The following is a 55941-nucleotide window of genomic DNA, read 5'->3' as shown; positions in this document are numbered from 1 at the left end:
GAGGGCGCCGGGGTACGCCGCCGGTCTGGAACGCAGCCCGGCGTAGGGCGGGCGCCGGACGGGGCAAGGACGTGCGCCGGGCGGGTTCGCAGGGCTCACTGCGAGCCCGCCCGGCGCCCACTCGGGTGCGAGCGGGGCTCTCCCGCGTCAGGACGCGGGGACGAAGCCGTTCTGCCAGAGCTGGTTCACGCGGCTGCGCTCACGCTGGTCCGGGTTGGCGTTCTGGCACGAGGTGCCGGGGCCGCCGCCGGACATCAGCTCGCTGCACGGGCCCGAGTAGTGGTCCGGCAGACCGAGCACGTGACCGGTCTCGTGGGCGGTGACGCGCGTCGAGTTGTAGCGCTGGTTCTGTGCGTAGTCGAGGAAGATGAAGCCCCTTCCGTGGCCGTTGGTGCTGGCGTACGAACCACGGGAGTCGTTGCCCTCGTGGTAGGTGAAGTCCGGGTTCGAGCCCTCCTGGAGTCTCACGTTGATGACGGAGCTGTTCCAGATCTGCGTGCTGCGGGCTATCTGGGTCCGGAAACTGGGCGCGTTCGCCGCCGAGTAGACGACGGTGACGGCCGCGGCCCCGGGATTCGCCGCTCGCTTCTCCGCGACCGACTTCTGCACGGCCTGGAAGAACGCCTTGTTGGCTGCCGCGTTCTCCTTGGACGCCTCGTACGCGTCGGGGGAGGCGTACCTGAGCTGCACTCCGGCCCTTGGTGCGTCTGCGGCGGCGTCGTGGGGGGCCGCCGTCGCCGGGGTGGCACCGAGGGTCGCGGCCGCGAGGCCGAGGCCGAGAGCGGCGGTGAGCATGCTGCGGGTGTGTCTCATGTGGGGGGCTCCTACTCGTCCGGTCCATGTCAAACAGGTCGGTAGGGGAGAGTGTCGGGCTCGCGAGCCCCGAGCGGATGATGCCAAAGGGCGATAGCACGAGCGCATCACCCCGGTGAGGACCGTCCGGTGTCCAACGTCCGACTGCTCCGGAAACAGGGGGGATTCCCGCGCTTACGGCGTCTGGTGTGGCGCAAGGGGCCGTCCTATGGTCGGCACATGGAGCTTGAGGTCAGGCACCTTCGCGCCCTGTGCGCCATCGCCGACGCCGGCAGCCTGCACAAGGCGGCACGCACGCTCGGGATGAGCCAGCCCTCCCTGACCACGCAACTGCGCCGCATCGAGCACTCGCTGGGCGCGGAACTCTTCTCCCGCGGCCGCACCGGCTGCCGGCCCACCCCGCTGGGGCACGCGGTGCTGAGCAGGGCGCGTCCGCTGATCGAGCAGATGAACGCGCTGGTCGCCGACACCCGGGCGGCGGCAGCACGTACCGGGGACGGCTCTCAGCTGCGCATCGGCGCCACCGCGAGCCGCGTCATCGGGGGGTGGCTGCGCAGGCTCCGTACCAGGCTGCCGGAGACCGACACCTCGCTGCACGTCGACGTGTCGGCCGCCGCGCTGCTGCGGATGCTCGCCGCAGGGCAGCTCGATGTCGCGTTCGTGCACGAGGTGGAGGGCTCCCCGCTGCGTGTGCCGGAGGGCCTGCACCGGCGGGTGCTGGTGGAGCGGGAGCCCCAGTTCATCGCGATGTCACGGGACCACCCGGCCGCTGCCAGGCCGGTGGTGGAGCTGGCGGACCTGGCCGGCGACCGGTGGATGATCGACCCGACGGTGGACGGCGAATGGGACGGTGTACGGCGCCTGTTCGCCGCGGCGGGCCTCGATCCGCCCGTTCTGTGCGGGGACTACCACACCGCGATGTCCCTGATCGTGATCGGGGAGGCCGTCGCACCGTGCCAGCCGACCTCGGGCCCGCGCGACGACATGGCGATCCGCCCCTTGAGCGGCGACCCGCTCGCCGTACGGCTGCTGCTCGTGTGGCGGCCGGGGTTCGACGAGGTGGACGGGGTGTACGCAGACCTGGAGGCGGCGTACCGCGAGGCGGCGATGCGCGCGTCCGGATACCGGCAGTGGCTCCTGCGCAACGAGAGTGCCCTGCCGGCGGGGTGCGCGGTGGCGTGACGGCGTGCCCGGATGGGCGTACAGAGGAATGCGGCAGGTCCGCGCCCGCTTGACGCTGAAAACGTCCGCCCCTGCCCACGCCAAAACACCCGAACACCCGAGACCCCCGAGCGCCGAGCACCAGAGCAGCCCGACCCGCGCACCCGAGCAGCCCGGGCACCCGCGCACCCGAGCAGCCCGGGCACCCGCGCACCCGAGCACCAGAGAAGGAACCCCATGTCCCCAGCCCCCGCCTTCGCCGTCACCGGAGCGAGCGGACAGATCGGCGGCCGTGTCGCACGGCTGCTCGCCGGCGCCGGTGTCGCCCAGCGGCTGATCGGCCGCAGCGCCGCCCGGCTGCCCGACCTCCCCGGCGCGGTCAAGGCGCCGCCCGCCGCGTACGGCGACGTCGACGCGATGCGCGCCGCGCTGGACGGTGCCGGGACGCTCTTCCTGGTCTCCGCGCACGAGAGCGCCGACCGGGTACACGAGCACAGGACCGCCGTGGACGCGGCCGTCGAGGCCGGCATTCAGCGGATCGTGTACGTGTCGTTCCTCGGCGCATCCCCCGACGCGACGTTCACCTTCGGCCGCGACCACTGGCACACCGAGCAGCACATCCGCTCCACCGGCGTGGCCCACACCTTCCTGCGCGACAGCTTCTACCAGGCAGCCTTCCCCGCCATGACCGGCAAGGACGGTCTGATCCGCGGCCCGGCCGGGGAAGGGCGTGTCTCGGCCGTAGCGCACGAGGACATCGCGGACGCGGCAGCCGCCGTACTCCTCACCGAGGACCACGCCGTCCACGCCGGCGCCACGTACGACCTCACCGGACCCCGGGCCCTCTCGCTCGCCGAGATCGCGCACGAGCTGGGCCGGGCCGCGGGGCGCGGCGTCGTGTACCTGCCCGAGACACGCGAGGAGGCGTACGCCTCACGTGCGGAGTACGGGGCCGAGCCGTGGGAGGTCGAGGGCTGGGTGACGTCGTACGCGGCCATGGCGAACGGTGAACTGGCCACCGTCTCCGACGCCGTGCCCCGCCTCACCGGCCGCCCGGCGACCACCTTCGCCGAATTCCTGAACGAGAATCCGCACAGCTACGCCCACTTGCTCCGCTAACACCGACCGGCAATTGGGAGGTGGGTGAAGGAGCGGTGTGGGGGTGCGTGCATCGCAAGGCGGAGGATTGAGGCATGGCGGAGTCAAACTGATTGACGACAACGCGGCGAGGTGCGTGGCCCAACACCGCGACGCCGCACCCCAATTGCCGGTCGGTGTAAGGTCCCTGCCCATGGGGACGCGCATGCCGGTGACGACGGCCGAACGCAGAGCACGCCTGGCCATGCGCCACCGGCTGGCGGTGGAGGCCAGGGCCGACGATCCGGTGGTGGTCGCCCGCGACCTGGTGGCCCTGCACGGGACCGATCCGTCGTCCGTCCATCTCGGCGCTCTGCTGCGGATGAAGTCGGGCACCGTCGGTGACGTCGAACGCGCGCTGTACGACGACCGCTCGCTGCTGCGGCTGCTCGGCATGCGCCGCACCGTGTTCGTGACGTCCCTGGACGTGGCGCCGGTCATCCAGGCGGTCTGCTCACGGGCGGTGGCGGTACGAGAACGCCGCAAGCTGTTGGACTTCCTGGCCGAGGCAGAGGTCGCCACGGGTGCCGCAGCCACCGAGTGGCTCGCGGGAGCCGAACAGGCCGCGATCGAGGCCCTGGAGGCCGGCGGCGAACTGACGGCCGCGGAACTGGCGGCGTCCGACCCCCGGTTGGGTACCGAGCTGGTCCTGTCCCGGGGCAAGAAGCACGAAGGCCGTCAGAAGGTGGCCAGCCGGCTGCTGCTTCTGCTCGCCGCCGAGGGTCTGGCGGTACGGGGCAGGCCGCGCGGATCGTGGACGTCCCACCAGTACCGCTGGTCACCGCTGACCCGGTGGTGCCCGGACGGCCTGGCCGATCTCGACACCCGCGAGGCGGAGACCGAGCTGGCCCGGCGCTGGCTGCGCACGTTCGGTCCCGGCACCGCCGACGACCTGCGCTGGTGGACGGGGTGGACCAAGACCCAGGTCAAGCGCGTCCTGGCCGAACTGCGCGCCGTCGAAGTCGATCTGGAGGTCGCAGAGGGCGCAGAGGCCGGGGAGGGTGCGTCGTCAGTCTCGTCGACCGGCTTCCTGCTCCCGGACGATCTCGAACCGACGCCCGCCCCCGAGCCGTGGGCCGCTCTGCTGCCCGCCCTCGACTCGACCCCGATGGGCTGGCACGAGCGTAACTGGTACCTCGGCGCGCACGCCTCCCGTCTCTTCGACAACGTCGGCAACATCGGGCCCTCCGTGTGGTGGGACGGCCGGATCGTCGGTGGCTGGGCGCAGGACTCCGCCGGGGAGATCGTCTGCCGCTTCCTGGAGGACGTGGGCCCCGACGCGGAGGCGGCGGTACGGGTCGAGGCCGAACGCATGGCCCCGCTGCTCACCGGCGTACGCCTCACCCCTCGCACCCGCGGCAAGACTTGGCTGGAGCAGGAACTCACCTCCTGAGACAGCGGCGCGGCGCCGCGACGGCGGGGCGCAGTTGGCACCGCGCCTGTCAGCCGAGCGTCTGCTCCGTTCAGATGGTCTTGCCCTGCCCGGTGCGCCGGGTGCCCCAGTCCTCGGCGAACTGGGCCACCAGGAAGAGCCCCCGACCGCCCTCGTCGTCCTCCTCGGCCTGGTGCAGATGCGGCGCTCCACATCTGGGGCCACGAACCCCAGGTCCCGCCAGGTACGGCCCAGAGCGTCCCGCGGGCTGAGCCCCTGCGCGCCGGGCGCGGCGGAGTTGAACCGCAGGATGCGCAGTCGTGGGTCGAGGACGTGCAGGCCGATCGGGGGCTCGGTGAACAGCGCGTGCAGCAGCGCGTCGGCGTACTCGGGTTGCATGGCCTGCCGCCCTCCTCCCCCGCCGCGTGGTCTCCCGCTTCCCGTTAGGTGCCCCCTGGCCGCGCCCCACCTCCTGTGCGTGCTGTTTGAGTGACGGATCCAGTGACAGCCGGGACAGCGGGGACAGCGGGGACAGCGGGACGGCCGGGACGGCGGGGACAGCCGTGGTTCACAGACGACCGCACCCGGCCCGTCACGGACTGCGCGGAGGCAGTCCGAACGGGCCGGGTGCGGACAGGCGGGAACGTCTGCGGGGACGACAACCGCAGTGCAGGCGGTCAGGCCTGCTTGGTCTCCCTAGTAATGGGCCGGGTCGGTGACCTGCGGAGATCTTCTCTGCGGGGCGCTGACCTGGCCTTTTACTGATTGCTGGCGATGGGGCGCGATGGTCGTGATCGGGTGTCCTGCGGACTGTGTGCGGACTGGCGTGGGACCGCGAGCGACCGGGGGAATCCCATCCTCTGGCGTTCGATGGTCTCACCGGTCAACAGCTGGTTGGCGGCGTCCCGGGATCGGCCAAGGCAGGTCGTCGATGGTCATTCCATTTCCCCGCTCTCCTGGAGGGGCCGCCCCCGACATGGCTCGCAGACTCGCTTCCGGAATATTTGTGAAGAGGCCCTCTTCACGAATGAGTCCGTCAGCGTTGGACATCGAAGGAAGGTCACGTGTCGCAGGCTGGGGAAGATAAATTCCTTGCAGCGGCGAGTCCTCAGGATGCTGGTATATGTGTTTTCGGGCTCCCATGGCTGTTTCCTGGTTGACACTTCGTGCGATCTTCGTCGATCCCGAAACGGTGAAGTCAGGGATATTAATTCCCTCTCGGACGTTTTTCGGTTGAATCGTGAGGGCGTGGCGACGGCTGAGCGGAACCAAGAATAGGTCGGCCGTGAAAATACCTACTCCCTGCCATGCAGGATAATCAGAAGCGACGGCAAGTGAGACCGGGTGGTCGGATGTGATGATGGAGCGACGGGTGAATTTGTACAGCGTCCACTGGCAGTCCTTGAGGTATGCAGAGGTGCTGGGCAGGAGGTTCATCATTAGCCGGATGTGGTCGTTGGTATCGGCGGCCATATCCGGCCCACCCGGTTTAGTTAGGTCACGCCACTCAGTGTCCAGCTCCTCATCGGATACGACCCGTGCGTCGGCGTCCTGAATACGTGAGCGCAGCGCCTCTTTCCCGGAGACTCCGACGAGGAGTCGGATCATTTCGGCGTTATGGTTGCTCTGATTATGCCGTACCTGCTCCGCCCTTAGGTGCTGTAGGGCAACCCACGTGGCGAAAGATTCTCGATGTTCGCCTTGGATCGGCCAGGTCCCGGACAGGACGAGCTTCAGTGCCTCAGCGGCAGAGCCTTCGATCTTACTGAAGGCTTTCTCGAAGAAGTCCGACAGGGAGCCATCGGGAAGCGTCACCGTGTAGAAATCTTTGATGACGCTCGCGTCGCCGGTCGAAAGAACGGGCGAGGGCGCGCCGGGAAGGGAGATTCGGCGAATTCGTCCCGCGTCATCTGCGAAGCCGTTCAAGTAGAACTTGGAGACGGTGTGCTGTCGTCGAACTCGCTTTGTCAAGCCTTCCCCTGATGCCTGGTTGGGTGAATCGAATGAGAGATGGTGTGTGAGTGAGAGGATCATGCAACACTTGAGTGAGGTCGGGGACCGAATCAACTGCCTGCACTGACGCACCCTCGGGATTCACTAACTTGGAGCGCTCCGCTCCGCTCCGAGCGCGAATCGCGAAGGGCCTGCCTGGGTAATCGATTGGGACGCGATCGGTGCCTCTATTGCCAGCCGTCGAGGGAGATCTCCGGGCCTTCCGCGAGGTACCGGTGGAGGGCGCTTGAGGTGGTCTCCACGAACTCCTCGGGAATGGCATCGGCGTCAACCCAGCGGACCTGGGCGTGCTTGCGGGGTTCGCGGTTCTCGGGTTTGCCGGCCCATTCGTGGGTGGCGAAGACGACGGTGAGGAAGCCATTGGGGGCTTCGACGCCCCAGGCGCCGTGGATGATGTGGGCGACCTTGAGGGACTCGGGCTTTACCGTGAGGCCGGTCTCTTCGTAGAGCTCGCGGACCGCGGTCTCGGTGATGGGCTCGCCGGGCTCACTCTTGCCGACCGGCAGGTCCCACATGCCCTGGGCGAACTTGGCGTTCTCGCTGCGCTGGAGGAGGACGACGCGGTTGGTGACCTTGTCATGGACGATGACTGCGGCGACCAGCAGGGTCATCGAATCGAGCGCCGGCTTGAGGGCCTTCGGCTGGTCGTCGGACTGCTGGGTCACGCGGGTCCCTTCGTCGGACTGGTTGTCGGGCATGTTAGGCGAGGGTTTCGCGCGCGCCGGGCGAGATCCGCGGCGCCGGGCACTTTGCGCCGCTGGTAGACCGCGAGGGTGGAGCGGATTGAGGTGATCGCCTTGCGGGTGCGGTCGGAGGTCATGCCCTCCATGAGGACCAGCGCCTGTGCCCATGCGGCGACGGCCTCGTCGGCGCGGGCCTGCGCGGCGAGGCTGTCGCCGAGGTCGGCGTGGGTAAGGGCGTGGACGCGCTTGTACTTCTTCGGGTCCCAGCGGGTGAGGGCGTCGCGATGCTGCTGCTCGGTGCCGACGTGATCGGCGAGATCGGTCAGAGTGCGAGCGGTGTGGCTCGCCACGGTGCCGGCGGCGGGGCCGCTGACGCGGGAGTAGCTGGGTTGGGGGGCGTCGTCACGTAGGAGCGCGTCTTCGGCGGCGAGTAGGGCACGTGCGGCCAAGGGGTGCTCGTTAACGGCGGCGTAGGCGCGGGCGTGGGTGATGTGGAGAAGGGCTTCGGTCTGGCCGTCTATGTGGTCGGCGCCTCGGGCGAGGGCGGCTTCGGCGAGATCGATGCAGTGGTGGGGCTGCTTGAGGCTGAGGGCCTGGTGGGCAAGGGCCCGCATCATCCAGGCGGCGTGGCCGTGAGGGTCGGCTTCGCAGGCGAGTTGGTAGCCGACCTGGTAGTAGCGCTGGGCGGCTCCCTCCTGACCCAGGTCGTGGTGCTTCCAGCCTGCGAGGTAGGCGAGTTCGGCTACGGCTCCGAAGGCTGCCCGGCGTAAGGGTTCGGTAGGGAAGCGGGCGCGGAGCATGGGTGCGGCTGCGTCGGCGAGGTAGGCGGTGACCGTGGTCAGGCCGTGGCCGCCGCCGAGGCGCTCGTCTGCGGCGCTGAAGGCCGTGGTGATCTGTCGTACGACGTTCACGTCCTCTACGCCGATCATGGATGCGCCGGTGCGGGCACGGAGCATGCGGGCGGTGGCCTCGTGGTCGTAGCCGAGCGGCATCGCGACGCCGGCCGTGGTGAAGACCGCGATGGCGAGGAAGCGGCGGCGCTCGACGTCGGCGCGTCCGAGGTCGGTGACGGCGAGAACGGGATCGGATTCCGTCGGCTCTTCGGCGTCGGCTGCGCGGAGGCCGATCTCGGTCTGGGTGACCGTGCGTCCCGCTCGGCGGGACAGGGCCTCGGACAGGTACTGACCTACCCGGCCCGAAGGGGCGCGGGTGCCGTTCACCCAGTGGGAGATGGCCGACTTGTTGGTCTGGAGGATCTCGCCGTTCTCGGCGGCGATGCGCCCCACGTCCCTGGCGAGAGCCTCATAGGTGCAGCCGACCGCGTCGATGACATCACGCAGGCGGGAGTTGGCTTCTCTCTGCGCCGCCACGATCGCCTCCGGAGCTGTAAACCGCGTATACCGCTTCAACTGCCCTCCACCGTACCCACCGAGCGTGACCACCGGTTCACTTATCAGCAGCCGCCCGGAACGGCGCAAACGTGAACCAGGCTCCCCCTTGGTCCGGGCGGCACCCCGAAGTTCCGTACACCCAAACCGGGTTCGGGCATTTCTATGCCCGGACCCGGCCGAACAGAGACGGAGACACGGTGACCACCATCGACACCACGGCCATCACGGTCGAACTGCCCGAGGCGTTCGACCCGCGCTGGAGCCGCCTGCCCGGCATCCAGGTCGACGGCCGGCGCATCACGATCGACCCGGCCGAGTACTTCTTCCGCTTCGAGTCGAACACGTGGCTCGTTGCCGACTGGGAGCTGGTCAAGGCCCAGCTCCTGGACGTGGACGAGACGACCGAGAGCGCGGTCGAGCAGCTCGCGCTCGACTTCATCAAGCAGCACAGCGAGTCCACTTCGGACGCGGCCCGCGTGCTGACCACCGCGTACGAGGTGTACGCCTACCTGTTCCGCGACAAGCACCTGGCCGGCCTCGGCCTCCCGCAGATCACCGCCGAGCACTTGAGGATGCTCCGCGAGGCGGCCACGCTCATGGCGCTCAACAAGGTCGAGCTGGACGGACACATCTCCAACGTCGGCCCCTGCTGGTTCTTCCCCGCCGCCACCTCCGTCGTCTTCGACCTGGACGAGGAGGACGGCTTCGCAAGGCCGAGCGGTGGCGGGACACGGACGACGTTGAGGACGCGCTCGACCGGATCGCCCGGGCCGCCGAGGCCCGCTCGGCCGGAGCGACGAAGGCGCCCTTCGGCTGGGTGCACTCCGAGTTCCACCCCACCAGCCTCCACATCGGACAGCAGGGAGGCTGGCGGCTGCTCGACTTCGCCCGCGCCTTCACCGGCCCCGGCCTGCTCGACCTCGCCAGCTGGCACGGCACCATCGAGGCCCCACACCCCGTACGTCTGCGCGTCTTCCTGGAGCAGTACGTCACCGCCGGCGGCACCCCCGACGCCCTCGCCCCGCGCGGCGGGCTCACCGCCGAGAACTGGGCCCTGGCTGGCACCGTATGTGGGCGGTCGAGTGGTTCATGGAGCAGTCCATCCGTTGGATCGACGACCCGTCTACCGACCCCGCCTACATCAAGGCCGTCCGCCGCCACCTCACCGACGTCCTCCACCTCCTGGAGATCTGACGTGCTCGCCCAGGCTTCCCCGTGGCACGTCCACGCCGTCCAGCGCACCGCCGTCGGACTCGCCGAACCGTTGTCCGCACCCGCGCGGATGGAGTGGACCACCCGGCCCGGCCAAGGACCCAGTGCAGAGATTCTCGGCGCGGACCCGCGCGGCAAGCGGGTGGTGGAGCTCGGCTGCGGCCCCGGTCACAACGCCGCTCACCTGGCCACCCGCCACGGCGCCCACGTCGCCGGCGTCGACCTGGTCGGTCTGCAGGTCCGCCGAGCCCGCTCCCACTACGGACGGCTGAACAACCTCACCTTCGTCGCCGGCCACGCCCTGCACTACCTGCAAGCCTCCGACGAGCAGTTCGACGCGATTTACTCCGTCTTCGGCGCTGTCGGACTCGTCGCCCCAGAGCTCCTGCTGCCAGCCATCGCGGCGCACCTCAAGCCCGGTCGGATGCTCGCCTTCTCCGTCCCCCACCCGCAGCGCGGCGGCCGAAGCCCCTCCGGCGACGACCGGCCTCGCCGCGACTTCGTCACTCTCCCCGACCGCACGCGACTGCCCATCGCCCGTTGGGAGTTCGATACGGATCGCTGGGAGAGGCACCTCAGCAACGCGGGCTTCTGGCTCACCTCGGCCCAGGAGTTCCACGACTCCCGCATGGGCCACTGGCCCACCACCCTGCTGATCCGCGCCCGCAAGCTCTGACAGCCGCCCTCGCCCCGGCTCACTCTGGAGGACCGATGCGCCTGCCCTACCTGCTCCTCGACGTCGACGGCGTCCTCATACCCTTCCCTGAGGCCGGCGGGACCACCCCGGCCACACACGCTCGCCACGACGTCGTCCCCGCCGGCCGCAGCGCAGACAACCCGGTCACCGTCTGGCTCGACCCCGCCCACGGCCGCCTGCTCATGGAGGTGATCCGTACCGGCCTGGTCACCCCCGTCTGGTGCACCAGCTGGAGGCAGGACGCCACCACCCTCATCGGCCCCCTCCTCGACCTCCCCACCTGGCCGTACGTGGACCTGCCCCGCCCGCAGATCACCACCAGCCACCCCAACGGCTATCTCTGGAAGCGCGATCACGTCGACACCTGGCTCGGCGAAGCACCAGCCATCTGGATCGACGACGACTTCACCAGCCTCGACCACGACTGGGCCACAGAGCGCACCACCCGCGGCGTGGCGACCCTCCTGATCCAACCTGACCCCCGTGCCGGGCTCCAGGCTGATCACCTGGCCGAGGCCCGAGCGTGGGCCAGGCGGTTGCTCGCTGTGCGGACTGCTGCACCGGCTACTCCGAGCGAAACCGAAGCTGCCTGACGCGAACCGGGGCCAAAAGCGTCGATGCCCTCGCCACGAGGCGTGGCGAGGGCATCGACCGGGGTCAGCGGTGCCGACCTCGAGCTGCCCCTCGAAGAGCTCATGTCCCCGCCTCTCGAAGGCATTGACGTGGACGGACGACGGCTGGTCCAAGAGGCCGTCGAGGCGTTCTACGAGTCCCGCGACGCCCAGGACCGTCTCCACCAGGCCGTCGTCGCGACGGCCGAGCACATCCGGGCCCACCCCGACAGCTTGCGGGCCATCCACCAGCAGTGCCTCCGCCTCATGGGCGAAGAACGCGACGCCCGCGCCCTCACCGAGTACATCGAAGACGGCGGCTACCACCACTGACCGACGACAGGGAGAACAGACTTGGCCAACGTTCAGAAGCGCCCCAACGGCAAGTGGCGGGCTCGCTACCGCGACCTCGACGGCAAGGAGCACGCCCGCCACTTCGACCGCAAGCTCGACGCCCAGCGCTGGCTCGACGAGGTCACGGCCAGCGTCGTCACGGGGCAGTACGTCGACCCGCGCGCCGGCAAGATCTCCTTCGAGAAGTACGCGACGAAGTGGGAGGCCGAGCAGATTGCCGGCGAGGCCGGCACCCGGATCACCGACAGTGCTCGCCCTACGAGTGCACCTGATACCCGCGCTTGGCCCGTACACGATGGTGTCCCTGCGGCGGACTCACATCCAGGCCCTGTTCAAGGGGCTCTCCGAGCAACTCGGGCCCGGCAGCGTGCGCAACGTCTACGAGGTCTTGGTCCGGGTCACGGCGGCCGCCGTAGGGGACAAGGTGATAGCCGCGAGCCCTTGCAAGCGGATCCCCCTCCCGCCGGTGACCGACGAGGAGATCGGCCGCCCACCATTGCGCAGGTCGAGGCGATGTCCGACGCCATGCCGCCGTACATCCGCGTCGCGATCGTCGTACTGGCCGGGTCAGGGTTGCGCCCCGCAAGGCACTCCAGGCGGTGGAAAACAAGACGGCGGAGAGCGAGGGCCGCAAGCCCGTCCAGCTGCCGCACTTGGTGACCCACGATCTGCGGCACTTCTACGCCTCCGCGCTCATCGGCGGTGGGGCGAGCGTCAAACAGGTGCAGCTGGTCCTCGGGCACGCGTCCGCCGTGATCACGCTGCGGATCTACGCGCACATGTGGCCGGGCGAAGAAGACCGCACCCGGTCCGTGATGGACGCCGTTCTCGGCGGCCTGCGGACCGGGTGCGGACAGGTAGGCGACATGACCAGCGAAACCGCAGGTCAGACGGCCTAGTCAGAGATCAAGCCTGCTTGGTCTCCCAGAAGATCTTGTCGATCTGGGCGATGTAGTCCAGCGCCTTCTGGCCGGTCGCCGGGTCCTTGGAGCCCTTGGCGGCGCTCAGGGACTTGAGGGTGTCGTTGACGAGCTGGTGCAGCTCGGGGTACTTCTCGAAGTGCGGGGGCTTGAAGTAGTCGCTCCAGAGCACCGAGACGTGGTGCTTGGCGAGCTCCGCGCGCTCCTCCTTGATGACCGTGGCGCGAGCCTGGAAGTGCGCGTCGTCGTTGCCCTGCATCTTCTCCTGGACGCCCTTGACCGACTCGGCCTCGATGCGGGCCTGAGCCGGGTCGTACACGCCGCAGGGCAGGTCACAGTGTGCGCTGACCTTGACCTTGGGGGCAAACAGTCGGGAGAGCATGTAAGAGCTTCCTTCCTCGTGATCGTCTTCTCAGGTGCGACATTACTCCGTGAGAGAGGCGAATTGGCGGGTGCCCCCGTGGGCTTAGGTCAAAAGTCCAGGGTGACGATGGGGCTGGTGGAGGATCGGACCGGGAGGTGCTGGATGGTGGATCAGGGGCGGGAAACCACGGCGATGTTCGGGTTCGCCGAGGTGACGGGCCCTTCCATGGTGCCGACGCTGCGCCACGGCGATCAGCTGCTGGTGCAGTACGGGGCGGGGCTCAAGCCGGGGCATGTGGCCGTGCTGCGTCACCCGTTGCAGCAGGACCTGCTCATCGTGAAGCGGCTGATCGAGCGACGGGGCAGCGGCTGGTGGGTGCTCGGCGACAACTCCGGAGCCGAGGTCGTCGACAGCCGGGCCTTCGGGGTGGTGCCGGCCGATCTGGTGCTGGCGCGGGTGCGCGCGCGCTACCGGCCGATCACGGCGGGGCGTCAGCGCTCCCCTGGGGTGGTGGCGTCCTGGCTGGTGTCCGCCGTACGCCCCGTGACGGCCGGCCGGTCCGTCTCCAGGCGCTTGCGTGCACGATAGGCGGCGACGTTGGCGCGGGTCGCGCAGCGGTCGGAGCAGTAGCGGCGCGAGCGGTTCGTCGAGGTGTCCAGATAGGCGTTGCGGCACGGCGCCGCCTGGCACAGGCCGAGGCGGTCCGCGCCGTGCTCCGTGAGGTGGAACGCCAGCCCCATCGAGGCGATCGCGGCGTAACCGGCAGTCGCGTTCGAAGGGTGGTCGGCGAGGTGCATGTGCCAGTCCGGGCGGCCGTCCTCCTTGCGCAGCTCGTGGCCGGAGACCTGCGGACTGACCGGGAACTCCAGCAGGAGCGAGTTCAGCAGGTCCACGGCGAGCGTCTGGTCGCCCCGGTCCGCCGCCTCGAAGATCGCGCGCAGGCGGGCCCGTACCGAACGAAAGCGCGTGACGTCCGCGTCCGTGGCGCGGCGGCCCGCCGACGCGTTACCGCCGAAGAGGGCGCGGACCGCCTCCACAGAGGTGAGCGAGTCCTTGTTGCGGGCCGGCTCCTCGGTGTTGACCAGGCGCACGGCGTAGTCCGAGTAATAGGCCAGTTCCACTTGTGGTCCTTACGGGGGCGGTCTAGGGTATGCGTAACAGCTGGTCGCGCTTCCAGGGTATTACGTAACGGTGCGGAGCTCGTGAGGATGACGGAGACGAAGACGATGGTGGGGACGGGGACGGCGGCAGGGTCCTATTGGGCGGACTGGCAGGAGAGCTGGGACCGGCAGCAGGAGTGGTACATGCCGGACCGCGAGGAGCGGTTCCGGGTGATGCTGGGTGGGGGTCCCCCCATGCCCTTAAGGCACCCTTAAGGCTATGGGGGAGGTCGAAGCCCTGGTCGGCCCCCGGCCGAGGGTGCTGGATCTGGCGTGCGGTACGGGAAGTATCACGGACCGGCTGCTGAAGCGGTTCCCGGAGGCCACCAGCACCGGCGTCGATCTCGACCCGGCGCTGCTCGCCATCGCCCGCGGGTACTTCGACGGGGACGAGCGGGTCACCTTCGTGACGGCTGATCTGAAGGACCCGCAGTGGACTGCCGCGCTGCCCCACACGTCGTACGACGCCGTTCTCACCTCCACCGCCCGGCACTGGCTGCGCAACGACGCACTCACCACCCTGTACGGGCAGCTCGGCGGCCTGGTGCGCCCGGACGGCGTTTTCATGAACGCGGACCGGATGAAGGACGAAGCCACCCCGCGCATCGACGCCGCCGAAAGCGTCCACCGCCACGCCCACATGGACCGCGCCAGGGCCCAGGGCGCTCTCGACTGGACCGACTGGTGGGCCCTGGCCGCCAAGGACCCCGTACTCGCCGGGCCGACCGCTGAGCGGTACGAGATCTACGGCGAGCACGCGGACGGCGAGACCCCGTCGGCCGAGTGGCACGCGCGCACGCTGCGCGAGGCCGGCGGCTTCGGGGAAGCGCGGACGGTGTGGCGCTCGCCGTCGGACGCGGTGGTGCTGGCGCTGAAGTAGCCGCTGCCGCCGGGAGATACGAAGAGGGCGGTACGGACCCCGACTCGGAGTCCGTACCGCCCTCTGACGTACCTGCAAGAAGGCAAAGAGCACCTTCCCGCTAGAGCACGTACCTGCTAAAGCACCTTGGACAGGAACGCCTTGGTGCGGTCGTGCTGCGGGTTGGTCAGGACCTCACGCGGGCTGCCCGACTCGACCACCACGCCGTCGTCCATGAAGACCAGCGCGTCGCCGACCTCGCGGGCGAAGCCCATCTCGTGGGTGACGACGATCATCGTCATGCCGTCCTCGGCGAGACCGCGCATGACATCGAGTACGTCGCCCACCAGCTCGGGGTCGAGCGCCGACGTCGGCTCGTCGAAGAGCATCAGCTTCGGCTCCATCGCGAGCGCACGGGCGATCGCAACGCGCTGCTGCTGGCCGCCGGAGAGCTGCGACGGGTAGTTGCCGGCCTTGTCACCCAGGCCTACGCGGTCGAGCAGACGCTCGGCGCGCTCCCTGGCGACTGCCTTGGTCTCGCCCTTGACCTGAATCGGCGCTTCCATGACATTGCCGAGCGCTGTCATGTGCGGGAAGAGGTTGAAGCGCTGGAAGACCATGCCGATGTCCCGGCGGTGTGCCGCGACCTCGCCGTCCTTCAGCTCGTAGAGCTTGTCGCCCTTCTCGCGGTAACCCACCAGGCGGCCGTCAACCGAGAGCCGGCCGGCGTTGATCTGCTCCAGGTGGTTGATGCACCGCAGGAAGGTGGACTTGCCGGAGCCGGACGGGCCGACCAGACAGAACACCTCACGCGGGGCGACTTCGAGGTCGATGCCCTTGAGGATGTGGGCTGCGCCGTAGGACTTGTGTACGCCCTCGGCTTTCACCATGGGAGTCATGTGGACTGTCCTCCCCTGGGGCTGCTGAGAGACATCAAGTTGACCTTGACTTTCTGCCATGGTGTCGGCGCCAGCTGGCGCAGCGAACCTCGTGCGTAACGGCGCTCAAGGTAGTACTGGCCGACGCTGAACACGCTGGTCAGGGCCAGGTACCAGACGGAGGCCACGAGCAGCATCTCCATGACGGCGAACGAGGTGGAGCCGATGTTCTGCGCGGCTCGCGTCAGGTCCACGAATGTCACGACCGCCACCAGGGACGACGTCTTGAGCAGGTTGATGAACTCGTTGCCGGTCGGCGGCACGATCACCCGCATCGCCTGCGGCAGGACCACGCGGCGCATGGTCTTGGTGTTCTTCATGCCCAGGGCGTGCGCAGCCTCGGTCTGTCCCTCGTCGACCGACTGGATGCCGGCCCGGACGATCTCGGCCATGTAGGCACCCTCGTTCAGGCCGAGCCCCAGGAGGGCCACCATGAACGGGGTCATGACGTCGACCATCTCGTCCTTGTAGAACCCGATGTTCAGGATCGGGAAGATCAGGGCGAGGTTGAACCACAGCAGCAGCTGCACGAACACCGGGGTACCGCGGAAGAACCAGATATACAGCCAGGCCACCGCGCCGGTGACAGGGTTCTTCGACAGTCGCATGACCGCGAAGACGACGCCCAGTACGAGGCCGATGAGCATCGACAGCACGCTGATCAGCAGCGTGCGGCCCATTCCGGCCAGGATCCGGTCGTCGAAAATGAACTCTCCGACCGTGTCCCATCGGACGTTGCCCTGCGAGAACGCGTAGACGAGCATGCCGAGCGCCGCGATCACGATCACGCCGGAGACCCAGCGGCCCCAGTGGCGGATCGGGATGGCCTTGATCTGCTCGGGGGGAGCGCTGTTGGCTGCCACCTTGGCGGCCGCCGAGTCCTCGGGGGGCTCGTCGGCGGGCGCCTTGTCGAACTTGTCAGTCACTGTGACTGCCCTTCAGTGAAACGCTTGAGGCGAGGACGCCGGGACTTACTTGCCGGCGTTGATGGTCGCCTCGGTGACGGCGCTGTTCTTGACGTCCCACTTCTCCAGGACCTTCTCGTACTCGCCGTTCTTGATGATCGCGTCCAGGGCTTCCTTGATCGCGTCACGCAGCTCGGTGTTGTCCTTGTTCACCGCGATGCCGAAGGGGCCTGCGTCGGTCTGGCCGCCCGCGACCTCGAAGTCCTTGCCGCCGCCCGCGGTCTTCGCGATGTGCGCGGCGACCGGGTAGTCGTTGAGGTCGGCGACTGCGGCACCGAGCTTCACGCGGGTCTGGGCCTCGGCGTCGGTGTCGAACGGCGCGATCTCAAGCTTCTTCTTGCCGCACTTCTTGGCCTGTTCCTTGAACGTGTCCTCGTAGATCGTGCCGCGCTGGACAGCGACCTTCTCGCCGCACAGGTCGTCCAGGGACTTGATGTTCTCCGGGTTGCCCTTCTTGACCAGCAGCGAGACGCCCGAGTTGAAGTAGTCGACGAAGTCGACGCCCTTGCCGGCCTTCTTGCCCTTGTCGTCCAGGCCCTCCTGGCGGGCCTTGGTGTCGCTCATGGCCGACATGACGATGTCCTGGCGACCGGTGTTCAGGGACGTGATCAGGCCGTCGAAGGTGCCGCTGGTGAACTCGAACTTGACGCCGAGCTCCTTGCCGAGGGCCGCGGCGATGTCGGGGTCGATGCCGACGATCTTGCCGCCCTCCTCGAACTCCATCGGGGCGTACGCGGCGTCAGTGCCGACCTTGATCACACCTGCGTCCTGGTACTTCTTCGGCAGCTTGCCGGCGAGCGCGGCCGTCGAGGACTCGCCGCCCTCCTTCGTGCCGCCGCCGCTGGTCTGGTCGCCGCAGGCGGTCAGCAGCAGGGTGCCCGCGACCGCGATCGCGCCGACCGCGGCAATCCGGGACTTCTTGGCGGTCGTACGACGGGTGGTGCTTGCGGTCATGGTTCGTTCCTCCGGCGGGGTGGGGGAGTGGCCGAACGGTCGGGTACACACTTTCCAGTGTGGCGACCTTGCGTGATTACGGCATCTTGCCATTCGGACTAGCCCATTCAGGGGGTCAGGCATGTCAAAATCGGGTAACGGGTCACCCCCGAATCCCAGCAGGCCGGTACATCAAGACCGGATCATCTGCTGGGACCTGCCGTTCCGGCCGGAAAATCTCCGGTCCATCTCGCCATGTGGGAGCGATCGATGCAGCCAAACGGACTTGTCCAGAAATGCGCGTATGAGTCGTGTCACGTAGACGGTATTGGCTCGTCGGAGACGCCGTCGGTCCGGTAGTAAAGACACCTACACCCCTCATCCGGGGCTCAGGGCGCGTGTGCGGCGCGTCCGCGCGTACGTACCTCCTTCTCTGCCGGGACGGCCCAACCGTCCGGCGCAGGGAACGTACGCGGTGCCCGCCCACCCCTCCTCAACCAGGAGCGGCCACCCTCAACTGATGAAGACTTAAGGGGTAAAAAGAAATGTCAGCGGAGATCGTCAATCCTCGCAGCGACAGCAGTACTACGGAGAGTGCTCCGGAGGAGCCCTTCGATCCGGCGTTCGCCCTGCACCGTGGCGGCAAGATGGCCATCCAGGCGACCGTTCCGGTGCGGGACAAGGACGACCTGTCTCTTGCGTACACGCCGGGCGTCGCCAAGGTGTGCAGCGCGATCGCGGACCAGCCCGACCTGGTGAACGACTACACCTGGAAGGCCAACGTCGTGGCCGTCGTGACGGACGGTACGGCCGTCCTCGGCCTCGGTGACATCGGACCGGAGGCCTCGCTCCCCGTCATGGAGGGCAAGGCGATCCTGTTCAAGCAGTTCGGCGGCGTCGACGCGGTGCCGATCGCGCTCGCGACGACCGACACGGACGAGATCATCGAGACCGTCGTGCGCCTCGCGCCGTCCTTCGGCGGCGTGAACCTGGAGGACATCTCCGCGCCGCGCTGCTTCGAGATCGAGCGCCGGCTCCAGGAAGCGCTGGACATTCCGGTCTTCCACGACGACCAGCACGGCACGGCCGTGGTCACCCTGGCCGCACTGCGCAACGCGGCCAGGCTCACCGGCCGTACGCTCAACGACTTGCGCGCCGTCATCTCCGGCGCGGGCGCGGCCGGGGTCGCCATCGCGAAGTTCCTGCTGGCGGCCGGCATCGGTGACGTGGCCGTCGCCGACCGCAAGGGTGTGGTCAGCCAGGACCGCGACGACCTGACGGACGTCAAGCGGGAGCTGGCGCAGATCACGAACAGGGCGGGGCTCAGCGGCTCCCTGGAGAGCGCGCTGGCGGGCGCCGACGTCTTCATCGGCGTCTCGGGCGGTACGGTCCCGGAGCCCGCGGTCGCCTCGATGGCGCCCGGCGCCTTCGTCTTCGCCATGGCCAACCCGAACCCCGAGGTCCACCCGGATGTTGCGCACAAGTACGCGGCGGTCGTCGCGACCGGGCGCAGCGACTACCCGAACCAGATCAACAACGTGCTGGCCTTCCCGGGCATCTTCGCCGGAGCCCTCCAGGTGCGGGCCTCCCGTATCACCGAGGGCATGAAGATCGCGGCGGCGACCGCACTGGCGGATGTCGTCGGGGACGCGCTGGCCGCGGATTACGTGATCCCGTCGCCGTTCGACGAGCGGGTCGCGCCGGCGGTGACGGCGGCCGTCGCCGCCGCCGCGCGCGCGGAGGGCGTGGCGCGGCGATAGGTGGTTCCTCGCTTTACCTGTACGGGCCGTGCGGCGCTCCTGAGGAGTGCGGCGCGGCCCGTGCGGTTTCTGGTGGGGTGCGCCGCGCTCCAAGCGGGACGCGTGTCACACCAATGCGTGGTTCCGCCGGGCACCCGCCCGCCCTATCGTCATGGTCATGTTCGCTGCCTACGCCGCCCGCATCGACCGTGACCAGCCGCTCAACGGCCTTGAGCTGGGCGAGCGCCCGGCGCCCGAGGTACGTCCCGGCTGGACGACGGTGAACGTCAAGGCCGCCTCCCTCAACCATCACGACCTCTGGTCGCTGCGCGGTGTCGGAATCCGCGACGAGGCGCTGCCGATGATTCTCGGCTGCGATGCCGCCGGGATCGACGCCGAGGGCAACGAGGTCGTCGTGCACTCCGTCATCGGCGAGAGCGGGCACGGCGTCGGGCCGCGCGAGAAGCGCTCGATCCTGACGGAGAAGTACCAGGGCACCTTCGCCGAGCAGGTCACCGTCCCGGTGTGGAACGTGCTGCCGAAGCCGAAGGAGCTGTCCTTCGCCGAGGCCGCGTGCCTGCCGACGGCCTGGCTCACGGCGTACCGGATGCTCTTCACCAACGCCGGTGTGCGGCCCGGCGACGCGGTCCTCGTCCAGGGCGCGGGCGGCGGTGTGGCGACCGCCGCGATCGTGCTCGGCAAGGCGGCCGGCCTGCGCGTGTACGCCACCAGCCGTGACGAGGCCAAGCGGAAGCGGGCCGTCGAACTGGGCGCGGTGGAGGCCTTCGAGCCGGGCGCGCGGCTGCCGCAGCGGGTGGACGCCGTGATCGAGACCGTCGGCGCCGCCACCTGGTCGCACTCGGTGAAGTCGCTGCGGCCCGGCGGAACACTGGTCATCTCAGGAGCGACCAGCGGCCCCAACCCGCCGTCCACCGAGCTGAACCGGATCTTCTTCCTGGAGCTCAAGGTCGTCGGCTCGACGATGGGTTCCAGGGATGAGCTGGAGGACCTGCTGTCCTTCTGCGCGACGGCGGGGGTACGGCCCGTCATCGACGAGGTCATGCCGCTGGACCGGGCCCGTGACGGCTTCGAACGGATGGCAGGCGGCGACCTCTTCGGGAAGATCGTGCTGACGCCCTCTTGATGGATCGTCAGTTGTGCTGATGTGCTCTCCGACACGCGACGACGAGTGGTGCTGGAGGGTGGGTCTCCGTGCGAACTGTCCGGATGGTGCGTGCGGTTGTCTCTACGGTCGTGCTCGCGGCCGGGGTCCTGACCCCGGCCGCGAGCACGCGTGAGTCCCAAGGCGGTGGTGGTGACGGGATCCCGCGGCTCACTGACGACCGCGGGCGGGTCCTGACGCTGCGCGGCTGGAGCGTCGAGGACAAGGCGAACCGCGGCGACAAGGCGCTGTCCGCCATCACCGAGAAGCACTTCCGCGACATGCGGGCCAAGGGGTTCAACTTCGCCCGGCTGCTGGTCTTCTGGGACGACCTGGAGCCCCGGCGCGGGCAGTACAGCGCGACGTACCTCCGTAAGATCGAGCGGATTCTGGGCTGGGCGGAGCGGTACGACATCCAGGTGCTGATCGACGCCCACCAGGACGTCTTCGGCCCGGCGTTCGGGCACCGGGGCATCCCGGAGTGGGCCACGCGTACCGACGGGCTGCCGTTCACACCGAACCCCGACGACTGGTTCTCGGAATACTTCCAGCCGGCCGTGCAGCGGGCCTTCACGCATCTGTACGTGGACCGGGATCTTCAGCGTGCACAGGCGGCGATGTGGCGGGTCCTCGCGGACCGCTTCGGGGACCATCCGGCCGTTTTCGGGTACGACCTGATCAATGAGCCGATGGGGGAACTGAGGGAGGGCGAGGACCTGCCTACGGCCGCCCGGCGCATCGAGCGCGACCAGATCACGCCGATGCACAACCGGCTGGCGGACGCGGTGCGTTCAGTGGACGGCGGCAACTGGGTGTTCGTCGAGCCTACGCCGATCGTGGGGGAGGGGGTGCCGACCGGACTCGGGAAGATCAAGGACCCGAAGGTCGTGTACGCCCCGCACTTCTACAACACGGCGATGGAGGCGGGAGCGGACTACGACCCGTCGGCGGGCTGGATCGAGTCCTACGAGGCGGCCGTCACGGCGTACCCGAGGAAGCACCGTGTCCCGGTGGTCGTGGGGGAGTGGGGGCCGCTCAACAACTCGCTCCCGAACATGGGCCGTTTCTACCGCGAGGCGCTGGCGTCCATGAACCGCTACAGCTCCGGCTGGGCGGGCTATGTGTGGTGCTACGGCGGTGGCTACTGCGCGGTCGACGGGGCGGGGGAGTTCCGTACGAACAAGGGGCAGACGGCGGCGCCTTATGCCTCGGTGGTGGCGGGGCGGGTGCGTTCGGAGTCGTACGACCCGGTGGGGCGGACCTATCGCTTGTCGTACGTCGCCGCTTCCCGGGGCGGCGTCACCGAGCTGTCGCTGCCGTCGCACGCCCGTGACTGGCGGGTGCGGGTGACCGGGGCGGCGTGGGTGGGGGGCGGGCGGATCCATGCGCGGGCGGGGGTGCGGGTGTCTGCGGTGGTCAGCCCTTCTCATGTCAACCATGGTTGACGATTGGGGCCTGTCAACGTAGGTTGACAGACATGACCGATGCAACGGATCTCGCCGAGCGCGCGGGTGATCACGACCCCAGGGTCGGGCTGTGCGCTGTCGCCGCGCTGCGACAGCTGCTGGAGCAGCTCGAAGCGGTGCAAGTGAGGAGTGCTCGCGCCAAGGGCTGGTCGTGGCAGGAGATCGCGGCCGAGCTGGGTGTGAGCCGGCAGGCCGTCCACAAGAAGCACGGGGCCGGACGGGCTTGAGATGCGCCAGCGGCGCAGCGCCAGTCCCGGGGGCTGGCGCTTGGCTCCCCCGGGTCGGTTACGGGCTTGGGGGGCGGAGGATTGTTGCGATATGGGTTGCTGTCCTGGAAAGGTGGCGGCGGGTTTCGTGGAGTTGGGCCTCCGTTACGCCCCGGTCGCGCGCCGCGTCGCGGATGTCGTCGCGGAAGCGGTCAAGCAGGCGGTCCAGGTCGCGGGCCGGGTTGCCCGACGTGGGTTCCTGTGCCCACTGGGGCTCTGTAGGCGTGTCCGTGCGCTCCACCTTGACCTCGGGCTTCTCCTGGGGCGGCTGCGCGCGGCCGAAGAAGCCGAACTCCTTCGTGATCTCCGCAAGCCCCTCCCGCACCCCCTTGGGCCAGTCGCCCCGCGCGAAGTGGGTCTGGACCTGCTCCTGCATCCGCTGCGCGACCCGCTGCATCTGCTCGCGCGCGTTCTCCTGGGCCTCCTTGGCCTCCTGAGCCTGGCGGCGGGCCTGGTCGGCGTCCTCGCGGGCGCGGCGGCTCTCGTCCTTCGCGCGGCGGGCCTGCTCCTTCCACTCCAGCTTCGCCTTGCGCAGCTCCTCCTTGGCCGTGCGCCACGTCTCGCTGTCGCCGAACGCGCCGGTGTCCCAGGCACCGCCGCCCGCGGACTGCGCGGCCCGCGCCTGCTGCCGCGGCTCGCTCGCCGCTTCCGCCTGCGACCGCATCTCGCGCCGCAGTCGGCCCGCCGCGCCCCGTACGTCGTCGCGTATCTCGGCGGCCAGTTCGGAGACCGACTCGCGGATCTCCAGCTCCAGGTCCGCCAGCTCGCCGCCGCGGCCCGCGAGTTCCGCCCGGCCGGCGTCGGTGATCGAGTAGACCTTGCGGCCGCCCTCGGTTGCGTGCGTGACCAGGCCCTCGGCCTCCAGCTTGGCGAGGCGCGGGTAGACGGTGCCGGCGGAGGGGGCGTACAGGCCCTGGAAACGTTCCTCCAGGAGCCGGATCACTTCGTAACCGTGGCGCGGTGCCTCGTCGAGCAGCTTGAGCAGGTACAGGCGCAGACGGCCATGGGCGAAGACGGGAGGCATGTCAGAGCACCTTCTTGTCGGCCGGGGCGGCGCCGTCGCCGGGTGTGGTGTCGGCGGGTGTGGCGTCCTCGGCCAGTGGGCGGCGGAGGAGCGCGACCGAGCCGGACACGGTCGTCGCACGAAGCCGGCCGCGGCCGGCGCCGAGCGTGCCGGTGATCTTCTTGGCGCCCCACTGGCCGCTGACGCGAAGGTCGTCGAAAGCGTTGGAGACCGAGCCGCTCGCCGTGTTCGCCTCCACCTGGGCATCGGCCGGGTGCGGCAGCCGGATCGCGACCGCGCCCGAGACCGAATTCAGGGTGATGTCGGTGGGCTCCCCGGCACGGTCCAGGTCGATGACCATGTCTCCGGTCACCGAGTCGGCCTTCACCGCGGACCCCGCCCCCTCGATGACCGTCAGGTCGCCGGAGACGGTGTGGAAGCGGAGGTCGCCGGTGACGGCCTGCGCCTCCAGGTTGCCGGTGACCGTCTCGGCGCGGACGGCGCCTGACAGGCCGACGAGCGTGGTGTCGCCGTCCACGCCGCGCACGTCCGTACGCCCCCGGATTCCGGAGACGAAGGCGCCCGCGCCGACCACCCCGACCTTGACGGACGCGTCGGCGGGGACCGTCAGGGAGACGACGGCGCTGCGGGCGCGGCCGTTGGGGGCGAGCCACTTGAGGAAGCCCCGCCAGTCCAGGTCGTCGTATGTGACGGTGAGGGTGCCGTCCTGCTGGGTCACGGTCAGCGGGGGGCCCTCGATCCCTGTCACTTCGAGCCGGGCAGGGCCCTCGTCGGCGCCGACCACGTTGACTGTCCCGCCGACGATGCGCACGTTGAGCGCCGTCACCGGCTCCTCGAAGCTGAGCTTCTGCGGCTCAGTCACGGACCATTCGGTCATGCTGTCCTCCCCGTCTCCCCGTCCGGCCTGTTCTGCCGGTCCCGTTGGGCTTCACTGAACGCAACATATCGCGTCCGTTCCTATTCACGATATATCGCGGAGTGATGAAGTCAAGCCCACCCGCTCATCGATCGAAGTGGGACGAAATGTCCTAGCGTGAAGGCATGAACGCGACATCCATACCCGGCTCTGGTTCCGGTTCCGGTCCCGTCGGGGCGCTGCTGCTGTGCGGGGCCGATCCCGAGGCGGTGCGGCCTGCGGCCCATCTGCTGCGCGAACGGCTCCTGCTGACCCCGGCCGACGGCGGTCGTGGTGACTCACCGGGGCGCTGGAGCGTGCTTGTACCCGAAGGTAAACCGTGGCTGCACGGCGGCGAACCGGTCGACCGTGTCCTGGCCGGCTGGGCCACCGCGCTGACCGTCGGCGTGACCTGGCCGGTTCTCGCCCTGTGGTGGGACGCCGACCGGGCCGGCTTCACGCTGGCGTCCGGCTTCCGCCGCCAGGTCGGCTACGAATGGCTGGCGGACGGCACCCCGCTCGGCGAGGACGAGGCGATGCGTACGTTCGCGCTCCGCCTGGGCCTCGACCCCGTGCTCGAAATGGAGTCGCTGGCGGCGCTCACCCGTCCGGACGCCGACGCGGATGCCCGTGCCCGGCTGCTCGGTCTGGTCGCCGTCCTGTCCGGCAGCGGCCTCACGCTGCCCGCGGGCCTGACCCCGGGCGAGCCGGCCGACCGGCTGCGCGAGGCGGCCCGGGTTCGTACCGGCACGGAGACCGTCGAGTGGTCGGGCTGGCGGGACGCGGTCCGCGCCGAACTCGACGTGGTGGAGGGCAGCCCCATCGGCCCCTGGGTGCGCGGGCCGAGGGCGCGCCTGCTGTTCGCCGCCCAGCTGGCGGCCGGGGTGCCGCTCGCCGCGTGGGGCCTGCGGCGGCGTAACGGAGGCTGGGCGTTCGCGGGCGGGGTGCTGATGGCGCAGGGTGCGCTGGGGCTCGCGTACGACCGGGTGCGGGCGGGGCACGCCTGACGGGGTGGCTGAAAAGGGCGCCGCCCGTCGTACCCGCGCGGGGCGCGCCGCTCGTCGTACCTACGCGTGGTCGTCGACGGCGTCCTCGTCGTCGTCGTCCAGCCGGGCCAGCCACGTCGCGAGGCGCTCGACCGGGACCTCGAAGTCCGGGTTGAGGTCGACGAAGATACGCAGCTGCTCGGCGAGCCACTCGAAGGTGACCTCCTCCTCGCCCCGCCGCTTCTCCAGCTCCTCGATGCCGCGATCGGTGAAATACAAGGTGTCGCTCCGTGGGACGGGCCGACCGTGGGCCGACGTTGGTTCCCAGCCAGGATAGGCGCGGATCGCGCACCGATGTTCCCCGAGTACCTCGCGCTCGTACCGTGCACCAGGCCGTTAGCCTTCATCATCATCGCGTGGGGGAGCGCGGGACGCTGTGGCCAATGAGATCGCACAGGTGCGGTTCGACGACGTGACCGTCGTCTGGGCCAGGGCCAGTGAGGTGGAGGAGCTCGACCGGGGCCGCGGTTTCCGGGACACCGGAATCGGTGACCGCGTCGTGTCGATGGCGGGTGGACTGACCGATGTTGTACGGGGCGTGGTGCGTCCCTGCGCGCCGGGGTTGCGACCACCGGCGCCGGCCGAGGTGGTGGTGACCTTCGGCATCGAGCTGTCGGCCCAGTCCGGCAAGGTGATCGCTTCTTCATCGCCCCCGGATGGGTGCTGACCTGCGCACACGTCGTGGGAAGGGGGGAGGCAGCCGTGTGGAGGGGAGAGCGCGCAGTCGGCATCACGTGGCAGGGCGGTGTGACGACCGGCGAGGTCGCGCTCGCCGCCGATCTGCGGGGCCTGCGGGAACACGAGGAGGCCGACAAGGTGGAGTCGGACGCCCTGCTCACCCTGACCCGCATCTTCGGAGCCCAGCACCCGCACCCCCTGTCCGCGCGCCAGCGCAACCGCCCGTACTGGGACTTCGAGGCCTACCTGGGCTGACTCTCCGTACGTACGCCGCAGGGCCCGGCACCGCATCGCTGCGGTGCCGGGCCCTGCGGGAATGTGGCCCTGCGGGATGGGGCGCTGATCAGGCCTCGAAGACCTCGTTCATCAGCTGCTGCTGCTCCGCCTGGTGGCGCTTGGCCGAGCCGACCGCCGGGGATGAGCCGTGCGGACGGGAGATGCGCCGCAGCCGCTCGCCGTGCGGGACGTCGGCGCCGACCGCCAGATCGAGGTGGTCGATCAGGTTGAGCGCGATGAACGGCCACGCACCCTGGTTCGCTGGCTCTTCCTGCGTCCACAGGTACTTCTCGGCGTTCGGGTACTTCGCGATCTCGGCCTGGAGCTCCTTGCCCGGCAGCGGGTAGAGGCGCTCCAGGCGGATGATCGCCGTTTGCGTGTCGCCGCGCTTGGTCCGCTCGGCCTCCAGGTCGTAGTAGACCTTTCCGGCGCAGAACACGACCTTGCGGACGGCGGCCGGGTCGACCGACGCATCGCCGATCACCGGGCGGAACCCGCCGGTGGTGAACTCCTCCGCCTTGGACGCCGCCGCCTTCAGACGCAGCATCGACTTCGGGGTGAAGATGATGAGCGGCTTGTGGTGCGGGTTGTGGACCTGCCAGCGCAGCAGGTGGAAGTAGTTCGACGGCAGGGTCGGCATGGCGACCGTCATGTTGTCCTGCGCGCACATCTGGAGGAAGCGCTCCGGGCGGGCGGACGAGTGGTCCGGTCCCTGGCCCTCGTAACCGTGCGGCAGCAGCAGGGTGACGCCCGACGTCTGGCCCCACTTCTGCTCGGCCGAGGAGATGAACTCGTCGACGACGGTCTGCGCGCCGTTGACGAAGTCACCGAACTGGGCCTCCCACATGACCAGCGACTCGGGGCGGGCCAGCGAGTAGCCGTACTCGAAGCCCATGCAGGCGTATTCCGAGAGCAGCGAGTCGTAGACGTTGTAGCGGGCCTGGTCCTCCGAGAGGTACAGCAGCGGGGTGTAGTCCTCGCCGCTCTCCTGGTCGACCAGCACCGCGTGGCGCTGGCCGAACGTGCCGCGGCGGGTGTCCTGGCCGGAGAGCCGGACCGGGATGCCCTCCATCAGCAGTGAACCGATGGCCAGCGTCTCGCCCATGCCCCAGTCGATCGACCCGTCCTCGACCGAGGCCGCCCGGCGCTGCATCTGCGGCATCAGGCGGGGGTGGACGGTCACGGTGTCGGGGATGTTGACCTGGGACTCGGCGATGCGCTTGACGATCTCCTGGGAGACCGCCGTGGTGACGGTCACCGGGAACTCGGCCTGGGCGTCCGGGACATGGGCCGGCGTCGGCTGCGAGGTGGCCTCGCGGACCTCCGCGAAGACCTTCTCCAGCTGGCCCTGGAAGTCCTGGAGCGCCTGCTCCGCCTCTTCCAGCGTGATGTCGCCGCGACCGATCAGCGACTCGGTGTAGAGCTTGCGCACCGAACGCTTGACGTCGATCAGGGTGTACATCTGCGGGTTGGTGAACTGCGGGTTGTCGCCCTCGTTGTGACCGCGGCGGCGGTAGCAGATGAGGTCGATGACGACGTCCTTGTTGAACGTCTGGCGGAACTCGAAGGCGAGCCGCGCGGTGCGGACCACGGCCTCCGGGTCGTCACCGTTCACATGGAAGATCGGCGCCTCGATCATGCGGGCCACGTCGGTCGCGTACATCGAGGAACGCGACGACTCCGGGCCGGCGGTGAAGCCGACCTGGTTGTTGATGACGATGTGGACCGTGCCGCCGGTGCGGTAGCCGCGCAGCTGCGACATGTTGAGCGTCTCGGCTACGACGCCCTGGCCGGCGAAGGCCGCGTCGCCGTGCAGGGCGACGGGCAGGACCGTGAAGTCCGTGCCGCCCTTGTTGATGACGTCCTGCTTGGCGCGGGCGACACCCTCCAGGACCGGGTCGACCGCCTCCAGGTGCGAAGGGTTGGCGACCAGTGAGACCTTGATCTGCTCGCCGTCGAGACCGGTGAAGGTGCCGTTGGCGCCCATGTGGTACTTCACGTCGCCGGAGCCGTGCATCGACTTCGGGTCGAGGTTGCCCTCGAACTCCCGGAAGATCTGGGCGTACGACTTGCCGACGATGTTCGCCAGCACGTTCAGCCGGCCGCGGTGGGCCATGCCGATGACGACCTCGTCCAGGCGCGACTCGGCGGCCGAGTCGATGACCGCGTCGAGCAGCGGGATGACGGACTCGCCGCCCTCCAGCGAGAAGCGCTTCTGGCCGACGTACTTCGTCTGCAGGAACGTCTCGAACGCCTCCGCGGCGTTCAGCCGCCGCAGGATGCGCAGCTGCTCCTCGCGCTCGGGCTTGGCGTGCGGGCGCTCCACGCGGTCCTGGATCCACTTGCGCTGCTTCGGGTCCTGGATGTGCATGAACTCGACGCCGACGGTACGGACGTAACTGTCGCGCAGCACACCGAGGATGTCGCGGAGCTTCATCATCGTCTTGCCGGCGAACCCGCCGACCGCGAACTCGCGCTCCAGGTCCCACAGGGTGAGGCCGTGCTCGTTGATGTCCAGGTCGGGGTGCTTGCGCTGCTTGTACTCCAGCGGGTCGGTGTCGGCCATGACGTGGCCGCGGACCCGGTAGGAGTGGATCAGCTCGAAGACGCGGGCGGCCTTGGTGACGTCGTCCTCGTGGGAGACGTCGATGTCCTTGAGCCAGCGGACCGGCTCGTACGGGATCCGCAGCGCCTCGAAGATGTCGTCGTAGAACCCGCTCTCGCCGAGGAGCATGTTGGCGAGAACCCGCAGGAACTCGCCGGAGGCTGCGCCCTGGATGACCCGGTGGTCGTACGTCGAGGTCAGGGTCATGACCTTCGAGATGCCCAGCTTGTTCAGGGTGTCCTGCGAGGTGCCCTGGAACTCGGCCGGGTAGTCCATCGCGCCGACGCCCATGATGAGGCCCTGTCCGGGCATCAGGCGGGGCACGGAGTGGACGGTGCCGATGCCGCCGGGGTTGGTCAGCGACGCGGTGACGCCGGTGAAGTCGTCCATCGTCAGCTTGTTCGAGCGGGCGCGGCGGACGATGTCCTCGTACGCCTGCCAGAACTCGAAGAAGTTGAGCGTCTCGGCCTTCTTGATGGCCGCGACGACCAGCTGGCGGTCGCCGTTGGGCTTCACCAGGTCGATGGCCAGGCCCAGGTTGACGTGGGCCGGCTTGACGAGGGTCGGCTTGCCGTCCTTCTCCGCGAAGGAGTAGTTCATCGACGGCATGGCCTTGAGGGCCTGCACCATCGCGAACCCGATGAGGTGCGTGAAGGAGACCTTCCCGCCGCGGGCGCGCTTGAGGTGGTTGTTGATGACGATGCGGTTGTCGAACAGCAGCTTCACCGGGACGGCGCGCACGGACGTGGCCGTGGGCAGCTCCAGGGAGGCGTTCATGTTCTTGGCGACGGCCGCGGACGGGCCGCGCAGCGTCACGAACTCGGGACCCGCGGGGGCTTCCTTCGCGGGCTCGCCCTTCGGCGCCGCGGTCTTGGGCGCCGCTGCCTTGGAGTCGGCCTTGGCCGGGGCCGGCGCCTTGGACTCGGCCGGGGCCGGTGCCTTGGCCGGGGCCGGGTCCTGGGCCTTCGCGCCGGCCGGCTGTGCGGCGGCCGGAGCGGTGGCGGCGGGCTTGGCGGCGGCCGGGGCCTGCGCCGGTGCGGCCCGGGGGGCCGGTGTGGCCGGCTCGTCCGCCGCGGGCTTCGCCGCAGGGGCGGCGGGCGCGGCAGGGGCCGGTGCGGTCTGGGGTGCGGCGGCGGCCTCGGTGGAGTCGGCGGCCTCGGTGGGGTCCGAGGCGGTCTTCTCCGCGGTGGGAGTGGTACCGGGCTTGTAGTCGGCGAAGAAGTCCCACCAGGCACGGTCGACCGAGTTCGGGTCCTGGAGGTACTGCTGGTAGATCTCGTCGACGAGCCACTCATTGGGACCGAACGCGGCGGCAGGGTTCTTGCCCTGCCCGTTTTGGTCGGTCGAGATGCTCGAGCTACTGGGGGACTGAGACGACACGGCGTTAACCGCCCTCTTCCGCTTCGCAAGGTGATGGACAGCGGAAATAAAGGCTACGCCTCCCCGGCCGAGAGGTGCAGGCCGGGCGGGCGTTACGTCACGTAAGTCACATCGGAGCGCTGGTTTCGGCGCTCACAATGGCGGGAAACACACCTGGTTCCGCTGCGGTCCGCGCAGGACAGACCGAGGTTACGGCCACCTCGGACCGTACCCCCACTGGAGGACACGCAGAACGTGCCCTTCCGCTTCGAACCCTACGTCAACCGCCGGGCCGGCGGCTTCCCGGAAGGGTGACCTGAATCCGGCAACCACGCGTGGATTCGGCCACCCCGATCCGCCCGCCGTGCAGATCCACCGCCCACCGGGCGATGGCGAGGCCCAGGCCCGTACCGCCGTCGCTGCCGGGGCCGTGCGGCGCCGGCAGGCTGCCGCGGTTGAACCGCTCGAAGACCCGGTGCCACTCCGACTCCGGGATGCCGGGCCCCTCGTCCAGCACCTCCAGGTCCAGGCTGTCCGGCTGCGGGCCGCGCCGGGCGCGCACGGTGACGCGGCCGTGCGGCGGGCTGTGCTTGACCGCGTTGTCGAGGAGGTTGGCGACGACCTGGTGGAGCCGCTCGATGTCGGCGTGCGCGGTCAGCTCCGGCGGCGACACGTCCAGGTGCAGATGCACGTCGGTGCGCGTATGGCTGCCGGAGCCGGACGCCAGACCGCGCTGCGAGGCGATGACGTTCGCTTCCTTGAGCACGCCCGAGAGGTACGGCCACACCTCGAAGCGGTGCGCCCGCAGCGGTACGACGCCGTTGTCCAGCCTGGACAGGTCCAGCAGCGTCTCGACGAGCCTGCCGAGCCGCTCCGTCTGCTTCAGAGCCGTACGCATGGTCTCGGGGTCGGCGGCGGACACCCCGTCCACCACGTTCTCCAGCACCGCTCTCAGCCCCGCGATCGGGGTCCTCAGCTCGTGCGAGACGTTGGCGACCAGCTCCTTGCGGTGGCGGTCCACCGCCTCCAGATCGTCGGCCATGCGGTTGACCGTGGCGGCGAGGTCACCCAGCTCGTCCCGGCGGTCCGCACCGCTGACCCGCCGGGTGTAGTCGCCGTGCGCGATGGCCTTGGCCACCGTCGTCATCTCACCCAGCGGCGAGGTCAGGTTGTGGGCCACGAACTGAGTGATCAGCATCGACGCGATGACCGAGAAGACCGTGATGAAGCGCAGCTCCGTCTTGGTGCGCAGCGCCACCAGGATCAGCCCCGTGGTGATGAAGACCGAGACGACAACGAGGGCGCCGAGTTTGGTCTTGATCGAGAAGGGGCGCAGCCCGTTGCCCTGCCGCGTCATGCCGGTGGGGTCTCCAGCGCGTACCCCACGCCGTGCACGGTCCGGATCCGCTCGGCGCCGATCTTGCGGCGCAACGCCTTGATGTGACTGTCGACGGTCCTGGTGCCCGACGCGTCCGCCCAGTCCCACACCTCGGCGAGCAGCTGCTCGCGCGAGAGCACCGCGCGCGGTGTGTTCGCGAGGCACACCAGCAGGTCGAACTCGGTGGGCGTGAGGTGTACGTCGTCATTGCGTACGCGCACCCGGCGCTGCGCGTGGTCGATCTCCAGCTCGCCGAGCCGCAGGATGCCGCTGCGCGGCGTCGAGGCGGCGAGCGTGGCCCGCTCCACCCGGCGCAGCAGGACATGCACCCGGGCGGCGAGCTCGCGCATGGAGAACGGCTTGGTCATGTAGTCGTCGGCGCCCACGCCGAGCCCGACCAGCATGTCGGTCTCGTCGTCGCGCGCGGTCAGCATGAGCACCGGCACGGGCCGCTGCGCCTGCACCCGGCGGCAGACCTCCAGGCCGTCGAAGCCCGGCAGCATGATGTCGAGCACCATCAGATCGGGCTGCCACGCCTCGGCGGCGTCCACCGCGGCGGGCCCGTCGACGGCTGTCTGCACCTGAAAGCCCTCGGCACGCAGTCGCGCTGCAATGGCGTCGACAATCGTCGCGTCGTCCTCGACGACCAGCACCCGGCGCTGGGCGCCCGGAGTGGCCGCGAGGCCGTTGTGGCTGGTGTGTGTCTGCTCCATTGCCCCGCCCCTGGGAGTTTCTCTGCTAGATCCCACGTATAGAGCAGCAGCGTAGATGCCCGGACAGCGTCCCGGCTACGCAGGGCCGACCGCGAGATGAACCACGTCGGGAACGCCCCGGGCAACTTGGATCTCTTCGGTCTTAACCGAGTTGAATCCGGCATTCCGCAACGCGTCCTCGAAAGCCGCCGAGGGCCGCGCCGACCAGACGGCGAGGATTCCGCCGGGTGCGAGCCGGCTCCTGCAGGCCGCGAGCCCTTGGGGGGAGTAGAGATTGCGGTTGTCGTCGGTCACGGTCCAGTCCGGCCCGTTGTCGATGTCGAGGCAGAGCGCGTCGTACGTAGTACACGCGCCATGGTCCGTACCAACCGCGCCGCGGTGCCTTCCGATCCGGTTTTCCCGCAGGTAATCCACCAGATCGGTGTGAATGATCTCGCATCGCGGATCGGCGAGCGCGTCGCCGGAGATCGCCGCCAGCGGCCCTTCGCGGTGCCAGTCGATGATCGCCTGCTCCCGCTCGACCACCGCGATCCGCCCCCACCGGGGCTGCGAGGCGGCGCGGGCGAGCGAGAACCCGACGCCGAGGCCGCCGACGAGGAGGGCGGGTGCTCGACGGCCGGCGGGGAGGGCGGCGAGGGCGGCGTCGACCAGATGGCGCTCGGATCGGCCGTCGGATGTGTCCATCAGGAAACAGCCGTTGGCGATGATCTCGAAGTGCCCACCCCGCCGACGCAGCACGACTTCCCCGTACGGCCCTCCCTCACGCCGGTCGACGGTGACGGCGCCGGGACAGTCGGGGGCGAGCGCGTACGGGGCCGGCGATGCGGTCGTAACCAAGGCGGAAACCTCCGGGAGCGGCGTTGCCGCACAGTCGGACTTCGATCGTCCCGGCCATCTTCGCGGCGCCGGGGCCCGCGGACCCCCGGCTTTTCGCCGGGAAGCCCCTGACGGGCTACCCGCGACCGCAGTTGCCCGTTCTCCGGTGCGCCCCAGGGGAGTCGCCCCCAGAAGCGACCCCTGCCGTGGCGGGCAAGGGTCGGCCGCTACGGCAGCGGCCGGGGCAGCGCGGTGATGATGCGGTCCAGCGCGGGCACCCGCCGCGAACCGTCGGTCACCGCCTCGTGGCCGTCGTGGACCACCGCGGTGGTGAGTCCGTCGGGTATCGGCTGCTCGCGCAGGGTGACACGGGGGATCTTCGCGAAATCCGCCGCGGCCAGCGCCTCGCGAAGAGCGCGGAGCTCGGCCGGCTTCATCCGGCCCGTGCGTGCCTGCTTGCCGCGGGACACCACGGTGTACGAGCCGTCGGCGGCGACGAGGACGCTCTGATGCCGGCCAGGCCCGTCTCGTACTGGCTGCGGTAACGGCCGTCCGCGGCCAGGCACTCCGCGACGGTCCGGCCGTCGGCCAGCAACCGGTCCGGATGGAAATTGAGGGTGATCCGGGCGTCCCGGCGTACCGCACCCACGTCGTCGGCCGACCGCGTGGCGCGCAGGGCCGTGCTCCGGACGTGCGCCAGGGCGGCGGTCTGGGCCGAGGTGAGCGTCACGCGCGCGGCGCCTTCTCGCCGTGCACGGCCGTGTACTCCGCTGCGAGCCAGGGACCCAAGTCCTCGATGAGCAGGTCGCGGTCGAGGTCGAATGCCGCCGGGTCCGCGGCCGGGGCGCGGCCGACGGCTGCGGCGAGACGCATCTGCTCGAAGCGCGCCGGGTAGTAGCGGCCGAACACCTCTGCCGACTCGTCGAGGTCGCTCGTCCAGCCGCCCCAGCGGGGCATGACCAGGGTGAAACCCGTGCGCACGAGCCGGCGTCCCACTCGCCGGCCGAGTGACCGCCGGGCGTCGGCCGTCGCCGCCTCGGCGGCCCGGGCGCGCCAGCCGGGGAGGAGCAGGGCCAGGTCGCCGTTCGTCTCGCGGGCGAGCAGCGAGGTGGGGCGGTAGCGGGGGAGCTGCCCGGCCAAGTCGTCACCGAGCAGGGGAGTGCACAGGCAGGCGACGAAGAACCCGAGATCGTGGCGTTCCAGTTCGCTGAGGGCGCTCCGCGCGCTGAGCAGCAGGATGCCGACGCCGTCGATCTGCGGGAAGGCTCCGTCCAGCGCCGCTTCGATGGACCTCGCGCCGGCGCGGTCGGCGTCGTCGGGTTCGTCGTGGAGGGCGATCAACAGGTCGAGGTCGGAGACTCCGGGGTCGGCGGTACCGCGCGGGACGCTGCCGTAGAGGTACGCACTGTGCAGCCGGCTTCCGTCCGCGCCACCGAAAGCGGCTGCGATCCGGGCGCGGGCGGCGTCCACGACAGAGGCGAACGCCGGTGGCACGCGATCCAGCGCACCCTCACGCGCGATCGTGCCGTCCCGCTCCAGCCCCTTGTTGCTCATGGGACGACTGTGTCCCGCCCCGTGCTGCCCAGCGATTTTCCGCCGCCCCCGCACCGCCCGCCGCCCCCGCCACCTCGCCGCTTCACCCTCCCGAACGGTGATCGCTCACAGCGAACGCCGTACGCGCCCGCGCCGGGAACATTCGGTCGCTCACAAGCATTGAGTCCACATAGCTCAACTTGACTGCCGAAGGGGAGATCATGGCATCGACGTCCCACCCGCTCACCCTGCCCGTGCTGCCGCTCGACGACGAGGTAGTGCTGCCGGGAATGGTGGTGCCCCTGGACCTGTCCGACGCTGACGTGCGTGCCGCGGTGGAGGCCGCTCAGGCCGCCGTCCGTTCCGGTGGCAACAAGCCGGAGGTCCTGCTCGTTCCGCGCATCGACGGTACGTACGCCGCCACCGGCGTCCTCGGCACCGTCGAACAGGTCGGGCGGCTCTCCGACGGCGACCCCGGCGCCCTGATCCGCGGCCGGAGCCGGGTCAGGATCGGGGCCGGCACCACCGGCCCCGGGGCCGCGCTCTGGGTCGAGGGCACCCGCGTCGAGGAGACGCTGCCCGACCCGCTTCCGGGCTCGGTCGCCGAGCTGGTCAGGGAGTACAAGGCGCTGGCCACCAGCTGGCTCAAGAAGCGGGGGGCCTGGCAGGTCGTGGACCGCGTGCAGCAGATCGACGGCGTCTCCGCCCTCGCCGACAACTCCGGGTACTCGCCCTTCCTCACCACCGGGCAGAAGGTGGAACTCCTGGAGACCGCTGACCCGGTGGTCCGACTGGGACTCGCCGTGAAGTGGCTGAGTGAGCACCTGGCGGAGCAGGACGTGGCCGAGTCCATCGCCAAGGACGTGCAGGACGGCGTGGACAAGCAGCAGCGGGAGTTCCTGCTGCGCCGCCAGCTCGACGCCGTACGCAAGGAACTGCGGGAGATCAACGGCCAGGACGGCGCCGAGGACGAGTCCGACGACTACCGCACCCGCGTCGAGGCCGCCGACCTCCCCGAGAAGGTGCGCGAGGCCGCACTCAAGGAGGTCGACAAGCTGGAGCGGTCCTCCGACCAGTCGCCCGAGGGGTCGTGGATTCGCACCTGGCTCGACACCGTGCTCGAACTGCCCTGGAACGAAAGGACCGAGGACCAGTACGACATCCGGGGCGCCAAGGCCGTCCTGGACGCCGAGCACGCGGGCCTGGACGACGTGAAGGAGCGCATCACCGAGTACCTCGCGGTGCGCAAGCGCCGCGCGGGCCGCGGCCTCGGTGTCGTCGGCGGCCGTCGCGGCGGCGCGGTGCTGGCCCTGGTCGGGCCGCCCGGTGTCGGAAAGACCTCGCTCGGCCAGTCCGTCGCGCACGCGATGGGCCGCGAGTTCGTACGGGTCGCGCTCGGCGGCGTACGCGACGAGGCGGAGATCCGCGGACACCGGCGTACGTACGTCGGCGCCCTGCCGGGACGCATCGTGCGCGCGATCAAGGAAGCCGGGTCGATGAACCCCGTCGTCCTGCTCGACGAGATCGACAAGGTCGGCTCCGACTTCCGCGGCGACCCGGCCGCAGCGCTGCTCGAAGTCCTCGACCCCGCGCAGAACCACACCTTCCGCGACCACTACCTGGAGGTCGAACTCGACCTGAGCGACGTCGTCTTCCTCGCCACCGCGAACGTCCTGGAAGCCATCCCGGAGGCGCTGCTCGACCGCATGGAACTGGTGCGGCTCGACGGCTACACCGAGGACGAGAAGGTCGTCATCGCCCGCGACCACCTGCTGCCGCGCCAGCTGGAGCGGGCCGGCCTGGAGCCCGGTGAGGTGACCCTGGACGACTCGGCGCTGCGCAAGCTCGCCGGCGAGTACACCCGGGAGGCGGGCGTACGGAACCTGGAGCGTTCCGTGGCGCGCCTGCTGCGCAAGGTGGCCGCCGAGCACGAACTGGGCGAGCGGAAGCTGCCGTTCACGGTCGGGGACCAGGATCTGCGCGGGCTGATCGGAAGGCCGCACCACGTTCCCGAGTCCGCTCAGGACCCGGCCGAGCGCCGCACGGCGGTGCCGGGCGTGGCCACCGGGCTCGCGGTCACGGGCGCGGGCGGTGACGTGCTGTTCGTCGAGGCGTCACTGGCCGACGAGGAGACGGGCGGAGCGGGGCTGACGCTCACGGGCCAGCTCGGCGACGTCATGAAGGAGTCCGCCCAGATCGCGCTCTCGTTCCTGCGCTCGCACGGAGCGGAACTGGAGCTTCCGGTAGCGGACCTCAAGGACCGGGGCGTACACATCCACTTCCCCGCGGGTGCGGTCCCCAAGGACGGCCCGAGCGCCGGCATCACGATGACGACGGCGCTCGCCTCACTCCTGTCCGGCAGGCAGGTGCGTACGGACGTGGCGATGACGGGCGAGGTGTCCCTGACCGGGCGCGTCCTGCCGATCGGCGGGCTGAAGCAGAAGCTGCTCGCGGCCCACCGGGCGGGTACGACGACGGTCGTGATCCCGAAGCGGAACGAGGCCGACCTGGACGACGTACCGGACGAGATCCTCGACAAGCTGGAGATCCACCCGGTGACCGACGTCCGCCAGGTCCTGGAGATCGCGCTGGCCCCGGCGGAGGTGGCGGTGCCGGTGGCGGCGTAGGGCGGCGTGGGGGAGGGCGCGCGGCTGAAATACTGGCGAGATGACTCCTGACGTGCACGCAAGCAGACGGGCGGACGACGCGTGCGCCCCGGAAGCGGAGAGCGTGGACCACGAATTTCTCGCTCTGGAGCGTGAACTGGCGCTGTTTCTGCGCCGGGCCCGCGCCTCCTCCGGAGACATGGCGCGCGAGGTGCACCCGGAGCTGGAACCGGCGGCGTACGGACTGCTCGTACGGCTCGACGAGGTGGACCGGCAGCGGGCGACGGAGCTGGCGGCGTGGTTCGGCGTCGGCAAGGCGACGATGAGCCGGCAACTGCGCGCGCTGGAGGAACTCGGCCTGGTGGTACGGGAGCCGGACCCGGCGGACGGTCGCGCGTCGCTCGTGGCGCTCACGGGGGAGGGCCGGGCGCGCTTCCGGCAGGTGCGGGATGCCCGGCGGGCGCGGTACAGGCGGAAGCTGGCGGGCTGGGACCGGGGCGAAGTGGCGGAACTGGCGCGGCTGCTGCACCAGCTGAACACGCGGGCGGAGGGCTGACGCCGGCCCTTTCGGGGGGGCGCCGCCCCCAACCCCGCGATGTGGGCCACTTCAAGCTCGTCGAGGGGGCCCCTCCCGTGCCCCTCAGGCCATGGGGGAGATTGAGGACACGCCCGCGGAGCGTCCGGGGCCCGGGGCTTGCCCCGGTTCGGGAAGGGGCGGGCAGGGGAACAGCCCCGCAGGGCAGCCGCGCCCCCGCTCCCCGCTCCCCGCTCCCCGCCCCCCGCTCACCGCGCCCCCGCTCCAGGCGCCGCCCGCTCAAAGCTCCGCCCAGACCACCGCTGCGTCATCGTGGCGCTTCCAGCGCCGAAGCAGCGGCGCCGCCCCCACACCCCCATCCGCCTCCAGCGACCGGACGCGCTCGATGAGCCCCCGTGCCCCCTCCTTGCGCAGCACGCCCACGCAGTCCGCCCAGTCGCCCGCCGCGAACATGTCCACCCACCGCGTCGCCCCGTCGCTCAGCGCCGCCAGCGCCCGTACGTCCGACCGCGCGGTCGACCCCGTCACGGCCCGCGCAGCCACGGCCGGATCCGCCGCCGCGGTGAAGAAGCCGCCCTCGGCGTTGCGCAGGGCGTCCGTCGCCGCGAGGGAGGACAGCGTCTCGCGCGGGATCAGATCGAGTCGGTCGTCGAGCACCGCGCGCACCGCGCCCTCGGGGGACTCCAGGAGCAGTGCGGAGTCCGACAGCACGAGGTGCTCGACCGCCTCCGCGCCCCAACGCGCCAGGACGACGGTTGCCTGAGGTGTGCGAACGTGAGAAAGGTCACACGTCGATCGGTGTGCGTCGGCGGTCCGGGCGATGGCCTGCGCCAGGATCTCGCCGAGCGTCACATCCCGCCGCGAAGCGGACAATTCGATCAGTGCGCCGCCCAGCCTCGCCGTGAACCAGCTGACCGTGTGCACGCACCCGTCGCCACCCGCCGGCGGTGTCACCCCGTCCAGTAGTACGAGCGTTCCGCCCTGGCCGTCGGCAGGCAGGGCGACGGACGCCCAGTCCTCATTGGGGCGTTCGGGGTCGCCGGGGGCCGTGGCCACTTCGGTGCGCATGGGGCCAAGTCTGCACGGGATCCGCACGGCGTCCGCACGGCCGTCCGACGGCGCCCCGGTGCGGTCGAGTTGGCCCGTACCAGCAGCCGAGAGGCCGGGTTTATGGGTGAAATGACACACTCCGTGACGCTGCGGGGGCACATCCTGCCAAAGCCCGGGCGGAACTTCCAGCCGGTGGCCGCGAGGTCCTCGGGCGGGCCGTATCGGAAGTTGTTCGCCAACTCCGAAGTGCTGTTCACTCGTTCGGGTGGCGGAGCTGGTGATGCGCGTCTTCTTCCCAAAAGCGCTGGAATGGTCAGAAGCCATTCAGGGGCCGTTGGGGGCGAGGCGCTCGTTCAGGTGACCAGTCGTCACCTCGGCCACGTGAGCAGACGAGTCAAGCAAGAACAAGAATGCGAGCACCGGTGCAGAAAAAGCGGCCTCGGGGCGGCAGCGGTAGCGGTAACGGCGAGCGGACCGAGGGGGCCGAAGCGACCGGGCAGGCCAGGCAGGCAGGCCAGGCCGGACGGGCTGTCCGAGTACGCAGCCGGCTCGTCGCCGGAGTGGCCGCCGTCGGCGTCACCGTGCTCGCCGCGGGTGCGCCCGCCGTCCTCAGCGCGTCCTCGGAACTCTCCGAGTCCCAGCGCCTGGTCACCCTCGCCGAGCTGAACCGGCAGGCGGTCACCCTCGCCCACTCCCTCGCCGACGAACGCGACGACGTCACCGCGTACATCGCGGCCGGACGCGGCGGCAAGGGCAGCGGCGACGGCAAGGGGCTCTCGGAGAGCCGCAGCGCCCGTGTCGACCGGCAGATGGACGAGATCGAGGCCGTCGCCCCGGCGGCACTGCGCCGCGACCTCGCCGCGATCCCCGGCATCCGCCGCGCCGCCCTGACCGGCAAGGGCACCCCGCTGGAGGCCCACAAGGCGTACACCGGGGCGATCGAGAAGCTCCAGGACCTGTCCGGTGAGCTGGCCGACAGGACGCCGCCGCGCGCCGCCCAGGCCACCCGGGCACCCCTCGCGCTCGGTCACGCCGTCGAGCAGGCCGCCGCGACCCGCGGACTGCTGCTCGCCGCGCTGTCCGTGCCGCGCGAGAACCCCGGCAGCCGCGTCGACCCCGTCACCGGGCTCCTCGTCCCCGTCGAGGAGGACCCTGACTCCCCGGACGCCCGCGCGCGCGATGAGCTGGGCGCCGCCGCCCAGCGTTCCCGGGTGCGCGAACTCGCCGCGCTCGCCGACTTCGACCAGGCAGCGGGATCGGCCGCCCGTGAGTCGCTCCGGGCCACCGTCACCGGCCACGAGGTCAGGACTGCCGAGCAGTACCTCGCGCGCCTCACCGACCAGCCGACGCTCTCCGACTCCGAGCGCAGGACCGATCCCGCGAAGGCCGAGGCGGCGCTCTCCGCGCGTATCGACCTGATGCGTGGCGTCGAGTCCTCCCTCGGCTCCGCGCAGGTCCAGCGGCTCTCGCAGCTGCGCGACGACGACGTCACGGCGCTGGAGATCCGCATCGCCGTCGCGGGCGCCTGCCTGCTGTTCGCCGTCGGCGTCAGCACCGCCGTCGCCCGCACCCTCACCCGCCCGCTGGCCGTACTGCGGCTCGGCGCCGCCCGGCTGGCCGCCGAACCGCAGACCGCGGGCGGCGAGGCACCCGAGCCGCCGGAGCCGGTCCGCTTCACCGGCCGCAACGACGAGTTCGCCCAGGTCGTACGGTCCCTCAACACGCTGCACGGCAGGCTCGCCGAGGCCGGTGCCCGCGCCCGCAAGCTCGCCGGTGACCGTACGCACCTGATCGGCCAGCGCGAGACACTCGCCGCTGAACGCGCCGAACTCCAGGCGCGCGTCGCCGAGTCGGCCGCCCAGCTGGAGCGGATGCGCCACGCCGTCCACTCCACCTTCGTCAACCTCTCCCTGCGCACGCTCAGCGTCGTCGAGCGCCAGCTCGGTGTCATCGAGAGCCTGGAGGAGCGGGAGCAGGACCCCGAGCGCCTGTCGACCCTCTTCAAGCTCGACCACATGGCGACCGTCATACGCCGCCACGGTGAGAACCTGCTGGTCCTCGCCGGAACCGAGCACGGTCAGGGCCAGCAGGGCCCGGTGCCGCTCGTCGACGTACTGCGGGCGGCCGTCAGCGAGATCGAGCGGTACGAGCGGGTGGCCATCCAGTCGATCCCGCCGCACGCCCAGATCGCGGGTTTCGCCGCCAACGACCTCAGCCACCTGCTCGCGGAGCTGCTGGAGAACGCGACCTCCTTCTCCCCGCCGGACGCCCAGGTGCAGCTCTCCGGTTGGCTGTTGGAGAGCGGCGAAGTCATGCTCTCGGTGCAGGACGAGGGCATCGGCATGGCCTCGGAGCGCGTCACCGAGCTGAACGCCCGGCTCGGCGACCCCGCATCGTACGAGCCGGGGGACGGCGCCGACGGCGGCATCGGCCTGCACGTCGCGGCGCTGCTGGCCGCGCGCCACGGCGTACGGGTGACGCTGCGGGAGCAGAAGCAGGGCGGGGTCGCCGCGGTCGTCGTCCTGCCCGACGCGCTGCTGCCGTCCGCGCCGCCCAACGCCACTCCGCCGCCGGTGCTGGTGGCCGGGGACGCGCCCACGCTGAACCTGCCGGGGTCGGTGGCCGAGGCCAACTCCAACGCGCTGCCGGGTCGCGGGGCACCGGACGCCGGGCCGGATCCGCTGGTCGTCGCGGCCGAGCGGACGCTGCGCGCCGAGGCCGGGAAGCCCGGGCCGTACGACATCGGCCCCGACACGCATGAGCGGGCCGCAGACGGGCACGCGGACGCCGTGGCTTCGAACACCGTGGCGCCGGCCGACGACGCACCGCTCGACGAGCCGACCCGCACCATGCGCCTGCCCAGGCAGCCCGCCGAGGCCCCGGCCGAACCCGGCGGCGGGGCGGTTGGAGCAGCCGGAGCCGCCGACCCGGCCGTCCTCGCGCGGACCGAGGTGGAGCCCGTCACCGACAAGGGGCTGCCCAAGCGGACCCCCAAGATCGTGCAGTCGGGCCCCGAGCAGGCCAAGGAGCACTCGGGCAGCGTCGACGCCGAGGCGCTGCGTCGCAGGCTCGGCGGCTTCCACCAGGGCTCCGTCAAGGGCCGTCGCGACGTAGAAGCAGAGCTCGCAGACGGCTCGGACCGCTCGGACGGCGGCTCAGGCAGCACGCGCAACGCAGACCACGCAGACAACGCAGGCAGCGGGGACCGTCCAGAGACCGAGGGGGACACCGTTGAGGAGGCACGCAGTTGACTGCGTCCAGCACGTTCGGGCTGAGTAGCCAGGCCCGTAATCTCCATTGGCTGTTGAGCAATCTCGTCGAAGAGGTGCCGGGACTCCTCTCGGTCGCCGTCGTGTCGTCCGACGGGCTGCTCCTGCTGTCCTCCGACCCCGAGCGAAACCTCGGCCCGGCCGAACACTCGCCCGCCCGCAGCGACGGCCCGAAGGGTTCCAGCGCAGACCTGGCGACCATCGTCTCCGGCGTCGCCAGCCTCACCCAGGGCGCGGCGAAACTCATGGACAGCGGCGACGTCAAGCAGACGATGATCGCGATGGAGGCGGGCAGCGTCTTCATCTCGGCGATCAGCGACGGCTCCCTGCTCGGCGTGCACGGCGCGCCGGACTGCGACATGAGCGTCGTGGCGTACCACATGGCGCTCTTCGTCGGCCGGGCCGGCCACGTCCTCACCCCCGAACTCCGCAGCGAGCTGCGCAAATCGATGGAGAGCGCCCAGTGAGCCCGTCCCTCACCGCCAAACTTCCCGTACGCGGCGAAGGCCGCAGGCCCGCTCGCGTACGCCCGTACTCGCTCACCGGCGGCCGCACCCGTTTCACACACGTCCTGCTCGTCGAGACCTTCGTCGCGGCGCTCGACGCACCCGAGGAGCGACGCGAACTGACCAACGGCGGGCTGCAGACCCGCGTCATGCCGGAGATGCGCGCCATCGTCGAACTGTGCCGCCGCATGCGCACGGTCGCCGAGGTCTCCGCGCTGCTGAAGATGCCGCTCGGCGTGGTCCGCGTGCTGCTCAGCGACCTCGCCGACCAGGGAAAGATCCGTGTGTACGGGACCGGGCACGCCCCGGGCCAGCCCAACCGCGCTTTGCTCGAAAGGGTGCTTGGTGGACTCCGCCGTCTCTGAGACCTTCCCTGCCCGTACCACCGGGCACGCAGCCCCGCCCGAGGCGCCGGCCCGGCCGCAGGCCCCCCAGGTCCCGCCGTCCGAACCCGCTCTGCCGTCCGAACCTGCTCTGCCGTCCGAACCTGCTCTGCCGTCCGAACCTGCTCTGCCGTCCGAGCCCGCTCTGCCGTCCGAGGCGGACGAGGGCGCTCAGGCCTGGCAGACCGACCGCACCCGGGCCCCCATAGCCACGAAGATCGTGGTCGCGGGCGGCTTCGGCGTCGGCAAGACGACCTTCGTCGGTTCGGTCTCCGAGATCACCCCGCTCAAGACCGAAGCGCTGATGACCACGGCGAGCGAGGAGACCGACGACCTCTCCTCCACACCCGACAAGATCAGCACGACCGTCGCCATGGACTTCGGCCGCGTCACCCTCGACGACGACCTCGTGCTGTACGTCTTCGGTACGCCCGGCCAGCAGCGTTTCTGGTTCATGTGGGACGACCTGGTGCGCGGCGCGATCGGCGCGATCGTCATGGCCGACACCCGGCGCCTGTCCGACTGTTTCCCCGCGCTCGACTACTTCGAGAGCTGCGGGCTGCCGTACATCGTCGCCGTCAACCACTTCGAGGGAACGGCGGCCTACGAGGCCGAGGACGTCAGGGAAGCCCTGACCGTACCCCCGCGGGTACCGGTTGTGATCATGGACGCGCGCAACCGGATCACGGTGGTCGAGTCGCTGCTCGCCCTCGTCGGCCACGCGCTCGCCGTCACGCCTGACTAGGGCCTGTCCGGCGGATCATCGCCGGGGTCGCTGCCCGACCCTGATCCACTGGACAGGCCCTGGCGCCGTACCCCCGAACAGCTACGCAAACGGAGAACCCGCCATGCGGAAGATACTCATCGTCGGAGCCGGCCAGTCCGGGCTCCAGCTCGCCCTCGGCCTCCAGACCCGCGGGTACGAGGTCACCCTGATGTCGAACCGCACGGCGGACGAGATCCGGTCCGGCCGGGTCATGTCCACACAGTGCATGTTCGACACCGCCCTCCAGCACGAGCGCGACCTGCAGATCAACTTCTGGGAGTCGCAGGCGCCGCGCATCCAGGGCGTCGGCGTGTCCGTCGCCGCACCGGACTCCTCCCGCGCCGTCGACTGGGTCGGCAAGCTGGACGGTTACGCCCAGTCCGTCGACCAGCGCGTGAAGATGGCGGGCTGGATGGAGACGTTCGCGCAGCGCGGCGGTCAGCTCGTCATCCACGGCGCGGCCGTCTCCGACCTCGACTACTTCTCGCGCACGTACGACCTGGTCATGGTGTCGGCGGGCAAGGGCGAGCTGGTCTCGATGTTCGGCCGCGACGCGTCCCGTTCGCCGTACGACGCCCCGCAGCGCGCCCTGGCCGTCGCGTACGTCCACGGGCTCGGCCCGCGCCCCGAGCACCCGGACTTCGACGCGGTTCGCTGCAACCTGGTCCCGGGCGTCGGCGAGCTGTTCGTGATGCCGACCCTCACCATCTCGGGCCGCGCGGACATCCTCTTCTGGGAGGGCGTCCCGGGTGGTCCCGTGGACGCGTTCAAGGGCGTCAAGGACCCCTCCGAGCACCTGTCACTCACGCTGGAGCTGATGGAGAAGTTCCTGCCGTGGGAGTACGCCCGCGCGACGAAGGTCGAGCTGACGGACGCGAACGGGACACTGGCCGGGCAGTACGCCCCCACGGTCCGCAACCCCGTCGGCCGGCTGCCCGGCGGCGGCCTGGTCCTGGGCGTGGCGGACGTGGTCGTCGCCAACGACCCGGTGACGGGCCAGGGCTCCAACTCGGCTGCCAAGTGCGCCGCTTCGTACCTCGAATCCATCACCTCGCACGGTGACGCGGCCTTCGACGAGGCGTGGATGCGGTCCACCTTCGACCGCTACTGGGACACCGCGCAGCACGTCACCAAGTGGACGAACGCGATGCTGGGCGTCCCCCCGGAGCACGTCCTGAACCTGATCGGCGCGGCCGGCTCGCTGCCGCCGGTCGCGAACCGGTTCGCGAACGGCTTCGACAACCCGGCGGACTTCGAGAACTTCTTCTACGATCCGGAGAAGACGAACGCGTACCTGGCCGAGGCCGCCGTCTAGGACCGGCCGGCAGCAGGGGCCCGGGGCGCGTGGGCGCAAGCTCACGCCCCCGGCTCACGCCCCCGGCTCACGCCCCCGGCTCACGCCCCCGGCTCACGCCCCCGGCTCACGCCCCCGGCTCCGCCCCCGGCGCTCCCTCCGCCCCGTACCCCGCGTCCGCCCCGTCCTGTGCCCCGCGTGGCAGCTTCGGCGGGGTGTAGAACGCCAGCGGCCCCTGCAGCGGGTCGGGGCGGACCGCGCCCAGCAGCGGATTCGCCGCGATCGGCGAGACCTTCACTCGCGCTCCGGGCCGCGGGGCCTGCACGACCAGCCCCTCGCCCAGGTAGATCGCCACATGCGTCGCCTTGGGGAAGTACACCACCAGGTCGCCCGGCCGCAGCGCCCGCAACGACACCTTCGGCAGCTGCCGCCACTGCTCCTGGCTCGTCCGTGGGATCTCCCGGCCCGCTTGCGCCCACGCCCGCGAGGTGAGCCCCGAGCAGTCGAAGGACCCGGGCCCCTCCGCCCCCCACACGTACGGCTTCCCGATCTGCCGGACGGCGTACGCCACCGCCTGGCCCCCCAGCCGCGACGGCGCCCGCGTCGGCGCGGAGCCGGGGCTGCCGAGTGCCCCGGAGGTGAGCAGGTCGCGCTGTGCGCCCTCGGTGTTCTGCTGCTCCAGCCGCGCCAGGTCCGCGAGCTGGTCCGCTGTCAGCGACGCCAGCATCTCCTCGACCTCCCGCAGCCGTGCGGTGACCGTGTCGCGTTGCTTCCTCTGCTGCGCGGCGAGGACCTGCCGCCGTTCGAGCGCGCGCCGCTCCCGCGTCGCCAGCTGACCCGCCCGCCGCTCACCGCCCGCCAGCCGCGCGATCGACTCCGCCCGGTCGGCGGCGGCCCGCTGGAGCACGTGGCCCTGGGCGAGCGCGGTCTGCGGGTCCCGCGACAGCAGCAGCCGCAGGTAGGAGGAGAGTTCGGTCCTGCCCTGGTACTGCTCGCGCGCCAGCTGCCCAGCCGCGCTCCGGCTCTCGGCGAGCGCGTCCCGGGCCTTCGACAGTCCCGCGGTCACCTTCTTCACTTCGCCGAGCTGCTCCTTGACGGACTCCTCCGTCGCTTTGTACGCCTCACCGGCCTCTTCGGCCCGCTGGTACAGCTTCTGGAGCTCCGTCAGCAGCTCGGCGATCCCCGGCTCGCCGTCGGTGGCTGGATCGGAGGAGGGCTCGGTGGTTGAGTCTGCGTGGTCGGCGGCCGGGGCGCCATCGCCATCGCCATCACCATCACCATCGCCATCGGCGGCGGCGGTCGCGGGAGGTGACGGGACGGGAGCGCCCGGAACCGCGAGGGACGGTGCCGGTAGCGCCGCGAGCACTGTGGCGGCGGCCAGGGCCACCGTACAGACGGACTGGGAGAGTCTGAGCCTGCCTGACACGTCATCACCTCCGGTTGCGGGCCGAGCGGGTCCGGCCTTCAGGTGATGATGTGCAGTGCTGTCGCCGCCATGAGTCGGTGACTGGTCGGGTTGGTCCAACACCATCACCCGTGGCGGGCCGATCCGGAGAACCCCCGGCGTGGCGCGCGCTCGCGGTGGCTGCCCGTCAGGCGAGCGGAAGCGCGTAAAAGTTGCTGCCACGCCACAGCGCCACCGAGGTGCCGTACGTCTGTGTCTGGTAGGAGGCCTCGGTCTCCCGTGCGCCCGGGGCGGGGATGCCGGCGTCCTGGAACTTCCACAGCCGCCGCCCGTCGCGCGCGCCGATCGCGGTGACCTGCACCGAGTTGACCGCCAGCACCGTGCGGCCGGTGCTGCTGAGGACGACCGAAGGCGTGGTCCGGAACGGGTACTCGGTGTCGCGCCGCCATCGCGCCGCGCCGGTGGCGGTGTCGACGGCGTACACCTCGTTGTCGTCGCCGGGGACGTACAGCGTCCTGCCGCTCACGGCGCCGCGTCCGAAGCCGTAGGGGGCCTCGTCGCCGCGTCGGGAGGTGTTCTTGAGCCGCCAGAGCGCTTGGCCGGTGCGGGTGTCGAACGCCTGCAGGTCGCCGTCCACCGCCGCGTACAGCCGTCCCGAGGGGTCGTCCGTCGTGCCCGCCCCCGGTCGGACGCCGGGGAAGTACCTGCGTGACAGCGTCCGGCCGCTCTTGCGGTCGACGAGAAGATACGCCGACCTGCCCTTGGCCTTCTTTTTCTCCGCCGCCGTCACGGAGTCCGAGTCCTGGCGCAGGAGCAGGGCGTCGGGTCGGATGCCGACGGCGGTGTAGCGGGGTGTGGAGCCCGGGCGGGCGCCGGGCAGCTCGGACCGCCAGAGCTGCTTGCGGGCAGCCGTGTCGTAGGCGAAGAGGTACGTACGGCCGGCCGCTTCCTTCTTCTTCGCGCCGCGTGGCGGCTCGACGCGTCCGGTGAACCAGACGACGTGCCGGTCGGCGCCCACCTTCGGGCCGAGGGTGACCTCGCCCCCCTTGTCCTTGCCCCCCTCGGCCAGCAGGGGCCGGTACGGTTCCCGGTGCGCGATCCGCCCGTCCTTGGCGGACAGCCACACGAAGTCGTCGCGGGTGATGACGAAGCAGTGGTCGGCGTCGGCGGCCTCGGGGGCGTACGACGTGCCGGCCGCCTCCTGCTCCCACAGGCGGGCGCCCGTACGCAGATCCACTCCGGTGGTCAGCTCCTTGCCCGGGATCAGCAGCACCCGGTCGCGCCAGACGCGGGCGGGCGGGGTGTCGCCGGTGAGTTGGACGCGGTGCCGGTAGTGCCAGAGCGGATCGGGTGCGACCCCGGCGACCGACTTCCGGCGTACGCCGGACCTGGCTTCCGGGGCCCGCTCCTGGTCGGCTCCGCCGCCGGTCAGCGCCAGCGCGCCAGCACCGCCGAGCACGATCCCGGCCACCCCGGCGGCGACCCCGGCGAACAGCTCCCGCCGACTCGCGGCGGGGCGGCGGGGGCCGAGGGAGGCGGCGGCGGGCGGGCCGGGGAGCGCGGGGGGGCCCGGCAAAGCGGGCAGGGCGGGCAAGGCGGGTAGCGCGGGCTGCGGGGGAGCGGGGACTCGGGCGAGCGTGAGTGTGGAGGTGGGCGGGAGCGGGGCGGGGGGCTGCGCGGCGGGCCGGGGCCGGCGCAGACGCCGGGTCACCCCACTCCCGACGTCGGCGGCGTCGGCCTGGTCGGGTGCGGGAGAAACCGCCACCGCCCGCTCCTGCGACTCCAGCGCCCACGTCACCCGCCCCGGCAGCCAGCCGCCGCGGGCCATCCGCGCCGCCCCCTCCAGCGCCAGCTCCGCCGCCACCGCCCCCGGCCCTGGCCGGTCCCCGGGCGACTTGGCCAGGCAGCGCCCCACCAGCGCCCGCAACTCCTGCGGGACGGAGCCGAGTTCAGGTTCGTCCCGCGCGATCCGTTCGGCCGCGGCCGCCGCCCCCTGCGGCCCCGCCGCCAGCGGCGTCGCCCCCGTCGCTGCGTATGCCAGCAGCAGCCCCAGCACGAAGATGTCGGACGCGGGACCGGGTTCCTCGCCCGCCAGCTGCTCCGGGGTCAGGTAGCCGAGACGCACCGACAGCTGACCCTCAGGACCCGCTTCGGCGGTCGCGGCCGCGCCGAGCGCGCCGAACGCCGTAAGGCGTGGCCCGTCCGCGGCCAGCAGCACGGTGTCGGCGGCGAGGCCGTGCAGTACCGCACCGGTCGCGTGCACCCGGGACAGGGTCTCGGCGAGGGCTGCACCGAGTACGCGCACCGCTCGCTCGGGCAGTGGTCCGGCAAGCGCCACGGCCTCGCCCAGGGCCAGCGCGGGCACGTACGCGCTCGCCGTCCACAGCTCCGGTCCCTCGGCGCACGAATCCAGCGTCGCCTGCACCCAGCCCCCGGCCAGCCGTTCGGCGAGCTGTGCCTCGGCCTTGAAACGTCGGCGGAACGCGGGCAGCCCGGCCAGCTCGGGCCGCGCCACAGCCACCACGAACAGAGCGCCGTCGTGAGCCCCGTTGCGGGCAGCGGCAGCGGCATCGTCGCCCTGTCGCGCCACGAACTGCACGGCGCCGGCAGTCTCCCGCAGCCGCCCCAGCACGGCGTACGGCCCGATGCGGCGCGGATCGTCCTGACGCAGCGCTTCCACAGCGCACCCCCCCGTGGTTCCCGTGGCGGGGCCGGGCCGCTCCTCAGGTCACGGCGGCCACGCCCGGCACAACCGCCGATCTTACGGCCTGGTGCGCGAGGGGGTGTCTGACGATTCCCCGCGGCGTCCGGCACGCACGCTGGCAGCGTTGCCGAAAAGCCCTGGTAGCTCCGCTACGAGGACTGTCCGGCGCCTTGCGATCGCACGCACCGGACGCCGCTCCTTGACCCACGGGGAATTGTCGGACACCCCCTAATAGCTCCGCTATGAGGACGCTCCGCCGCCTTGCGATGCACCGCATCCGACGCCGCGGGCTGATCCGCCCCCTATCGCGCACCAGGCCGTTATGGGGTGCTGTCCGGCTTCGACCAGGGCCATCTCGGCCGGTGACGGTCACGCCCGTCCGGGGCGTACTCGTACCGCCACCCCCGCTGGAGCCCCAGCCGCCTGGTGTGGCCGGCGGCGACGCGCAGGTAGGCGTACACCGTCGGCGGGCCGCCTCCGTCGTCCGGCACCGGCACCTCATACCACTTCGGCGGGTGCCCGGTCGGCCCGACGAGGACCGGCAGCACCCGCCCGTCCAGGGGGCCGCCCACGAAGGGCGTGTTCTCGCTTCTCACCGGACCAGTCTCCCAGCCCGTGCCCCAGCCTGTGCCCTACCCCGGCCCCCGCTCCACCGTCAGGCAAGCAGCCCCGAGCTCTTCCAGAGCCTGCGTCCGACGCCCTGCAGCACTCCGATGTCGTCCAGGAAGTCGGTGAGCCGCCGGGCGCCGTTCTGCATGACCTCCGCGCGGTGACCGCTCACCTTGACCTGGGCGACTGCCTCGCGGCGGTCGAGCCCGACGTTCTCGTACACCTGCGGGTTCACGAAACACGTCGAGAAGACCCGTGCCGCCTCACCGCAGCTGACCCGGGTGAGCTCGCGCTCCCATGCCGGTGCCGTCACCATCTGGCGGCGCAACTCCTCGCGGGCGTACCGGACATGACGCGCCTCCTCGACCACATGGATACGCGTCACGCCGCGCACCAGCGTCTGGACGCGCTCGTCCGGGAAGGTCAGGCGCTGCATCCAGTCGAGAATCTCCTCGCCGAGCAGTGTCGCCGCGAACGAACCGGGCGTCGTCGAGACGGTCTTCAGGAGCCGCGCCAGATTGTGGTAGAGCCGCGGCACGGGGTACGCGGGCGCCCCGCCCTTCTGGATCATCTTCGCGAACATCATCGAGTGCCGGCACTCATCGGCGATCTCGGTGAGCGCGTACCGCACGTGGTTGCTGGTCACAGACTTGTCGTAGATGTGCCTGACCAGCAGCTGCATCAGGATGATCTCGAACCAGATGCCGAGGGAGGCCAGCGAGGCCGCCTCGTGCCTGGCCAGTTCCATGCGCTGCTCCTCGGACATCTTCCGCCACAGGGGAGTGTCGTAGAGCGATACGAGCTCAGGCGGCCAGAACCACTTGCCCTCCTCCAGCGGCGCGGCCCAGTCGAGTTCGGTGTCGGGGTCGAAGGAGTGCTTGGCGGACGACTCCAACAGGCGCTCGGCGACCTGCTCACGGTCCTTGAGCAGGCCGAGTGCGTCCCTGAGTACGTCGCGTTCGGTCACTGTCGTCATCGCGGGGGCACCTCACGGGTCACAGGGGATACGGCAGGGATACGGCAGGGATACGGCAGGGATACGGAAGGGATTCGGCAGAGATGGAGCGGGGGTACGGCGGTGGCCGCGGCCGCGGCGGCCGCACGCAACTCTTATGAGACTGCCTGTCAGTAAGCGAGTCAATCCCTCGCGCACGACTTGTTGACCGGTCGTCTATCACCGTGTGACTCTGCCAACTGGCTTCCCTGCCAAGGAAGACGGCGGCAAACGCCACCACGAGGAACCACCGAGAGGGACCACCGAGAGGGAGTCGTCAGTGTCGACGCACGAGCTCTACACGAACGCCCCGTCCGCCCCGCTCTGGGAGGTGCCGGCCACCGGCTCGGCCCGTTTCACCTGGGAGTACGACGAAGGCCGGGCCCGCCTCCTGGCGCTCTACCAGAAGGGCAAGGATAAGCAGTGGGACGGCGCCACCCGCATCGACTGGGGCCTGGAAGTCGACCCGTACGACCCGCTCGGCAGCCCCGACGAGGCGCTCAGCCTGCACGGCACCCGCCACTGGGCGAAGATGACCGAGAGGGACAAGGGCGAGCTGCGCCGGCACTACTCCTCCTGGCAGTTCAGCCAGTTCCTGCACGGCGAGCAGGGCGCGATGGTGTGCGCGGCGCGGATCGTCGAGTCCGTGCCCGACCTGGACGCGAAGCTGTACTCCGCGACGCAGACGATGGACGAGGCCCGGCACGCGGAGATCTACAGCCGCTTCCTGCACGACAAGATCGGGATGCTCTACCCGGTCAACGACAGCCTGCAGAGCCTGCTGGGCGACACCCTGCGCGACTCCCGCTGGGACATGCCGTACCTGGGCATGCAGGTTCTCATCGAGGGCCTGGCCCTCGCCGCGTTCGGCATGATCCGCGACACCACCGACAAGCCGCTGCCCAAGCAGATCCTCGCGTACGTCATGCAGGACGAGGCCCGTCATGTGGCCTTCGGGCGCATGGCCCTGCGCGACTACTACAAGCAGCTGTCCGACGCGGAGCTCCGCGAGCGCGAGGAATTCGTCATCGAGGGCTGCTACTTGATGCGCGACCGGCTGCGCGGGGTCGAAGTCCTGCAGAACTTCGGCATCCCCCGGCAGGAGGCGGAGGAACTCTCCGAGAACAACGAATTCCTCCACCTCTTCCGCAAGCTGCTTTTCAGCCGCATCGTGCCGTGCGTGAAGGACATCGGCCTGTGGGGCCCGCGTCTTCAGCAGGCGTACGTCGACATGGGCGTCTTCGAGATGGGGAACTCCAGCCTGGACCTCCTCATGACCCAGGACGAGGAGATAGCGGAAGCCCTCGACCAGCAGCGCTTCGAGGCAGAGGAGCGGGAGCGCCTCGCCGAGATAGACGCGGCGATCGCGGCGGGCGCGGCGGACACAGCGCGTACGGCTGACGAGCCGGCGGCGGCCGGCTGAATCAGCCCCCGCCCGGCGCGGGGAAGGAGGTGCGCAGCGTGAAAACGTCGGGCGTCGCACCGTGCTCCCGCAGGTGGAGGAGCGCCTTCTCGGCCTCCTCCACCGTCGGGCGGTGCCCGGCCTCGACCCACCACAGCGCCGTCATCGCCTCCTTCACCCGCTCGAACCACTCACCGCGCCTGCCGAGCAGTTCACGGTGCTGCCCCTGGTACATGAAGGCGGTCAGGGCATTGGTGTCGCGCCACACCGAGAGGTTCACGATCAGCCAGTCGTCCCCGAACACCGGCACGTCCGTCGCGTTCCCGGCCGGAGTCCTCAGCCGCCATATGAAGCCGTCGGCTTCCTCGGCCATCGCGTTGACCGGGTCGAGGGCGTCCACGAAGTCCTTCAACTCCGCCGAGTCCAGCCGGAATCTGAGCCGCGAGATGTTCACCTGGGCAAGCTCGTACACGGGGGTCTCGTGTGCGGGGGCGGATGCAGTCGTCATGGGCGCACGGTAGGCGGCGGCGCGGCGCCGGTCCCCGCCGTTTCGCCCAGCGAGACGATCCAGCGCCCCGATGCCACCGCCATCAGCGCTCCAGCGCCGCCTCCATGACCGCCCGGGCGACCGGCGCCGCGCTGCCGCCGCCGCTGATATCGCCGCGGTCCGCCGACGCGTCCTCCACCACCACGGCGACCGCGACCGCCGGCTGGCTCTCGCCCTTCTTCTGCGCCCAGGAGATGAACCAGGCGTACGGTTTGCCCGCGTTGCCGATGCCGTTCTGCGCCGTGCCCGTCTTGCCGCCGACCCTCGCGCCCGGGATCGCCGCGTTCGAGCCCGTGCCCTTGCGGACGGCGTCGACCATCATCCGCTGCAACTGCGTCGCGGTGACCGGGTTCATCGCCTGGTGGAGGGTCCGCGAGCCGTTCCGCTCGACGACGTCACCGTCCGACTGCGTCGACTTGTCGACCAGATACGGAGCCTTGAGATCACCGCCGTTGGCGACCGCCGCGGCCACCATCGCCATCTGGAGCGGCGTCGCCCTCGTGTCGTACTGCCCGATGGAGGACAGCGCGAGCTGGTCGGGCGTCATGCTGAGGTCGAAGTTGCTCCCGGAGACCCGGAAGGGGACCTTCAGCCCGTCGTCGTTGAACCCGAACCTCCGCACCGCCTCCAGCATCCCCTCCATCCCCACCTTGACGCCCAGGTTCGCCATCACCGTGTTGCACGAGAACCGGATCGCGAACTCCAGCGACGCGTTGCGGCACCCGCTCACCTCGTTGGGCAGCGTGGTGCTGGTGCCCGGCAGAACGTAGGGGTCGGGTGTCCTCGTCGGGGCGCCCGGATCCGTCACCACCCCCGAGTCGAGCGCCGCCGCCGCCGTCACGATCTTGAACGCGGAGCCGGGCGGGTACGTCTGCCGGATCGCCCGGTTGAGCATCGGCTGGCTCGCGGCGCCGTTCAGCCGCGCCCAGGCGTCGGCGACCTTCCCGCCGGTGCCCGACAGGAGCTGGGGATCGTACGAAGGGCTGCTCACCAGCGCCAGGATCCTGCCCGTCGACGGTTCGATCGCGGCGACCGCACCCCGCCGGCCGTCGAGCCGCCCGTACGCCGCCCGCTGGACCGCCCCCTCGATGGTCGTCACGACGTCCCCGCCAGGCTGCTGCGAGCGGGTGATCTCGTTCCACAGGGGGAGCGGGGCGAGCATGGGGTCCGTTCCGGAGAGCACGGCGTCCTCGGTGTTCTCAAGGAACGCCGTGCCATACGTCTGGGAGGCGTAGCCGGTGACCGGCGCGTACAACGGGCCCTGCAGATAGGTTCTTTCGTAGCGCAGTTGCTGCCCGCTGTCCCGGGACCCGGTGACCGGCCTCCCGTCGACGAGGATGTCCCCGCGGGCCTGCGTGTAACGGACGATCGTGGCGCGGCGGTTGGCCGGATTGTTGTCGAGCGACTGGGCCTGGAGGACCTGGATGCGGGCCGCGTTCACCAGCAGTGCGACGAGCAGCAGCAGACACAGGGCGGCCGCCCTGCGGATGTAGCGGATCACTTGGCGTCCTCCGCGATGGTCGCGATGACACCGGGTTCGACGTGCTCGGGGCCCGGTCTGCGGGCCGAGTCGCTGACCCGGATCAGCAGGGCCACGATGACCCAGTTGGTGACGACGGACGAGCCGCCCTGCGCGAGGAAGGGCATCGCCATGCCGGTCAGCGGGATCAGGCCCATCACGCCACCCGCGATGACGAACACCTGGAGCGCGACGATCGAGGCGAGGCCGATCGCCAGCAGTCGCCCGAACGGGTCGCGCAGGGACAGGCCGGCCCGGTAGCCGCGTGCGACCAGCAGGGCGTACAGCAGGAAGATCGCGGTGAGGCCGGACAGCCCGAGTTCCTCGCCCGCCGTCGCCAGGATGAAGTCGGACTTCGCGGCGAACCCGATGAGGATCGACTTGCCGGCGCCGAGCCCGGTACCGAGGGTGCCGCCGGCCGCGAAGGCGAACAGCGACTGGGCGAGCTGGCCGGGGCCACGCCCGGCGTCGATGGACGCGAACGGGTCCAGCCAGTCCTCGACGCGGCCGTGGACGTGCGGTTCGAACGACCCCACGGCGAAAGCGCCCACCCCCGCCAGCAGCAGGCCCACCACGATCCAGCCGGTGCGGCCCGTCGCGACGTACAGCATGATCACGAAGAGTCCGAAGAAGAGCAGCGAGGTGCCGAGATCGCGCTCCAGCACGAGCACGCCGACGCTGAGCAGCCAGATCGCGACGATCGGGCCCAGCACACGCCCGGTGGGCAGCTGCAGCTTCCAGATCTGCCGGCCGGTGTGCGCGAGGGCGCCCCGGTTGGCCGCCAGGTAGGCGGCGAAGAAGACAGCCAGCAGGATCTTCGCGAACTCGCCGGGCTGGAAGGACAGGCCGCCGATCAGGATCCAGATCTTCGCGCCGTTCACCGCGGGGAAGAAGATCGGCACGATCATCAGGACCAGGGCGGCGGCGACCGACAGGTACGCGTACCGCTGCAGGACGCGGTGGTCGCGCAGCAGCGTCACCACACCGATGAACAGCGCCACGCCGAGGGTGGACCAGATGAGCTGCGTGGGGGCCGCCTGGTCCTTGGGGGTCTCCAGGTCGAGCCGGTAGATCAGCACCAGACCCAGGCCGTTGAGCAGTACCGCGATGGGCAGCACCAGCGGGTCGGCGTACGGGGCGCGGAAGCGGACGGCGAGGTGGGCGAGGAGCGCGAGGACACCGAGGCCGGCGCCGTAACCCGCGGCGTCCGGCGGGACCGTGCCGTTCCTGGTGAGACCGACGTCGATGTAGCCGTACACGGCGATCAGGACGGCGCACACGAGGAGCGAGAGCTCGACGCCGCGCCGCTTGGGGAGGCGTACGTCGGGCGGTGGCGTGTCCACCGTCGTTGCGGTCATGTCCGGCAACGTAGCAAGCGGGCAGGCTGAATGTCCGTATATGTAATGGGTTACGCCGTGGGTGCCGGGCATGGCTGCTGCTCACTCCCGGGGAGGCCGCCGCGGCGTGGCCGGGGTCCCCGGGGGTGAGCGGTGCGTGAAGGAGCAGTGCGCTGAGGGGCGGGCTGTCAGTGCGTCAGCACCAGCGCGGGGAGGTGCCGATGTTCTCGATGTACTTCGCGGAGCCCCAGGCCCAGGTGCCGTTGCTCAGGAGGTACCAGCGGTTGTTGCCGTCGACGTTGTCGCCGCGGGTCTTGCAGAAGATGTTGACCTTCGCTCCGTAGGGCTTCTTGCCGATGACCTTGCTGCTGCGGGTGGGCCGGTCGCGCAGCAGGAGGCCGGACCTGGCGATGACTCTGCCCTTGAACGGGCTCGCCTTCGTGGTGTCGTAGCTGCCGTAGGGAGCGGCGTCGCGG

General features: G+C 70.5%; 51 protein-coding genes and 6 pseudogenes (2 of these 57 only partly in view). 27 read left to right on the top strand and 30 right to left on the bottom strand.

The features are described from left to right. Window positions 1-46, top strand: the 3' end of a protein-coding gene (locus ACU6WZ_RS07815; protein ID WP_447032388.1) for a DUF6304 family protein. The gene continues 557 nt to the left of window position 1, outside the view; the window shows 46 of its 603 coding nt (coding positions 558-603); its start codon lies off the left edge, out of view; its stop codon occupies window positions 44-46. 101 nt (window positions 47-147) lie between these two features. On the opposite strand, the gene snpA is transcribed toward ACU6WZ_RS07815, so the two are convergent. Further along, window positions 148-813: a snapalysin gene (gene snpA, locus ACU6WZ_RS07810; RefSeq protein ID WP_447032387.1), complete on the bottom strand. Its 666-nt coding sequence runs from the start codon at window positions 811-813 to the stop codon at window positions 148-150. A 219-nt stretch (window positions 814-1032) separates the two neighbouring features. Between snpA and ACU6WZ_RS07805 the strand changes: the two genes are divergently transcribed. From ACU6WZ_RS07805 to ACU6WZ_RS07795, 3 genes are all read left to right on the top strand, one after another. Continuing rightward, a complete protein-coding gene (locus ACU6WZ_RS07805) occupies window positions 1033-1995 on the top strand; it encodes a LysR family transcriptional regulator (RefSeq protein WP_447032386.1) in 963 nt (320 codons plus the stop codon). Window positions 1996-2211: 216 nt separating this feature from the next. Then, the gene (locus tag ACU6WZ_RS07800; RefSeq protein WP_447032385.1) at window positions 2212-3093 is read left to right on the top strand and encodes an SDR family oxidoreductase; all 882 of its coding nucleotides are present in this window, start codon (window positions 2212-2214) and stop codon (window positions 3091-3093) included. 172 nt (window positions 3094-3265) lie between these two features. Next, window positions 3266-4504 carry a winged helix DNA-binding domain-containing protein gene (locus ACU6WZ_RS07795; protein ID WP_447032384.1) on the top strand — a complete coding sequence of 413 codons (1239 nt, stop codon included), beginning with the start codon at window positions 3266-3268 and terminating at the stop codon, window positions 4502-4504. A 70-nt stretch (window positions 4505-4574) separates the two neighbouring features. Here the strand turns inward: ACU6WZ_RS07795 and ACU6WZ_RS07790 are convergent. From ACU6WZ_RS07790 to ACU6WZ_RS07770, 5 genes and pseudogenes are all read right to left on the bottom strand, one after another. Then, window positions 4575-4691: pseudogene (locus ACU6WZ_RS07790) on the bottom strand (ATP-binding protein); the annotation flags it as partial. 668 nt (window positions 4692-5359) lie between these two features. Next, the gene (locus ACU6WZ_RS07785; RefSeq protein ID WP_447032383.1) at window positions 5360-6517 is read right to left on the bottom strand and encodes a DUF4238 domain-containing protein; all 1158 of its coding nucleotides are present in this window, start codon (window positions 6515-6517) and stop codon (window positions 5360-5362) included. Window positions 6518-6663: 146 nt separating this feature from the next. After that, window positions 6664-7194, bottom strand: a complete 531-nt coding sequence (locus ACU6WZ_RS07780; protein WP_447032382.1) for an NUDIX domain-containing protein — start codon at window positions 7192-7194, stop codon at window positions 6664-6666. Then, the gene (locus ACU6WZ_RS07775; protein ID WP_447032381.1) at window positions 7158-8549 is read right to left on the bottom strand and encodes an NsdA family TPR-like regulatory protein; all 1392 of its coding nucleotides are present in this window, start codon (window positions 8547-8549) and stop codon (window positions 7158-7160) included. The genes ACU6WZ_RS07780 and ACU6WZ_RS07775 overlap by 37 nt, the downstream gene beginning before the upstream one ends. 181 nt (window positions 8550-8730) lie before the next feature. Then, window positions 8731-8943, bottom strand: a complete 213-nt coding sequence (locus ACU6WZ_RS07770) for a hypothetical protein (RefSeq protein WP_447034345.1) — start codon at window positions 8941-8943, stop codon at window positions 8731-8733. On the opposite strand from ACU6WZ_RS07770, the pseudogene ACU6WZ_RS07765 reads away from it, so the two are divergent. From ACU6WZ_RS07765 to ACU6WZ_RS07740, 6 genes and pseudogenes are all read left to right on the top strand, one after another. Continuing rightward, a pseudogene (locus ACU6WZ_RS07765) lies at window positions 8846-9274 on the top strand (hypothetical protein); the annotation flags it as partial. The gene ACU6WZ_RS07770 and the pseudogene ACU6WZ_RS07765 sit on opposite strands and share 98 nt — an antisense overlap. Then, window positions 9214-9764: pseudogene (locus ACU6WZ_RS07760) on the top strand (aminoglycoside phosphotransferase family protein); the annotation flags it as partial. The pseudogenes ACU6WZ_RS07765 and ACU6WZ_RS07760, both read left to right, overlap by 61 nt. Window position 9765: 1 nt before the next feature. Further along, on the top strand, window positions 9766-10458 hold the full coding sequence (locus tag ACU6WZ_RS07755; protein WP_447033918.1) for a class I SAM-dependent methyltransferase: 693 nt from the start codon (window positions 9766-9768) through the stop codon (window positions 10456-10458). A gap of 35 nt (window positions 10459-10493) precedes the next feature. Continuing rightward, window positions 10494-11072, top strand: a complete 579-nt coding sequence (locus ACU6WZ_RS07750) for an HAD domain-containing protein (protein WP_447032380.1) — start codon at window positions 10494-10496, stop codon at window positions 11070-11072. An 81-nt stretch (window positions 11073-11153) separates the two neighbouring features. Next, window positions 11154-11423, top strand: a pseudogene (locus ACU6WZ_RS07745) (XRE family transcriptional regulator); the annotation flags it as partial. Window positions 11424-11444: 21 nt separating this feature from the next. After that, a pseudogene (locus ACU6WZ_RS07740) lies at window positions 11445-12343 on the top strand (tyrosine-type recombinase/integrase). A 7-nt stretch (window positions 12344-12350) separates the two neighbouring features. On the opposite strand, the gene sodN reads toward ACU6WZ_RS07740, so the two are convergent. After that, window positions 12351-12746 (bottom strand): superoxide dismutase, Ni, encoded by a 396-nt coding sequence (gene sodN / locus ACU6WZ_RS07735; protein ID WP_447032379.1) that lies wholly within the window; start codon window positions 12744-12746, stop codon window positions 12351-12353. A 144-nt stretch (window positions 12747-12890) separates the two neighbouring features. Here sodN and sodX point away from each other — a divergent pair, with 144 nt between their 5' ends. Then, window positions 12891-13316, top strand: a complete 426-nt coding sequence (sodX, locus tag ACU6WZ_RS07730; protein ID WP_447032378.1) for a nickel-type superoxide dismutase maturation protease — start codon at window positions 12891-12893, stop codon at window positions 13314-13316. On the opposite strand, the gene ACU6WZ_RS07725 is transcribed toward sodX, so the two are convergent. Then, complete coding sequence (locus ACU6WZ_RS07725) at window positions 13220-13849, bottom strand: CGNR zinc finger domain-containing protein (RefSeq protein ID WP_447032377.1); 630 nt, start codon at window positions 13847-13849, stop codon at window positions 13220-13222. The genes sodX and ACU6WZ_RS07725 overlap by 97 nt on opposite strands. Before the next feature lie 105 nt (window positions 13850-13954). Between ACU6WZ_RS07725 and ACU6WZ_RS07720 the strand changes: the two are divergent. Continuing rightward, window positions 13955-14768 (top strand): annotated as a pseudogene (locus ACU6WZ_RS07720) (class I SAM-dependent methyltransferase). Window positions 14769-14884: 116 nt separating this feature from the next. On the opposite strand, the gene ACU6WZ_RS07715 reads toward ACU6WZ_RS07720, so the two are convergent. From ACU6WZ_RS07715 to ACU6WZ_RS07705, 3 genes are read right to left on the bottom strand one after another with little or no spacing between them, the layout of a single operon-like run. Then, window positions 14885-15646 (bottom strand): amino acid ABC transporter ATP-binding protein, encoded by a 762-nt coding sequence (locus tag ACU6WZ_RS07715; protein WP_447032376.1) that lies wholly within the window; start codon window positions 15644-15646, stop codon window positions 14885-14887. Beyond that, window positions 15643-16611, bottom strand: a complete 969-nt coding sequence (locus ACU6WZ_RS07710) for an amino acid ABC transporter permease (protein ID WP_447032375.1) — start codon at window positions 16609-16611, stop codon at window positions 15643-15645. Before ACU6WZ_RS07710 ends, ACU6WZ_RS07715 begins: the two co-directional genes overlap by 4 nt. A gap of 45 nt (window positions 16612-16656) precedes the next feature. Beyond that, window positions 16657-17604, bottom strand: a complete 948-nt coding sequence (locus ACU6WZ_RS07705; RefSeq protein WP_447032374.1) for an ABC transporter substrate-binding protein — start codon at window positions 17602-17604, stop codon at window positions 16657-16659. 524 nt (window positions 17605-18128) lie between these two features. On the opposite strand from ACU6WZ_RS07705, the gene ACU6WZ_RS07700 reads away from it, so the two are divergent. From ACU6WZ_RS07700 to ACU6WZ_RS07685, 4 genes are all read left to right on the top strand, one after another. Further along, on the top strand, window positions 18129-19343 hold the full coding sequence (locus ACU6WZ_RS07700; protein WP_447032373.1) for an NAD(P)-dependent malic enzyme: 1215 nt from the start codon (window positions 18129-18131) through the stop codon (window positions 19341-19343). A 157-nt stretch (window positions 19344-19500) separates the two neighbouring features. Beyond that, on the top strand, window positions 19501-20466 hold the full coding sequence (locus ACU6WZ_RS07695; RefSeq protein ID WP_447032372.1) for a zinc-binding dehydrogenase: 966 nt from the start codon (window positions 19501-19503) through the stop codon (window positions 20464-20466). Between the two features lie 83 nt (window positions 20467-20549). Next, entirely contained in the window at window positions 20550-21929 is a 1380-nt protein-coding gene (locus tag ACU6WZ_RS07690; protein ID WP_447033916.1) for a cellulase family glycosylhydrolase, read from the top strand. Window positions 21930-21961: 32 nt separating this feature from the next. After that, on the top strand, window positions 21962-22177 hold the full coding sequence (locus ACU6WZ_RS07685; protein ID WP_447032371.1) for a helix-turn-helix domain-containing protein: 216 nt from the start codon (window positions 21962-21964) through the stop codon (window positions 22175-22177). 58 nt (window positions 22178-22235) lie between these two features. On the opposite strand, the gene ACU6WZ_RS07680 is transcribed toward ACU6WZ_RS07685, so the two are convergent. Further along, entirely contained in the window at window positions 22236-23240 is a 1005-nt protein-coding gene (locus tag ACU6WZ_RS07680) for a PadR family transcriptional regulator (RefSeq protein ID WP_447032370.1), read from the bottom strand. Window position 23241: 1 nt separating this feature from the next. Further along, window positions 23242-24117 carry a DUF4097 family beta strand repeat-containing protein gene (locus ACU6WZ_RS07675; protein ID WP_447032369.1) on the bottom strand — a complete coding sequence of 292 codons (876 nt, stop codon included), beginning with the start codon at window positions 24115-24117 and terminating at the stop codon, window positions 23242-23244. Between the two features lie 164 nt (window positions 24118-24281). On the opposite strand from ACU6WZ_RS07675, the gene ACU6WZ_RS07670 reads away from it, so the two are divergent. Beyond that, window positions 24282-25142, top strand: coding sequence for a hypothetical protein (locus ACU6WZ_RS07670; protein ID WP_447032368.1), 861 nt, complete (start codon window positions 24282-24284; stop codon window positions 25140-25142). A 60-nt stretch (window positions 25143-25202) separates the two neighbouring features. Here the strand turns inward: ACU6WZ_RS07670 and ACU6WZ_RS07665 are convergent, their stop codons facing one another. Beyond that, window positions 25203-25400 carry a DUF6104 family protein gene (locus ACU6WZ_RS07665; RefSeq protein ID WP_447032367.1) on the bottom strand — a complete coding sequence of 66 codons (198 nt, stop codon included), beginning with the start codon at window positions 25398-25400 and terminating at the stop codon, window positions 25203-25205. A gap of 157 nt (window positions 25401-25557) precedes the next feature. Between ACU6WZ_RS07665 and ACU6WZ_RS07660 the strand changes: the two genes are divergently transcribed. Beyond that, window positions 25558-25848 carry a CU044_2847 family protein gene (locus tag ACU6WZ_RS07660; protein WP_447032366.1) on the top strand — a complete coding sequence of 97 codons (291 nt, stop codon included), beginning with the start codon at window positions 25558-25560 and terminating at the stop codon, window positions 25846-25848. 35 nt (window positions 25849-25883) lie between these two features. Further along, window positions 25884-26114 carry a hypothetical protein gene (locus ACU6WZ_RS07655; protein ID WP_447032365.1) on the top strand — a complete coding sequence of 77 codons (231 nt, stop codon included), beginning with the start codon at window positions 25884-25886 and terminating at the stop codon, window positions 26112-26114. An 88-nt stretch (window positions 26115-26202) separates the two neighbouring features. Here the strand turns inward: ACU6WZ_RS07655 and ACU6WZ_RS07650 are convergent, their stop codons facing one another. From ACU6WZ_RS07650 to ACU6WZ_RS07620, 7 genes are all read right to left on the bottom strand, one after another. Continuing rightward, window positions 26203-30120, bottom strand: a complete 3918-nt coding sequence (locus ACU6WZ_RS07650; protein WP_447032364.1) for a multifunctional oxoglutarate decarboxylase/oxoglutarate dehydrogenase thiamine pyrophosphate-binding subunit/dihydrolipoyllysine-residue succinyltransferase subunit — start codon at window positions 30118-30120, stop codon at window positions 26203-26205. A 259-nt stretch (window positions 30121-30379) separates the two neighbouring features. Next, a complete protein-coding gene (locus ACU6WZ_RS07645; RefSeq protein ID WP_447032363.1) occupies window positions 30380-31456 on the bottom strand; it encodes a HAMP domain-containing sensor histidine kinase in 1077 nt (358 codons plus the stop codon). Next, window positions 31453-32190 (bottom strand): response regulator transcription factor, encoded by a 738-nt coding sequence (locus ACU6WZ_RS07640; protein WP_447032362.1) that lies wholly within the window; start codon window positions 32188-32190, stop codon window positions 31453-31455. The genes ACU6WZ_RS07645 and ACU6WZ_RS07640 overlap by 4 nt, the downstream gene beginning before the upstream one ends. A gap of 75 nt (window positions 32191-32265) precedes the next feature. Continuing rightward, window positions 32266-33027: a spermidine synthase family protein gene (locus tag ACU6WZ_RS07635; protein ID WP_447032361.1), complete on the bottom strand. Its 762-nt coding sequence runs from the start codon at window positions 33025-33027 to the stop codon at window positions 32266-32268. Between the two features lie 206 nt (window positions 33028-33233). Continuing rightward, complete coding sequence (locus ACU6WZ_RS07630) at window positions 33234-33443, bottom strand: hypothetical protein (RefSeq protein WP_447032360.1); 210 nt, start codon at window positions 33441-33443, stop codon at window positions 33234-33236. Then, entirely contained in the window at window positions 33440-33736 is a 297-nt protein-coding gene (locus ACU6WZ_RS07625) for a DUF3626 domain-containing protein (protein ID WP_447032359.1), read from the bottom strand. Before ACU6WZ_RS07625 ends, ACU6WZ_RS07630 begins: the two co-directional genes overlap by 4 nt. Beyond that, on the bottom strand, window positions 33733-34560 hold the full coding sequence (locus ACU6WZ_RS07620) for a nucleotidyltransferase domain-containing protein (RefSeq protein WP_447032358.1): 828 nt from the start codon (window positions 34558-34560) through the stop codon (window positions 33733-33735). Before ACU6WZ_RS07620 ends, ACU6WZ_RS07625 begins: the two co-directional genes overlap by 4 nt. Before the next feature lie 200 nt (window positions 34561-34760). Between ACU6WZ_RS07620 and lon the strand changes: the two genes are divergently transcribed. Further along, on the top strand, window positions 34761-37166 hold the full coding sequence (gene lon / locus ACU6WZ_RS07615) for an endopeptidase La (RefSeq protein WP_447032357.1): 2406 nt from the start codon (window positions 34761-34763) through the stop codon (window positions 37164-37166). 40 nt (window positions 37167-37206) lie between these two features. Next, window positions 37207-37701: a MarR family winged helix-turn-helix transcriptional regulator gene (locus ACU6WZ_RS07610; protein ID WP_447032356.1), complete on the top strand. Its 495-nt coding sequence runs from the start codon at window positions 37207-37209 to the stop codon at window positions 37699-37701. 258 nt (window positions 37702-37959) lie between these two features. Here the strand turns inward: ACU6WZ_RS07610 and ACU6WZ_RS07605 are convergent, their stop codons facing one another. Further along, a complete protein-coding gene (locus ACU6WZ_RS07605; RefSeq protein WP_447032355.1) occupies window positions 37960-38748 on the bottom strand; it encodes a hypothetical protein in 789 nt (262 codons plus the stop codon). A gap of 392 nt (window positions 38749-39140) precedes the next feature. Between ACU6WZ_RS07605 and ACU6WZ_RS07600 the strand changes: the two genes are divergently transcribed. From ACU6WZ_RS07600 to ACU6WZ_RS07580, 5 genes are all read left to right on the top strand, one after another. After that, a complete protein-coding gene (locus ACU6WZ_RS07600) occupies window positions 39141-41981 on the top strand; it encodes a sensor histidine kinase (protein WP_447032354.1) in 2841 nt (946 codons plus the stop codon). Next, complete coding sequence (locus tag ACU6WZ_RS07595) at window positions 41978-42466, top strand: roadblock/LC7 domain-containing protein (protein WP_447032353.1); 489 nt, start codon at window positions 41978-41980, stop codon at window positions 42464-42466. The genes ACU6WZ_RS07600 and ACU6WZ_RS07595 overlap by 4 nt, the downstream gene beginning before the upstream one ends. After that, the gene (locus ACU6WZ_RS07590; protein WP_447032352.1) at window positions 42463-42870 is read left to right on the top strand and encodes a DUF742 domain-containing protein; all 408 of its coding nucleotides are present in this window, start codon (window positions 42463-42465) and stop codon (window positions 42868-42870) included. Before ACU6WZ_RS07595 ends, ACU6WZ_RS07590 begins: the two co-directional genes overlap by 4 nt. Window positions 42871-42997: 127 nt before the next feature. Continuing rightward, window positions 42998-43633: a GTP-binding protein gene (locus tag ACU6WZ_RS07585; protein ID WP_447033914.1), complete on the top strand. Its 636-nt coding sequence runs from the start codon at window positions 42998-43000 to the stop codon at window positions 43631-43633. 103 nt (window positions 43634-43736) lie between these two features. Then, on the top strand, window positions 43737-44969 hold the full coding sequence (locus ACU6WZ_RS07580; RefSeq protein ID WP_447032351.1) for a styrene monooxygenase/indole monooxygenase family protein: 1233 nt from the start codon (window positions 43737-43739) through the stop codon (window positions 44967-44969). A 106-nt stretch (window positions 44970-45075) separates the two neighbouring features. Here the strand turns inward: ACU6WZ_RS07580 and ACU6WZ_RS07575 are convergent, their stop codons facing one another. The 4 genes from ACU6WZ_RS07575 to ACU6WZ_RS07560 form a co-directional block, all read right to left on the bottom strand. After that, window positions 45076-46374 (bottom strand): C40 family peptidase, encoded by a 1299-nt coding sequence (locus ACU6WZ_RS07575; protein WP_447032350.1) that lies wholly within the window; start codon window positions 46372-46374, stop codon window positions 45076-45078. A gap of 166 nt (window positions 46375-46540) precedes the next feature. Then, on the bottom strand, window positions 46541-49033 hold the full coding sequence (locus ACU6WZ_RS07570; RefSeq protein ID WP_447032349.1) for an outer membrane protein assembly factor BamB family protein: 2493 nt from the start codon (window positions 49031-49033) through the stop codon (window positions 46541-46543). Between the two features lie 344 nt (window positions 49034-49377). Beyond that, entirely contained in the window at window positions 49378-49653 is a 276-nt protein-coding gene (locus ACU6WZ_RS07565; RefSeq protein WP_447032348.1) for a DUF8847 domain-containing protein, read from the bottom strand. Between the two features lie 59 nt (window positions 49654-49712). Beyond that, complete coding sequence (locus ACU6WZ_RS07560) at window positions 49713-50642, bottom strand: AurF N-oxygenase family protein (protein WP_447032347.1); 930 nt, start codon at window positions 50640-50642, stop codon at window positions 49713-49715. Window positions 50643-50940: 298 nt separating this feature from the next. Between ACU6WZ_RS07560 and ACU6WZ_RS07555 the strand changes: the two genes are divergently transcribed. Further along, window positions 50941-52083 (top strand): ferritin-like domain-containing protein, encoded by a 1143-nt coding sequence (locus ACU6WZ_RS07555; protein ID WP_447032346.1) that lies wholly within the window; start codon window positions 50941-50943, stop codon window positions 52081-52083. Window position 52084: 1 nt separating this feature from the next. Here ACU6WZ_RS07555 and ACU6WZ_RS07550 read toward each other — a convergent pair whose 3' ends face one another. From ACU6WZ_RS07550 to ACU6WZ_RS07535, 4 genes are all read right to left on the bottom strand, one after another. Next, entirely contained in the window at window positions 52085-52570 is a 486-nt protein-coding gene (locus ACU6WZ_RS07550; RefSeq protein ID WP_447032345.1) for a DUF3291 domain-containing protein, read from the bottom strand. 82 nt (window positions 52571-52652) lie between these two features. Further along, the gene (locus ACU6WZ_RS07545; RefSeq protein ID WP_447032344.1) at window positions 52653-54110 is read right to left on the bottom strand and encodes a penicillin-binding transpeptidase domain-containing protein; all 1458 of its coding nucleotides are present in this window, start codon (window positions 54108-54110) and stop codon (window positions 52653-52655) included. Beyond that, window positions 54107-55486, bottom strand: a complete 1380-nt coding sequence (locus ACU6WZ_RS07540; protein ID WP_447032343.1) for an FtsW/RodA/SpoVE family cell cycle protein — start codon at window positions 55484-55486, stop codon at window positions 54107-54109. Before ACU6WZ_RS07540 ends, ACU6WZ_RS07545 begins: the two co-directional genes overlap by 4 nt. Window positions 55487-55661: 175 nt before the next feature. Then, window positions 55662-55941, bottom strand: the 3' portion of a protein-coding gene (locus tag ACU6WZ_RS07535) for an SH3 domain-containing protein (RefSeq protein ID WP_447032342.1). 218 nt of this gene lie beyond the right edge of the window; only the last 280 of its 498 coding nucleotides appear in the window; its start codon lies off the right edge, out of view — the gene reads right to left on this strand; the stop codon is at window positions 55662-55664.

The organism is Streptomyces hypolithicus (assembly GCF_052934925.1).
The sequence above is the reverse complement of the archived record's forward strand: the minus strand, read 5'-3'. Positions and strand labels throughout refer to the sequence as shown.

Excerpts from the sequence above, each read along its gene's own strand:
- ACU6WZ_RS07540 (WP_447032343.1), bottom strand. The coding sequence starts at position 55,486 with ATGACCGCAACGACGGTGGACACGCCACCGCCCGACGTACGCCTCCCC.
- ACU6WZ_RS07705 (WP_447032374.1), bottom strand. The coding sequence starts at position 17,604 with ATGACCGCAAGCACCACCCGTCGTACGACCGCCAAGAAGTCCCGGATT.
- ACU6WZ_RS07560 (WP_447032347.1), bottom strand. The coding sequence starts at position 50,642 with ATGACGACAGTGACCGAACGCGACGTACTCAGGGACGCACTCGGCCTG.
- ACU6WZ_RS07675 (WP_447032369.1), bottom strand. The coding sequence starts at position 24,117 with ATGACCGAATGGTCCGTGACTGAGCCGCAGAAGCTCAGCTTCGAGGAG.
- ACU6WZ_RS07800 (WP_447032385.1), top strand. The coding sequence starts at position 2,212 with ATGTCCCCAGCCCCCGCCTTCGCCGTCACCGGAGCGAGCGGACAGATC.
- ACU6WZ_RS07695 (WP_447032372.1), top strand. The coding sequence starts at position 19,501 with ATGTTCGCTGCCTACGCCGCCCGCATCGACCGTGACCAGCCGCTCAAC.
- ACU6WZ_RS07610 (WP_447032356.1), top strand. The coding sequence starts at position 37,207 with ATGACTCCTGACGTGCACGCAAGCAGACGGGCGGACGACGCGTGCGCC.
- snpA (WP_447032387.1), bottom strand. The coding sequence starts at position 813 with ATGAGACACACCCGCAGCATGCTCACCGCCGCTCTCGGCCTCGGCCTC.
- ACU6WZ_RS07785 (WP_447032383.1), bottom strand. The coding sequence starts at position 6,517 with ATGATCCTCTCACTCACACACCATCTCTCATTCGATTCACCCAACCAG.
- ACU6WZ_RS07700 (WP_447032373.1), top strand. The coding sequence starts at position 18,129 with ATGTCAGCGGAGATCGTCAATCCTCGCAGCGACAGCAGTACTACGGAG.
- ACU6WZ_RS07550 (WP_447032345.1), bottom strand. The coding sequence starts at position 52,570 with ATGACGACTGCATCCGCCCCCGCACACGAGACCCCCGTGTACGAGCTT.
- ACU6WZ_RS07630 (WP_447032360.1), bottom strand. The coding sequence starts at position 33,443 with ATGAAGCCGGCCGAGCTCCGCGCTCTTCGCGAGGCGCTGGCCGCGGCG.
- ACU6WZ_RS07750 (WP_447032380.1), top strand. The coding sequence starts at position 10,494 with ATGCGCCTGCCCTACCTGCTCCTCGACGTCGACGGCGTCCTCATACCC.
- ACU6WZ_RS07805 (WP_447032386.1), top strand. The coding sequence starts at position 1,033 with ATGGAGCTTGAGGTCAGGCACCTTCGCGCCCTGTGCGCCATCGCCGAC.
- ACU6WZ_RS07605 (WP_447032355.1), bottom strand. The coding sequence starts at position 38,748 with ATGCGCACCGAAGTGGCCACGGCCCCCGGCGACCCCGAACGCCCCAAT.
- ACU6WZ_RS07685 (WP_447032371.1), top strand. The coding sequence starts at position 21,962 with ATGACCGATGCAACGGATCTCGCCGAGCGCGCGGGTGATCACGACCCC.
- ACU6WZ_RS07645 (WP_447032363.1), bottom strand. The coding sequence starts at position 31,456 with ATGACGCGGCAGGGCAACGGGCTGCGCCCCTTCTCGATCAAGACCAAA.
- ACU6WZ_RS07680 (WP_447032370.1), bottom strand. The coding sequence starts at position 23,240 with ATGCCTCCCGTCTTCGCCCATGGCCGTCTGCGCCTGTACCTGCTCAAG.
- ACU6WZ_RS07795 (WP_447032384.1), top strand. The coding sequence starts at position 3,266 with ATGGGGACGCGCATGCCGGTGACGACGGCCGAACGCAGAGCACGCCTG.
- sodX (WP_447032378.1), top strand. The coding sequence starts at position 12,891 with ATGGTGGATCAGGGGCGGGAAACCACGGCGATGTTCGGGTTCGCCGAG.
- ACU6WZ_RS07670 (WP_447032368.1), top strand. The coding sequence starts at position 24,282 with ATGAACGCGACATCCATACCCGGCTCTGGTTCCGGTTCCGGTCCCGTC.
- ACU6WZ_RS07600 (WP_447032354.1), top strand. The coding sequence starts at position 39,141 with ATGCGAGCACCGGTGCAGAAAAAGCGGCCTCGGGGCGGCAGCGGTAGC.
- ACU6WZ_RS07580 (WP_447032351.1), top strand. The coding sequence starts at position 43,737 with ATGCGGAAGATACTCATCGTCGGAGCCGGCCAGTCCGGGCTCCAGCTC.
- ACU6WZ_RS07690 (WP_447033916.1), top strand. The coding sequence starts at position 20,550 with ATGGTGCGTGCGGTTGTCTCTACGGTCGTGCTCGCGGCCGGGGTCCTG.
- lon (WP_447032357.1), top strand. The coding sequence starts at position 34,761 with ATGGCATCGACGTCCCACCCGCTCACCCTGCCCGTGCTGCCGCTCGAC.
- ACU6WZ_RS07780 (WP_447032382.1), bottom strand. The coding sequence starts at position 7,194 with ATGCCCGACAACCAGTCCGACGAAGGGACCCGCGTGACCCAGCAGTCC.
- ACU6WZ_RS07620 (WP_447032358.1), bottom strand. The coding sequence starts at position 34,560 with ATGAGCAACAAGGGGCTGGAGCGGGACGGCACGATCGCGCGTGAGGGT.
- ACU6WZ_RS07640 (WP_447032362.1), bottom strand. The coding sequence starts at position 32,190 with ATGGAGCAGACACACACCAGCCACAACGGCCTCGCGGCCACTCCGGGC.
- sodN (WP_447032379.1), bottom strand. The coding sequence starts at position 12,746 with ATGCTCTCCCGACTGTTTGCCCCCAAGGTCAAGGTCAGCGCACACTGT.
- ACU6WZ_RS07715 (WP_447032376.1), bottom strand. The coding sequence starts at position 15,646 with ATGACTCCCATGGTGAAAGCCGAGGGCGTACACAAGTCCTACGGCGCA.